This window comes from Microbacterium sp. LEMMJ01, from assembly GCF_002114135.1.
GTDB lineage: Bacteria > Actinomycetota > Actinomycetes > Actinomycetales > Microbacteriaceae > Microbacterium.
Genome location: NZ_NCTV01000026.1, coordinates 1 through 47,059, shown reverse-complemented (window position 1 = coordinate 47,059; position 47,059 = coordinate 1). Strand labels below are relative to the sequence as shown.

General features: G+C 71.8%; 53 protein-coding genes and 1 pseudogene. 19 read left to right on the top strand and 35 right to left on the bottom strand.

Annotated features, from left to right (window positions below):
- Position 1 precedes the first annotated feature (1 nt).
- A complete protein-coding gene (locus B7W94_RS08345) occupies positions 2–433 on the bottom strand; it encodes a FadR/GntR family transcriptional regulator (RefSeq protein WP_085605870.1) in 432 nt (143 codons plus the stop codon).
- A 185-nt stretch (positions 434–618) separates the two neighbouring features.
- Here B7W94_RS08345 and B7W94_RS08340 point away from each other — a divergent pair, with 185 nt between their 5' ends.
- Positions 619–2,406, top strand: coding sequence for a 2-isopropylmalate synthase (locus B7W94_RS08340; RefSeq protein ID WP_085605868.1), 1,788 nt, complete (start codon positions 619–621; stop codon positions 2,404–2,406).
- Here the strand turns inward: B7W94_RS08340 and csrA are convergent.
- The 12 genes from csrA to B7W94_RS08280 form a co-directional block, all read right to left on the bottom strand.
- Positions 2,403–2,654: a carbon storage regulator CsrA gene (gene csrA / locus B7W94_RS18470; RefSeq protein ID WP_085605866.1), complete on the bottom strand. Its 252-nt coding sequence runs from the start codon at positions 2,652–2,654 to the stop codon at positions 2,403–2,405. The genes B7W94_RS08340 and csrA overlap by 4 nt on opposite strands.
- A 4-nt stretch (positions 2,655–2,658) precedes the next feature.
- Positions 2,659–4,722 (bottom strand): flagellar biosynthesis protein FlhA, encoded by a 2,064-nt coding sequence (locus B7W94_RS08330; RefSeq protein WP_025104369.1) that lies wholly within the window; start codon positions 4,720–4,722, stop codon positions 2,659–2,661.
- Entirely contained in the window at positions 4,719–5,810 is a 1,092-nt protein-coding gene (locus B7W94_RS08325; RefSeq protein WP_085605864.1) for an EscU/YscU/HrcU family type III secretion system export apparatus switch protein, read from the bottom strand. The genes B7W94_RS08330 and B7W94_RS08325 overlap by 4 nt, the downstream gene beginning before the upstream one ends.
- Positions 5,807–6,568, bottom strand: a complete 762-nt coding sequence (locus tag B7W94_RS08320; protein WP_025104367.1) for a flagellar biosynthetic protein FliR — start codon at positions 6,566–6,568, stop codon at positions 5,807–5,809. Before B7W94_RS08320 ends, B7W94_RS08325 begins: the two co-directional genes overlap by 4 nt.
- 4 nt (positions 6,569–6,572) lie before the next feature.
- Positions 6,573–6,845 carry a flagellar biosynthesis protein FliQ gene (gene fliQ / locus B7W94_RS08315; RefSeq protein WP_025104366.1) on the bottom strand — a complete coding sequence of 91 codons (273 nt, stop codon included), beginning with the start codon at positions 6,843–6,845 and terminating at the stop codon, positions 6,573–6,575.
- Positions 6,842–7,651, bottom strand: coding sequence for a flagellar type III secretion system pore protein FliP (gene fliP, locus B7W94_RS08310; protein ID WP_025104365.1), 810 nt, complete (start codon positions 7,649–7,651; stop codon positions 6,842–6,844). Before fliP ends, fliQ begins: the two co-directional genes overlap by 4 nt.
- On the bottom strand, positions 7,648–8,058 hold the full coding sequence (locus B7W94_RS08305) for a flagellar biosynthetic protein FliO (protein ID WP_240183569.1): 411 nt from the start codon (positions 8,056–8,058) through the stop codon (positions 7,648–7,650). The genes fliP and B7W94_RS08305 overlap by 4 nt, the downstream gene beginning before the upstream one ends.
- 71 nt (positions 8,059–8,129) lie before the next feature.
- A complete protein-coding gene (gene fliN / locus B7W94_RS08300; RefSeq protein ID WP_025104363.1) occupies positions 8,130–8,789 on the bottom strand; it encodes a flagellar motor switch protein FliN in 660 nt (219 codons plus the stop codon).
- Positions 8,786–9,706: a flagellar motor switch protein FliM gene (locus tag B7W94_RS08295; RefSeq protein ID WP_240183568.1), complete on the bottom strand. Its 921-nt coding sequence runs from the start codon at positions 9,704–9,706 to the stop codon at positions 8,786–8,788. Before B7W94_RS08295 ends, fliN begins: the two co-directional genes overlap by 4 nt.
- A 49-nt stretch (positions 9,707–9,755) precedes the next feature.
- Entirely contained in the window at positions 9,756–10,565 is an 810-nt protein-coding gene (locus B7W94_RS08290) for an OmpA/MotB family protein (RefSeq protein ID WP_085605863.1), read from the bottom strand.
- Positions 10,562–11,377, bottom strand: a complete 816-nt coding sequence (locus B7W94_RS08285; RefSeq protein WP_025104360.1) for a motility protein A — start codon at positions 11,375–11,377, stop codon at positions 10,562–10,564. The genes B7W94_RS08290 and B7W94_RS08285 overlap by 4 nt, the downstream gene beginning before the upstream one ends.
- Positions 11,377–11,631, bottom strand: a complete 255-nt coding sequence (locus tag B7W94_RS08280) for a flagellar FlbD family protein (RefSeq protein WP_085605861.1) — start codon at positions 11,629–11,631, stop codon at positions 11,377–11,379. The genes B7W94_RS08285 and B7W94_RS08280 overlap by 1 nt, the downstream gene beginning before the upstream one ends.
- A 217-nt stretch (positions 11,632–11,848) precedes the next feature.
- On the opposite strand from B7W94_RS08280, the gene B7W94_RS08275 reads away from it, so the two are divergent.
- Positions 11,849–13,219 (top strand): M23 family metallopeptidase, encoded by a 1,371-nt coding sequence (locus B7W94_RS08275; protein WP_253247410.1) that lies wholly within the window; start codon positions 11,849–11,851, stop codon positions 13,217–13,219.
- A 91-nt stretch (positions 13,220–13,310) separates the two neighbouring features.
- Here B7W94_RS08275 and B7W94_RS08270 read toward each other — a convergent pair whose 3' ends face one another.
- From B7W94_RS08270 to B7W94_RS08195, 16 genes are all read right to left on the bottom strand, one after another.
- Positions 13,311–14,471 (bottom strand): flagellar hook protein FlgE, encoded by a 1,161-nt coding sequence (locus B7W94_RS08270; protein ID WP_085605857.1) that lies wholly within the window; start codon positions 14,469–14,471, stop codon positions 13,311–13,313.
- Between the two features lie 25 nt (positions 14,472–14,496).
- Positions 14,497–14,955: a flagellar hook assembly protein FlgD gene (locus tag B7W94_RS08265; protein ID WP_025104356.1), complete on the bottom strand. Its 459-nt coding sequence runs from the start codon at positions 14,953–14,955 to the stop codon at positions 14,497–14,499.
- A 14-nt stretch (positions 14,956–14,969) separates the two neighbouring features.
- Positions 14,970–16,343, bottom strand: a complete 1,374-nt coding sequence (locus B7W94_RS08260; RefSeq protein WP_085605855.1) for a flagellar hook-length control protein FliK — start codon at positions 16,341–16,343, stop codon at positions 14,970–14,972.
- Entirely contained in the window at positions 16,340–16,762 is a 423-nt protein-coding gene (locus tag B7W94_RS08255) for a hypothetical protein (protein ID WP_085605853.1), read from the bottom strand. The genes B7W94_RS08260 and B7W94_RS08255 overlap by 4 nt, the downstream gene beginning before the upstream one ends.
- Complete coding sequence (locus B7W94_RS08250) at positions 16,759–18,051, bottom strand: FliI/YscN family ATPase (RefSeq protein ID WP_085605851.1); 1,293 nt, start codon at positions 18,049–18,051, stop codon at positions 16,759–16,761. Before B7W94_RS08250 ends, B7W94_RS08255 begins: the two co-directional genes overlap by 4 nt.
- Entirely contained in the window at positions 18,048–18,656 is a 609-nt protein-coding gene (locus B7W94_RS08245) for a FliH/SctL family protein (protein WP_025104352.1), read from the bottom strand. Before B7W94_RS08245 ends, B7W94_RS08250 begins: the two co-directional genes overlap by 4 nt.
- Positions 18,646–19,650, bottom strand: coding sequence for a flagellar motor switch protein FliG (gene fliG, locus B7W94_RS08240; protein WP_085605849.1), 1,005 nt, complete (start codon positions 19,648–19,650; stop codon positions 18,646–18,648). Before fliG ends, B7W94_RS08245 begins: the two co-directional genes overlap by 11 nt.
- Positions 19,647–21,269, bottom strand: coding sequence for a flagellar basal-body MS-ring/collar protein FliF (fliF, locus tag B7W94_RS08235; protein WP_025104350.1), 1,623 nt, complete (start codon positions 21,267–21,269; stop codon positions 19,647–19,649). The genes fliG and fliF overlap by 4 nt, the downstream gene beginning before the upstream one ends.
- On the bottom strand, positions 21,269–21,529 hold the full coding sequence (fliE, locus tag B7W94_RS08230) for a flagellar hook-basal body complex protein FliE (protein ID WP_051582258.1): 261 nt from the start codon (positions 21,527–21,529) through the stop codon (positions 21,269–21,271). Before fliE ends, fliF begins: the two co-directional genes overlap by 1 nt.
- Positions 21,530–21,570: 41 nt before the next feature.
- The gene (locus tag B7W94_RS08225) at positions 21,571–21,966 is read right to left on the bottom strand and encodes a flagellar basal body rod protein FlgC (RefSeq protein ID WP_025104348.1); all 396 of its coding nucleotides are present in this window, start codon (positions 21,964–21,966) and stop codon (positions 21,571–21,573) included.
- Positions 21,963–22,304, bottom strand: coding sequence for a flagellar basal body rod protein FlgB (flgB, locus tag B7W94_RS08220; RefSeq protein WP_025104347.1), 342 nt, complete (start codon positions 22,302–22,304; stop codon positions 21,963–21,965). The genes B7W94_RS08225 and flgB overlap by 4 nt, the downstream gene beginning before the upstream one ends.
- A 112-nt stretch (positions 22,305–22,416) precedes the next feature.
- Positions 22,417–22,713 carry a hypothetical protein gene (locus B7W94_RS08215; protein ID WP_025104346.1) on the bottom strand — a complete coding sequence of 99 codons (297 nt, stop codon included), beginning with the start codon at positions 22,711–22,713 and terminating at the stop codon, positions 22,417–22,419.
- Entirely contained in the window at positions 22,710–23,096 is a 387-nt protein-coding gene (gene fliS / locus B7W94_RS08210) for a flagellar export chaperone FliS (RefSeq protein WP_025104345.1), read from the bottom strand. Before fliS ends, B7W94_RS08215 begins: the two co-directional genes overlap by 4 nt.
- 2 nt (positions 23,097–23,098) lie before the next feature.
- A complete protein-coding gene (gene fliD / locus B7W94_RS08205; protein WP_025104344.1) occupies positions 23,099–24,487 on the bottom strand; it encodes a flagellar filament capping protein FliD in 1,389 nt (462 codons plus the stop codon).
- Between the two features lie 88 nt (positions 24,488–24,575).
- Positions 24,576–25,406 (bottom strand): flagellin N-terminal helical domain-containing protein, encoded by an 831-nt coding sequence (locus tag B7W94_RS08200; RefSeq protein ID WP_025104343.1) that lies wholly within the window; start codon positions 25,404–25,406, stop codon positions 24,576–24,578.
- A gap of 81 nt (positions 25,407–25,487) precedes the next feature.
- Complete coding sequence (locus tag B7W94_RS08195) at positions 25,488–26,291, bottom strand: sigma-70 family RNA polymerase sigma factor (protein ID WP_025104342.1); 804 nt, start codon at positions 26,289–26,291, stop codon at positions 25,488–25,490.
- A 218-nt stretch (positions 26,292–26,509) separates the two neighbouring features.
- Here B7W94_RS08195 and flgN point away from each other — a divergent pair, with 218 nt between their 5' ends.
- Genes flgN through B7W94_RS08145 form a run of 10 tightly spaced genes read left to right on the top strand, consistent with a single transcriptional unit; the run spans position 26,510 to position 34,712 of the window.
- Positions 26,510–26,992 (top strand): flagellar export chaperone FlgN, encoded by a 483-nt coding sequence (gene flgN, locus B7W94_RS08190; RefSeq protein WP_025104341.1) that lies wholly within the window; start codon positions 26,510–26,512, stop codon positions 26,990–26,992.
- A gap of 13 nt (positions 26,993–27,005) precedes the next feature.
- A complete protein-coding gene (gene flgK, locus B7W94_RS08185; protein WP_085605847.1) occupies positions 27,006–28,415 on the top strand; it encodes a flagellar hook-associated protein FlgK in 1,410 nt (469 codons plus the stop codon).
- Between the two features lie 13 nt (positions 28,416–28,428).
- Positions 28,429–29,310, top strand: coding sequence for a flagellar hook-associated protein FlgL (gene flgL / locus B7W94_RS08180; RefSeq protein WP_060923324.1), 882 nt, complete (start codon positions 28,429–28,431; stop codon positions 29,308–29,310).
- Positions 29,307–29,678, top strand: a complete 372-nt coding sequence (locus B7W94_RS08175) for a flagellar assembly protein FliW (protein ID WP_085605846.1) — start codon at positions 29,307–29,309, stop codon at positions 29,676–29,678. The genes flgL and B7W94_RS08175 overlap by 4 nt, the downstream gene beginning before the upstream one ends.
- Positions 29,679–29,735: 57 nt before the next feature.
- On the top strand, positions 29,736–30,353 hold the full coding sequence (gene tsaB, locus B7W94_RS08170; protein WP_025104337.1) for a tRNA (adenosine(37)-N6)-threonylcarbamoyltransferase complex dimerization subunit type 1 TsaB: 618 nt from the start codon (positions 29,736–29,738) through the stop codon (positions 30,351–30,353).
- Positions 30,350–30,838 carry a ribosomal protein S18-alanine N-acetyltransferase gene (rimI, locus tag B7W94_RS08165; RefSeq protein ID WP_025104336.1) on the top strand — a complete coding sequence of 163 codons (489 nt, stop codon included), beginning with the start codon at positions 30,350–30,352 and terminating at the stop codon, positions 30,836–30,838. The genes tsaB and rimI overlap by 4 nt, the downstream gene beginning before the upstream one ends.
- Positions 30,835–31,923, top strand: a complete 1,089-nt coding sequence (tsaD, locus tag B7W94_RS08160; protein WP_025104335.1) for a tRNA (adenosine(37)-N6)-threonylcarbamoyltransferase complex transferase subunit TsaD — start codon at positions 30,835–30,837, stop codon at positions 31,921–31,923. Before rimI ends, tsaD begins: the two co-directional genes overlap by 4 nt.
- Complete coding sequence (locus B7W94_RS08155) at positions 31,920–32,402, top strand: hypothetical protein (RefSeq protein WP_025104334.1); 483 nt, start codon at positions 31,920–31,922, stop codon at positions 32,400–32,402. Before tsaD ends, B7W94_RS08155 begins: the two co-directional genes overlap by 4 nt.
- An 11-nt stretch (positions 32,403–32,413) precedes the next feature.
- Positions 32,414–33,535: a hypothetical protein gene (locus B7W94_RS08150; RefSeq protein WP_139833289.1), complete on the top strand. Its 1,122-nt coding sequence runs from the start codon at positions 32,414–32,416 to the stop codon at positions 33,533–33,535.
- The gene (locus B7W94_RS08145; RefSeq protein WP_085605842.1) at positions 33,519–34,712 is read left to right on the top strand and encodes a hypothetical protein; all 1,194 of its coding nucleotides are present in this window, start codon (positions 33,519–33,521) and stop codon (positions 34,710–34,712) included. The genes B7W94_RS08150 and B7W94_RS08145 overlap by 17 nt, the downstream gene beginning before the upstream one ends.
- A gap of 7 nt (positions 34,713–34,719) precedes the next feature.
- Here the strand turns inward: B7W94_RS08145 and B7W94_RS08140 are convergent, their stop codons facing one another.
- Entirely contained in the window at positions 34,720–35,925 is a 1,206-nt protein-coding gene (locus tag B7W94_RS08140; protein WP_085605840.1) for a class I SAM-dependent methyltransferase, read from the bottom strand.
- Between the two features lie 150 nt (positions 35,926–36,075).
- Between B7W94_RS08140 and groES the strand changes: the two genes are divergently transcribed.
- The 3 genes from groES to B7W94_RS08125 all read left to right on the top strand — a co-directional run bounded on the left by groES (position 36,076) and on the right by B7W94_RS08125 (position 38,837).
- Positions 36,076–36,372, top strand: coding sequence for a co-chaperone GroES (gene groES, locus B7W94_RS08135; RefSeq protein ID WP_017203655.1), 297 nt, complete (start codon positions 36,076–36,078; stop codon positions 36,370–36,372).
- Between the two features lie 131 nt (positions 36,373–36,503).
- Positions 36,504–37,436, top strand: coding sequence for an EamA family transporter RarD (gene rarD / locus B7W94_RS08130; protein ID WP_085605838.1), 933 nt, complete (start codon positions 36,504–36,506; stop codon positions 37,434–37,436).
- Between the two features lie 144 nt (positions 37,437–37,580).
- Positions 37,581–38,837 (top strand): ABC transporter substrate-binding protein, encoded by a 1,257-nt coding sequence (locus B7W94_RS08125; protein WP_025103729.1) that lies wholly within the window; start codon positions 37,581–37,583, stop codon positions 38,835–38,837.
- A 65-nt stretch (positions 38,838–38,902) separates the two neighbouring features.
- On the opposite strand, the gene B7W94_RS08120 is transcribed toward B7W94_RS08125, so the two are convergent.
- From B7W94_RS08120 to B7W94_RS08105, 4 genes are read right to left on the bottom strand one after another with little or no spacing between them, the layout of a single operon-like run.
- On the bottom strand, positions 38,903–39,670 hold the full coding sequence (locus tag B7W94_RS08120) for an ABC transporter ATP-binding protein (RefSeq protein ID WP_025103730.1): 768 nt from the start codon (positions 39,668–39,670) through the stop codon (positions 38,903–38,905).
- The gene (locus B7W94_RS08115; protein WP_025103731.1) at positions 39,667–40,665 is read right to left on the bottom strand and encodes an ABC transporter ATP-binding protein; all 999 of its coding nucleotides are present in this window, start codon (positions 40,663–40,665) and stop codon (positions 39,667–39,669) included. Before B7W94_RS08115 ends, B7W94_RS08120 begins: the two co-directional genes overlap by 4 nt.
- Positions 40,655–41,632 carry a branched-chain amino acid ABC transporter permease gene (locus B7W94_RS08110; protein WP_025103732.1) on the bottom strand — a complete coding sequence of 326 codons (978 nt, stop codon included), beginning with the start codon at positions 41,630–41,632 and terminating at the stop codon, positions 40,655–40,657. The genes B7W94_RS08115 and B7W94_RS08110 overlap by 11 nt, the downstream gene beginning before the upstream one ends.
- A gap of 3 nt (positions 41,633–41,635) precedes the next feature.
- Complete coding sequence (locus B7W94_RS08105; protein ID WP_085605837.1) at positions 41,636–42,922, bottom strand: branched-chain amino acid ABC transporter permease; 1,287 nt, start codon at positions 42,920–42,922, stop codon at positions 41,636–41,638.
- Positions 42,923–43,238: 316 nt separating this feature from the next.
- Between B7W94_RS08105 and guaB the strand changes: the two genes are divergently transcribed.
- Entirely contained in the window at positions 43,239–44,741 is a 1,503-nt protein-coding gene (guaB, locus tag B7W94_RS08100; RefSeq protein ID WP_025103734.1) for an IMP dehydrogenase, read from the top strand.
- Positions 44,742–44,813: 72 nt separating this feature from the next.
- Here guaB and B7W94_RS08095 read toward each other — a convergent pair whose 3' ends face one another.
- Positions 44,814–45,224 carry a hypothetical protein gene (locus B7W94_RS08095; protein WP_085605835.1) on the bottom strand — a complete coding sequence of 137 codons (411 nt, stop codon included), beginning with the start codon at positions 45,222–45,224 and terminating at the stop codon, positions 44,814–44,816.
- Between the two features lie 100 nt (positions 45,225–45,324).
- Between B7W94_RS08095 and B7W94_RS08090 the strand changes: the two genes are divergently transcribed.
- The 3 genes and pseudogenes from B7W94_RS08090 to B7W94_RS08080 all read left to right on the top strand — a co-directional run.
- Positions 45,325–45,636, top strand: a complete 312-nt coding sequence (locus tag B7W94_RS08090; RefSeq protein ID WP_025103736.1) for a DUF2277 domain-containing protein — start codon at positions 45,325–45,327, stop codon at positions 45,634–45,636.
- Positions 45,637–45,774: 138 nt separating this feature from the next.
- Positions 45,775–46,821, top strand: a complete 1,047-nt coding sequence (locus B7W94_RS08085) for a response regulator (protein ID WP_025103737.1) — start codon at positions 45,775–45,777, stop codon at positions 46,819–46,821.
- A pseudogene (locus B7W94_RS08080) lies at positions 46,821–47,059 on the top strand (ATP-grasp domain-containing protein); the annotation flags it as partial. The gene B7W94_RS08085 and the pseudogene B7W94_RS08080, both read left to right, overlap by 1 nt.

Below are 47,059 nucleotides of genomic sequence, written 5' to 3'. Positions count from 1 at the left end.
GTCAGGCCATGTCCGCCGRGACGGGCGCGCGGATGTCCGTTCGTCGACGGTCGCTTTCGGCGAGCTTGCGCCTCAGCTCGTCCAGGTCGGCCGCGGTCCGGCGCTCCGCAGCGAGCGCCGCGGCCTCGACTTCGATCGCGGTGCGGGCCTCGAGGACCGCGATGATGTCGGCGCGGTCGAGGACGGCATCCCAGGTCGGGGCGGGCTCGACGGCCGTGACGAAGACGCCCGCGCCCTGGCGGGTGGCGAGCACACCGCGCCCGGCCAGGATGCGGATCGCCTCGCGGGCCGTCGAGCGACCCACGCCGAGCTGCGGAGCGAGCGTCGTCTCGGCGGGCAGCTTCCCGCCGACCTCCCATTCGCCGGCTCCGATCCGGGCGAGGAGCAGTTCGGCGGCCTGTTCGGCGAGGGATTCGCGGCGCACGGTCGTCATGGGTCCATTCTCGCAGGTGACTCGACTGCTCTGCTTGTCTGAGGAGTTGTGCTAGGTTCTCCCTATGCGCACATCCCGGTTCCTCCTCCTTCGTCGCCACGACGGGGTCTAGTCAGACCGGCTCCCCGTCGTGGGGAGCAGGACGCGCCGGTCGCCTTCCTCGCGATCCGAACAGGAACCCGATCATGACCCCATCCCGCGCCTTCCCGACCCTCGCCACCCCGTCCGGCGCCCTCCCCGACGACGCTCCGCACTGGAACAGGCAGCGGCCCTCGCAGATGCCCTCGCATCGCTATCGAGACGTGTACTCCCGTGTCGCCGTGCCGCTGCAGACGCGGACCTGGCCGAGCGCGCGACTGACCCAGGCCCCCCTGTGGGTCCCTGTGGATCTCCGGGACGGGAACCAGGCGCTGGCCGAGCCCATGGACCCGGCCCGCAAGCGGCGCTTCTTCGAGCTCATGGTCGCGATGGGCTACAAGGAGATCGAGGTCGGATACCCCTCGGCCTCCCGGACGGACTACGACTTCGTCCGGCTCCTCGCCGAGACCGACCTCGCTCCTGCCGACGTGACGATCGTGGTGTTCACGCCTGCGCGGCGTGACCTGATCGAGCGGACCGTCGAGTCCGTGCGCGGCATCCGGAACCCCGTCGTCATCCACATGTACACCGCCACGGCGCCGACGTGGCGCGATGTCGTCCTCGGCCAGGACAGGGAGGGGCTGAGGGCGCTGATCCTCGCCGGCGGCCAGGACGTGCTCCGCCTCGCGGGGGAGCTCGACAACGTCCGCTTCGAGTTCTCCCCCGAGGTGTTCACCCTCACCGAGCCGGACTTCGTCCTCGACGTGTGCGGGGCGATGACGACCCTGTGGGACGCGACCCCCGAGCGTCCCGTGATCCTGAACCTGCCGGCGACCGTCGAGGTCGCGACCCCGAACGTCTACGCGGACCAGATCGAGTACATGCACCGCAACCTCGGGCGTCGCGACGGGGTCATCCTCTCCGTGCATCCGCACAACGACCGCGGTACCGGCGTCGCCTGCGCGGAACTCGCCGTCCTCGCCGGTGCGCAGCGGGTCGAGGGGTGCCTCTTCGGCAACGGGGAGCGCACCGGCAACGTCGACCTCGTGACCCTCGCCCTCAACCTCCACGCGCAGGGGGTCGATCCGATGATCGACTTCTCCGACATCGACGAGATCCGCCGGACCGTCGCGCACTGCAACGGCATCGACATCCACGCGCGGCACCCGTATGCCGGCGACCTCGTGCACACCGCCTTCTCGGGCACCCATCAGGACGCCATCCGGAAAGGGTTCGCGGAGCATCGCGCCCGTGCCGCGGAGGAGGGCCGCCCCGAGGACGAGATCGAATGGCGCGTGCCGTATCTGCCCATCGACCCGGCGGACATCGGCCGCAGCTACGACGCCGTGATCCGCGTCAACTCGCAGTCCGGGAAGGGCGGCATCGCGTACCTGCTGGAAGACGCCTATGGGATCGAGCTGCCGCGGCGCCTGCAGATCGACCTCGCTCGTCACGTCCAGCGGCGCACCGAGCAGACGGGACGCGAGGTCACGGCCGCGGAGGTGTGGGACATCTTCCACGCCGCCTACCTCGCGAGCGCGGACACGGGACCGCTGAAGCTGCGGGCGGATGCCGACGTCGCGGGAGGGTGCACGACGATCACGCTCCATGCCGACGGCGTCGAGACGCGGACCCGCCACGACGGCGTCGGTCCGGTGGAGGCGCTGGGCACGGCGCTCGCGGCAATCGGTCTGCCCGTCGAGATCCTGAGTCTGCACCAGACGAGCATCGGAACGGGCCCGGACAGCGACGCGCTCACTCTGATCGAGTACCGCGACGGCGCGCGTTCGGGATGGGCGGCCGGCCGCGACCGCTCCGTGCTGGCGGCGACCCTGCACGCCGTGCGGAACGCGGCGGCGCGCCGCGCCGCGACGACGCCGGCCCGCGGGGACTAGGGGGTCTGCTTCTCGCGCCCCCGCACGAGTGCCGCGGAGATCGCATCCGCGGCGCTCGCGTCGGTGTCGGCGGCGGCGGAGACGTTCTCGGCGACGACGGCCTCGATGATCTCGGTGCGCTGGATCCGGGTCTCCCGCGGGGCCTTGACGCCGATGCGCACGCTGTCGCCCTTGATGTCGAGCAGCGTGACCTCGATCTCGCCGTCGATGCGCACGCTCTCACCGATCCGCCTCGTCAACACCAGCATTCGTTCAGCCTACTGGTGCGGCGGGGGCGGCCCCGAGCGACGCGGTGGAGGAGTCGCGGACCACGCCGATCGTCTCGATCGTGAGGGGAGCGGCGGTCGCCTCGCTGTAGGAGAGGACGGGGAGGCCGTCGGTCTGCGCCGACACCAGCCGCCGCACGGCGGGACGCAGCGAGGGGGCGCAGACGAGCACCGGTTCGCCGCCGTCCGTCGGCGTCGCCACGGCCTGCTTCACCGACGCGATCACCGCTTCCATCCGCGGCGGGTCGAAGACGATCTGCGAGCCCTCGTCGCCGGGACGGAGACTCTCCAGCATCGCCTGTTCCAGCAGCGGGGCGATCATGACGACTCGGAGGGTGCCGTCCTCCGCGAAGCGGGAGGCGATGGCCGGTCCCAGGGCGGCACGGGCGGCCTCGATCAGTCCCTCCGGGTCGGTGGAGGTCTTCGCACGGAGCGCGAGCGCCTCGTAGATGCGGCTGAGGTCGTTGATCGGCACCCGTTCGGCGAGCAGCCCCTGCAGCACCCGCTGGACCTCCGCGAGCGACAGCAGCGCGGGGGTGAGCTCCTCGACCGCCGAGGGAGAGACCTGCTTCAGGGCGTCGGTGAGCTGACGCACGTCCTCGCGGCTGAGCAGGCGGGCGGCGTGCGTCTGGATCACGCTCGACAGGTGGGTGATGATGACGCTCGCCCGGTCGATCACCGTGGCTCCGGCGAACTCGGCGCTGTGGCGCATCTCCATCGGGATCCACTTGCCCTCGAGACCGAACACGGGGTCGAGGGCGGCGGTCCCCGGCAGGCTGTCCAGGCCCTGTCCGAGCGCCAGCACCGACCCGGTCGGCGCGGTGCCCCGCCCGGTCTCGACGCCCGCGATGCGGATGACGTAGGTCGCCTGGGGAAGCTCGATGCTGTCCCTGGTGCGCACGGGCGGGGTGACCAGACCGAGGTCGAGCGCGATGCGCCGCCGCAGCGCCTTGACCCTCGCGAGGAGGTCGTCGGGGCCGCCGGTCACCAGATCCACGATGTCCGGGGCGAGGAGGATCTCGAGGGGGTGCACCCGCATGCGCTCGATGAGCTCCTCCGGCTGGTCCACCGGCGCGGGAGCGGGTGCCTGCGCCGCCTCCGCCTCCTCCCGCTTGCGGGTCGCGGTGATGCGCTGGGCGATGAGCAGCAGCAGGGCGCCGATCACCAGGAAGGGGAGCATCGGCATGTGCGGGATGAGCGCCATGACGATGGCCGCGGAGCCCGCGATGATGAGGGCGTTGCGCGACTGGCCGAGCTGCGTCGATGCGGCCGATCCCATCTCGGCCTCGGCGGTCGAGCGGGTGACGATCATGCCGGTCGAGACCGCCATGAGCAGCGCGGGGATCTGGGTGACGAGGCCGTCGCCGATCGTGAGCAGGCTGTAGGTGCTCACCGCCTGGTCGATCGACATGCCGTGCTGGACGAGGCCGATCGCGATGCCGCCGACGAGGTTGATGATGATGATCACGAGCCCGGCGATCGCGTCGCCCTTGACGAACTTCGAGGCGCCGTCCATCGCGCCGTAGAAGTCGGACTCGGCGGCGACCTCCGCCCGGCGCTCGCGGGCTTCGGTGTCGCTGATGAGGCCGGCGTTGAGGTCGGCGTCGATGGCCATCTGCTTGCCCGGCATCGCGTCGAGCGTGAACCGGGCGCCGACCTCGGCCACGCGCTCTGCACCTTTGGTCACCACGACGAACTGGATCACGACGAGGATGAGGAACACGACGGCGCCGATGATGAGCGAGCCGCCCACCGCGATCGCCCCGAACGCCTCGATCACCTGTCCCGCGTACGCCTCGCCGAGGACGAGGCGGGTGGAGGCGACGTTGAGCCCGAGCCGGAACAGCGTCGCCACGAGCAGCAGCGAGGGGAACACCGAGAAGTCGAGCGGCTTCTTCACGAACATCGACGTCAGCAGGATCACCAGCGCGAACATGATGTTGAGGATGATCAGCACGTCGAGCAGGAACGGCGGCACCGGGACGACGAGCAGCATGATGATGCCGACGACGCCGATCGGCACCCCGAGCGTGGTGAGGAGCTTCTTCATACGGTCCTCCGGTAGGGGAGCGAGTGGATGCCGCGGGCGGCGCCTCGGCGCCGCAGCGCGTCGACGAACACGAGGACCCGTGCCACGGCGTTGTAGAGGTCTTCGGGGATCTCCTGGCCCAGCTCGCACGCGGCGTGCAGAGCGCGAGCGAGGCTGATGTCGCGGACGAGGGGGACGCCGGACTCGAGCGCCTTCTCGCGGATCCGCTCGGCGATGACGCCGCTGCCCTTCGCGACGACCCGCGGGGCGGACGTGCCGGGGTTGTATTCGAGCGCGATGGCGATGTGCGTGGGGTTGACGACCACGACGTCGGAGCCGGCGACCGCGGCGATCATGCGGTTGCGGCTCACCGCGAGCTGACGCGACCGGCGCTGCTGCCGGATGAGCGGGTCGCCCTCGGAGTTCTTGTTCTCGTCGCGCACCTCGCGCTTGGTCATGCGCGTGTGCTTGCGGTTGCGGCGCATCACGACGAACAGGTCGATCGCGGCGAGCACCAGACCCACGGCGATGGCGGTCTGCAGCAGGGCCGCGGTGCCGTCCGCCGCGGTGCCGAGCAGCCGCGACACGGAGTGCGCGCCGCTCGCCGTGAGCACGGGCATGACCCCGGAGATGACGACCCACAGGGCGAGGGCGATGGCGGCCGTCTTCAGGAGCGCCTTCGCCCCCTCCCACAGCGCCTGCAGGCCGAACACCCGCCGCACGCCGGAGACGAGGTTGAACTGCTCGTAGCGCCCGGACAGCTTCCGCAGGTGCACGCCGCCCTGCACCACCGCGCCGAACAGCGTCACGATCGCGACCGCGGCCAGCAGCGCGCCCAGCGTGGGCAGCACCGAGGCGAGGGCCCGTCCGAGGGCGGCGAGCGCGGCCTCCGGAGAAGGCGCCTGCATGAGCCCGGCGAGGGTCACCAGCTGCTCGGTGCCGGCGGCGGTCCCCGCGGCGATGGCGGCGGGCATCATGACGGCGGCGGCGCCGATGCCGAGCCACGCCGTGAGGTCCTGACTGCGGGCGATCCGGCCCTTCTGCCTGGCCTCCCTGAGGTGCTTCTCGGTGGCCTTCTCGCTGCGTTCGCCGCTGTCCGAGCCGCTCACGGTGTCACCCCCTGCATCAGGCGGAACGCCTGGGTGGCGAGGGCGTCGACGATTCCCGGGAACGCGACGTACACGGCGCCCGCGAGCAGGAGCGTGAGGAGGATCTTGACGGGGAAGCCCATCGCGAAGGCGTTGAGCGCCGGCGCCACGCGCGTGATGAGACCGAGCCCGACGTCGGCGAGGAAGAGCACCAGGACGAGAGGACCCGCGATCTGCACGGCCGCCAGCACCATCTGGGACACCCCGTCGACGAGCAGCTCGGCGGGTCCCGCCACGCGGAAGATGCCGTCGACCGGCACCGCGTCGAAGCTGCGGGCGAGCCCGGCGAGGATGAGCTGATAGCCGCCGGAGGCGAAGAGCAGCGTGAGCGCGGTGAGGTGGAAGAGCCGGGTGAACTGCGCGCCGTTGACCATCGCCGCCGGATCGAAGGCCTGGGCGAGCTGGAAACCGCCGAACACGTCGATCAGGCTGCCCGCGGCCTGCACCGCGGAGAAGCACAGCAGCACGAGGAAGCCGAGCAGGGCCCCGGTGAGCAGCTGGATCACGAGCGCACCGAGGAACGGCCCGGTGTCCAGGCTCTCGTACCCGGGCGCGACGGCAGCCCCCACCGCGAGCGACAGTCCGATCGAGAGCATCGCCTTCACGCGCACCGGGATCGCGCCGTACGAGAACGGCGGGGCGATCATGATGAACGCCGTGATGCGCACGGCGGCGAGCAGGGTGGCCTCCAGCCACGCGAAGTCGATCGGGATGAACACGGGCTCATCCGCTCAGCAGCGACGGGATGCGGGCGAACATCTCGTTCGTGAAGGCGATGATCTCGGCGATCATCCAGTTCCCCGCGATGAGCAGGGCGATGCCCACCGCGACGATCTTCGGCACGAACGACAGCGTCACCTCCTGCACCTGGGTGATGGACTGCAGCAGCGAGATCGCGAAGCCCACCACGAGCGCGGTGATGAGCATCGGGGCGGCGAGCTTGGCGGCGATCAGCAGCCCCTGGGCACCGATGTCGAGGACGGCTTCGGGACTCATCCCACACCTCCGTAGCTCTCCAGGAGCGCTTTGATGATGAGCCCCCACCCGTCGACGAGGATGAACAGCAGGATCTTGAACGGCAGCGAGATCATGACCGGCGGGAGCATCATCATGCCCATCGACATAAGCGCCGCCGCCACGACGAGGTCGATCACGAGGAACGGCACGAAGATCACGAAGCCGATGATGAAGGCGGCCCGCAGCTCCGAGATCATGAACGCGGGGATGAGCGTGTACATCGGCACGCTCGCGGCGTCCTCCGGATTGTCCTGCCCGGCCATCCGGGTCATCAGCGCGAGGTCCTCCTCGCGCGTGTAGTGCAGCATCCACTCCCGCAGGGGGGCCTGCCCGACGTCCACGGCCTGCGTGAACGTGAGCGCCCCGTCGATGTACGGCTGCACCGCGAGCGTGTTGATCTCGGTCAGCACGGGCCACATGATGAACAGCGAGAGGAACAGCGACAGGCCCGCGAGCACCTGGTTCGGCGGGATCGTCGGGAGGGACAGCGCGTTCCTGGTCATGGCGAGGACGACGAAGATCTTCGTGAACGACGTCATCATCAGCAGCAGCGCGGGGGCCACCGACAGCAGCGTGATCCCCAGGAGGGTGAGGATCGAGCCGGACGGGCCGCCGTCGATGCCGTTGATGTCGATCGTCACGCCCTCGCCGTCGTCCGGGGTGACCTCCGCGTGCGCGGCGGTGCCGGAGAGGGCGACGAGGACGACGGCGAGGAGGATCGCGACCGCGACGAGGACGACCAGCCGCGAGGCGCGACCGCGATCGACGGCACGGGTCGCGGTCATCGTGCGCGCCGGAGGGCCTCGGCGGTCTGCCGCCAGGTGTCGGGGGAGAGGATGGAACCGCGGAGCGGGTCGTTGCGGTGCCGCACGCGGCGACGGAGCTCCGGTGCCGGGGCGACCGCCGGGGGCGCGCTCGTGAGTGCGGCGGCGGCGAGGATGCGGTCGAACTCGGCGTCGTCGGCCGTGCGGGTGGCCGGCGGGTGCCCGACCTCGGACTCCGCGGGCTCCGGCCGCAGGGGAAGGCGGTCGACCACGCTCACACCGTGCTCGGTGACCCCGAGCACGTAGCGGGCGTCGTCGGTCTGCACGACCACGAGCTGCGCCTTCGGACCGATGCCCTGCCGCCCGAGCACCGTGATCGCCTCGGCGTCGCGGCGCCGCGCCTGGGTCTTCGAGACCCGGCGCTGCAGGAACCAGAGCAGCCCGAGGACGGCGGCGAGCGACAGCCCGACCCGCAGCGCGAGCAGGAGGTCGTCCAGGGTCAGGCCTCGACGTTCTCGAGGATGCGGGTGATCCGCACCGCGTAGTCCTGGTCGACGACGACGACCTCGCCGTGCGCGATCGTGCGGCCGTTGAGCTTGACGTCGGCGGGGGCGCCAGCGGAGCGATCGAGCTCGACGATGCGACCGGGCTCGAGGTCGAGCACGTCGCGGACGGCCATGCGGGTGCGGCCGATCTCTACCGTCAGCTCCATCTCGACGCCCGCGATGCGGTGCAGGCGGCCGTCGGCCCCGGTCGGGCGCGCGGGGCGGTGGGTGATCCGCACGGCGAGGCGGCCGATGATCCGCTCGGTGTGGTCCACGAGGTCGAAGAGCTGGGTCTGCGGGTCGGCGAACACGGCCGAGGCGTCGCCGACCGCGGCCTCGCCGAGCAGGCCCGGACCGAGGGCGGTCGCCGCGGCCTCGAGCGCGTCCAGCAGCCGGTCGGTGAGCGGGCGGTCCCCGAGGCCGTCGACGAGCACGTCGGCGTCGAGGAGCTGCACGGCGAGCTGGGCGCTCGCCTCGCCGACGAACTGCGCGACCACCGCGTCACCGGTGTCGCCGGACACCTGCGAGGCACGCGCGGTGACCGGTGCGGCGGTGGGCAGCCGGGCCGCGAACGCGGCGGCGACGGCGGACTCGTAGGCGGTGGTGCTGATCACGCGGACTCCTGAGCGGGGGCGGTTTCGGGGACGGTGGCGGTCACGACGCAGGCGAGCCGGGCGCCCGCGCTGCCGACGGCGGCGGTCGCGACCGTCTGGTCGCCCACGGTGAGGAGCAGGGGACGGTCGGCGGCGTGCGGCAGGGGCAGCAGGTCGCCGACGGCGAGATCGAGCACCTCGCGGGGGAGCACGGTGCGGGGAGCCAGCCGCAGCGCCACCTCGACCGGGGCGGCTTCCACCTGCCGCCGGACCAGTCCCGGGGTCTCGGTGCGGTCGGCGTCGGAGGCGCGTACCGCGAACCCGGCGAGGACCGACGCGGGGAGCATGATGCTGGCGGGCACCGTCCGGCCGCCGTGGCGCATCGACAGGCGGGCGACGATCACCGGCTCCCCGGCGGCGGCCACCTGCGCGAACTGGGAGCTGTACTGGATGCCGGCGACGGTCACGCCTGCGGGCAGCAGGCCGTCGAGACTGCCGGTGAGGTGGTCGATGGCGTCGGCGATCAGCGATCGGATCAGCGCCTGCTCGATCGGGGTGAAGGTGCGGTCCTCGGCGGTGGACGTCGATCGTCCTCCCACCATCTGCACGATCCACGAGGTCGCGGTCGGGATCGGCACCTGGACGATCATGCGCTCGTCCGAATCGGGCAGCGCGCACACGATCATGGTCGTCGTGGTGGGAAGCGACTGCGCGTACTCGCCGTATGTGAGCATGCCGACGTGCTCGACGGCGATGGTGGCGCGCACGTGGATCTTGCCGGAGAGCTGGGCCGACCACTGCCGCGCGAACGTCTCGAACGCGAGCTCCAGGGTGCGGGCGTGCTCGCGCGACAGCGTCGCCGCGCGTCCGAAGTCGTAGACCTCGACGTCGGCGATCGCCGTCTCCGCGCGCGCCCGAGAGCGCACGCCGTCATCCATCACCACGAACCCGACTATCGGGCGGTGAGCGGCGTGCGTTAGGGACGGGTCAGGGGGAGGTCTGCGCGGCACCCGCGGTCGGGATCAGCGCTCGCACCTCCTCGCTGGCATCGGAGAGGATGACGATGTCCACCCGGCGGTTCTCCGCGAGCTGCTCCGGCGTGCTGCCGGCGGCGACCGGGCGGGTGTCGCCGAACCCGACGGACTTGAGGTGGGCAGGGGGCAGGCCGGCGGCCTCCACGAGGTAGCGCAGCACCTGCGTGGAGCGCCCGGCGGAGAGCTCCCAGTTGGTCGGGAAGGGGGCGACCGAGCCGCGGGCGTCGGCGTGCCCCTCCACCGAGATCTCGTTGGGGGCCGAGACGAGGACCGACCCGAGCGCATCGAGCACCTGCGTCGCGGCCGGGCTGAGGTCCGTGCTGTTGGTGGTGAAGAAGGTCTCCGCGCTCACGAGTCCGATGGTCAGACCGCGCTCGTCGATCGTGAAGGTGACGTCGGCTTCGAGCCCCCGGTCCGCCAGCACCTGGCGCAGGCGCTCGCGGAGGGCGGAGAGCTCGTCGAACTCGCGCTGCGCGGCCTCCAGCCCGGTGTCGGCGAAGTCCTCGCCCTCGTCGTCCACGAGCTCGGGCGGCACGACGACGCCGCTGGTCACATCGATGTCGTCGGAGGGCTCCTGGCCGAAGCCGGTCGCGAGGGACGCGCTCAGGGCCTCGAACTTCTCCTGGTCGACGGTCGACATGGCGAAGAGCACGATGAACATGCACATCAGCACCGTCACCATGTCGAGGTACGACGCCATCCAGCGCTCGTCCGGCCCGCTGTGCTCGGACTCCTGGACGCGGCGTCGGGTGCGCACGCTCATGAGAAGAGGTCCTCGTGCTCGGCCGCCGCCTCCGCCGGCTGCTCGCGGCGGCGGGAGCGGCCGGGGGAACGATCGGAGACGAGCGCGCTCAGGCGCTCGCGGACGTGCGCGGGGGCGGCACCGGCCTGGACGGCGAGCATGCCCTCCATGAGCACCGTCATGCGCTCGAGCTCCAGCTCGCCCAGACGCTGCAGGCGGCCGCCGATCGGGAGCCAGATGAAGTTCGCCGACAGCAGGCCCCACAGCGTGGCGACGAAGGCGGCGGCGATCATGGGTCCGAGGGTGTCCGGCTTGTCGAGCTTCTCCAGCACGTGGGTGAGGGAGACGACCGTGCCGATGATGCCGACCGTGGGGGCGAACCCGCCGAGGGTCATGTAGAAGCGGGAGGCGGTGCGGTTCCGGGCGGCCGTGGACGACAGCTCGTCCTCGAGCAGCACGCGGAGGTCTTCCGCGTCGGTCCCGTCGGCGATGCTCTGCAGGGCCTGCCGCAGGAACGGATCCTTCTCCTCGTCGAGTCCCTGCTCCAGCGCCAGGAGCCCTTCGGCGCGGGCCTTCTCCGCGTAGCCGACGACCGTGTCGATGGTGCTCTGCGCGGTGCGGCGCTCCCCGCGGAACGCGCGGGGGAGGGACTTCACGGCGTGCAGGGCGTCGCGCAGCGTGCCGCTGGCGAGCCCGACCGCGATCGTGGCGCCGAAGACGAGCACCATCGGCGCGGGCAGGAGGAGCGACCCGATCGTCGCGCCCTCGAGGTTGATCATGGCGATGAGGGCGCCGAACGCGAGGACGAGCCCGAGGATGAGAGACGGATCCATCAGGCGTCCCCTCCCATGACGGATACGGCGGGAGCGCCGACCTCGTCGCCAGCCGCGACCAGTGCGGCCGCGGTCGCGAGGATCCCGGCGCGGAAGCGGGTGATCCGGGCGATCACGTCGTCCATCGTCTCCGTGACGACGAAGGTCGCGCCGTCGACCATCATGATCGTCGTGTCCGGCGTGGCCTGGACACGTTCGATCAGGTCGGGGTTCACCGCGAACCGGGAACGGTTCAGGCGCGTGAGGACGATCATGGGCTCCATCCTGGAAAAAGCTCGCCCCGCCCGAGAGCGGGGAACCGACGGCCCGTCCTGGGCTGTCGGAGAGGACTGTCGGCCGGGTGCTGCGGCGCGTTAGCGCGGGGTCGGACCGAGCGGGATCTTTCTCACGGCGGGCGCGTCGTCGCCGATAGGGACCAGGGGCGGGGGACGATGAGCAGCGGGCGAAGGGAGCCTTGTGCGGGATCGGAACGTGGAGAAGGCCGCGGCGACGGCGGCCGAGGAGTGCGGCTGCGCGCCGACCCCTGCCGAACGGGGCGCGCTGTGGAACCAGCCGGTCAGCCGACGCCATGCCTTCGGGATCGGCGCGTTGGGCGTCGTCGCGCTCTCCGCCTTCGGCGTCGGTTCGGGGGTCACGGCCGCGCATGCCGCGTCGTACCCGAGCTGGGACGACGTGCAGCGCGCGAAGAACAACGAGGCGGCCAAGGCCGGCGAGGTCACCAGGATCCAGGGGCTGATTCAGTCGTTGGAGCGCAAGGTCGCGGAGACCCAGGCGGCGGCACAGGTCGCGTCCGACGAGTTCTTCGAGGCGCAGCAGGCCTACTTCGCCGCGATCACCGAGGCGGACGCCCTGCAGGCCCAGGCCGACGAGAAGGCGGCGCTCGCCGACGAGACCGCGAAGAAGGCCGGCCAGATCGCGGCCCAGCTCTACCGCAGCGGCGGCGACGACACCGCACTGGAGCTGTTCTTCGCCGGGTCGGGAGCCAACGCCGACGAGCTGCTGTCGCGGCTCGGCACCATGAACAAGTTCCTCGAGTACAACCAGACCACCTACGACAACGCCGTCTCGGCGCGCAACACCGCGCAGGCCCTGACCGCGCAGGCGCAGGTCGCCAGGGACGAGCGCGACCGCCTGCAGCAGGTCGCCGAGCAGAAGATGGTCGCGGCGCAGCAGGCGGCGGACGCGGCCCAGGCCGCGCTCGACGAGCAGGCGGCGAACCTCGAGACCCTCAAGGCCCAGCTGGCCGCGCTCAAGGACACCACGACGAAGACGGTCGCGGGGTACCAGGCGGGCGTCGAGAAGCGCCGACGGGAAGAGGAAGCCCGCCGCAAGCGCGAGGCCGCTGCGGCGGCCGCGGCCGCCGCAGCGGCCGGCCGGGGGACGAGCGGCGGCGGCGGTGGCGGTGGCGGCGGCTCAGCCGGCAGCGGCGGATGGGTACGTCCGCACGGCGGCGCACGCAGCTCGAGCTACGGCCCGCGCACCCCCATCTGCGGTCCTCAGGGATGCTCGTCGAGCTTCCACTACGGTGCGGATCTCGCCAACGGCTGTGGTGCCGCGATCTACGCCGCCAACTCCGGCACGGTCGACTACGCGGGACCGAACGGGAATTACGGCAACTACATCCGCATCCAGCACGGCGGCGGCATCAGCACCGGGTACGCCCACATCAAGCCGGGCGGCATCAACGTGCGCAGCGGCCAGTGGGTGCGGGCGGGTCAGGTCATCGCGTATGCCGGCGACACCGGCCGCTCGTTCGGCTGTCACCTGCACTTCGAGGTCTACATCAACGGCGGGTACACGAACCCCGTGCGCTTCATGGAGCAGCGCGGCATCTACGTCTGACCCTGCCGAGACCCCGCTTTATCGTCGAAGCCCCGCCGTATCCACGTGGATACGGCGGGGCTTCGGCGCGAAGGCGGGGTCTCGGGAGGGGTCAGCGCTTGAGGTTCGTGAGCTCCTGCAGCACCTCGTCGCTCGTGGTGATGATGCGGGCGTTGGCCTGGAAGCCGCGCTGCGCGACGATGAGGTTCGTGAACTCCTGCGAGAGGTCGACGTTCGACATCTCGAGCGCGCCGCTGATGATGCCGCCGAGGCCGCCGGTGCCCGGCTGTCCGAGCTCGGCCTGACCGGAGTTGCCGCTCGGGCGGAACTGCGAGGAGCCCACCTTCTCCAGGCCCCCGGGGTTCACGAACCCGGCCAGCGCGATGCGTGCCAGCACCTGGGTGTCGCCGTTGCTGAAGGTGCCGACGAGGCTGCCGTCGTTCGTCAGGGCGTAGGAGCTCAGCGTGCCCGCCGGCTTGCCGTTCTGCTCCTTGATCGCGATGTCGCTGACGTCGGCGAAGCCGGTCACACCGGACAGGTCGACGGTGACGCCGCCCGACACTATGCTCCCGGCGCCGTTCTGCACCCCGTCGGTGAAGGTCAGTGCCGTGCTCGCGCCCGCGCCGTCGGTGACGTCCCACCCGGTCGCGCTGCGCGTGAACGTCAGCCGCAGGGTGGACGCGGAGCCGTCGGCGCCGTAGGTCTTGATGTCGCGCACGAGCGTCTCGCCGACCGCGGCACCGGAGGGCAGGTTGCCGGTGGCGCGCGCGGTGGTGGTGGCGGTCGCGGGGCTGAGGGCGCCGACGGGGAGCGTGATGTCCCCGATGCCCTGACCGGGGACGATCGCCCCGTTGGTCGCGGTCCAGCCCTGGACGAGGGCTCCGCCGGCACCGACGAGACGGCCGCTCGCGTCGAACGTGAAGCCGCCGTTGCGGGTGTAGAGGGTCTCGCCCCCGGAGCGGACGACGAAGAAGCCGTCGCCCGAGATCATCAGGTCGGTGGGGACGCCGGTCGGCTGCGGGGCTCCTCCGGCGAAGTTGGTGCTGATGCCGGCGACCTGCACGCCGAGTCCGACCTGGGCGGGGTTCTGGCCGCCGGCCGCCTGCTGCGGCAGCATCGAGTTGCGCAGGAGCTGGGAGAGGGAGTCCTGGAACTGCACGGACGAGGCCTTGAAGCCGGTCGTGTTGACGTTGGCGATGTTGTTGCCCGTGACGTCGAGCATGGTCTGGTGCGAGCGGAGTCCGGAGATTCCGGAGAAGAGGGAACGGAGCATGGTGGTGCCTTTCTGGGGAGCGGGGTCAGGCAGCGGTGCCGGGGACGAGGGAGACGCCGGAGATCGCGTCGAGGGGGATCGACTTCTCGCCGATGGTCACGGTGGGGACGGCTCCCGCATACGAGACCGCGGTGACGACGCCCTTCTGGGTGACGCCGTCGGCGTCGACGTACTGCGCCTCCTGCCCGAGGAGGGCGGCGGCGGTCTGCCGCATGCTGAGGGCGAAGCTCTCGGTGCTCGTTGACGCGAGCGCCGTCAGCTGCTCCATCGAGGCGAGCTGCGTCGTCTGGGAGATCATCTCGTTGGTGTTCATCGGCGAGCTCGGATCCTGGTTGGTGAGCTGGGTCACGAGCAGCTTGAGGAACACCTCCGAGTCGAGGGTCTTCTTGCGCTCGGTCGCCGGCGTCGTGCTGCCGGTCTGCACACCGGACGTCGGCGTGGCACCCGGGGGCAGGGTGCCGGTGATGGAGTCGACCGTGGTCATGGAGTCCTCTCTGATCAGGCGTAGACGTCGATGCCGCCGGTGGGCGCGGCGGGCGGTGCGGGCGGGGGCGGGGAAGCGGTCGGCGCCGAGGCCGGGGGACGCGGGGTGGTCGGCGGGCGCGGGGTGTCCGGGTCGCCGTTCCCGGTCTGGCCGTGCGTCGTCGCGCCGTGCTGGGGCGAGGAGGACGAGCCGTCCCCGGTGCTGAGGCTCAGGGTGGCGTGCGGCGCGGCGACCGCGAGGTCCCGGCGGAGATCGACGAGGAGGGCGCGCAGGGCGTCCCTGCCCATCTCGCTCGGGGCCTGCAGCTCGATGCGCAGGGTGGAGCCGGCGATGTGAACCCGCACGGTGACGGGACCGAGGTTCTCCGGCGAGACGGTGAGCGTGATCCGGTGATCGCCGTCGGGGGCCTGGGCCAGGGACAGCACCGGAGCCGCCAGCTGGGGGAGCAGGGCCGGTCGGACCGGCGCGGGGACGGCGCTCGGCGGCGTGACGGGCGCGGTGGCCGTGGCGGCGACCGGGCTCGGCGCAGGCGTGGACCCGGCTGCGACCGGGTCGACGGCGCTCGGGCCTGCGGGGGTGGCGGCTGACGGCACCGGGACGGAGGGCGTCCCGGACACGGAGGGGGTCTCGGGGACGGTCGTGGCCTCGGTCGGGAGCGCGAGCGCGGCCGTCGCTCCATCCGGCGCCGGGCCGGCGAGGCGGGACGTCCTGCCGTCCGACCCTGCGCTCGTCCCGCCGTCCTCGCCGGTACGCGCGCCCGCCGCTGCCTCGACGGACGGAGACGGCGGGGATGGCAGGACCGCTCCGGTCGTCGGAGGCGCGGTCGATGGGGCCGACGACGGGAGAGCGGGGGCCGACCGGACCGCTCCGGCGTCGACCGGTGGGTCGACCGGTGCCATGGCGGCCGCCGTGGACACCGCCTCCGCACGAGGAGGCGTCGCCGCGGGGGAGGCGGAGTCGACGGCGGGCAGGGGGAGCGCGTCGGTGCCGGAGATGGCAGGACCCGCCGGAGACGGAGGTGCCGGAGACGGAGTCGCCGGAGTCTGCTCTCCCTCGGGCGTCGGAACCGCCGTCGGGCCGGCGTCCGGCGGAACGACAGTCGGGATCGCGGGCGGCGAGACCACCGACCCCGAGGGCGACGGGGCCGGGAGCGGAAGCGGCGTGACGACGGCACCGTCGGCGGGAACGGCCGCGGTGCCGTCGCTCCCGGTGGCCGCGTCGGTCGCGGGGTCCTCGGCCGACGCGGGGCCGGCCGGCTCCGTCTCCCGCGCGGCATCGCGCACGGCGTCGGCGAAGGCGGCGGCTCCGGGGGCGCCGCCGCGGCCGGCCGGGGCTGCGGAGCGCGGGGGGCGCACGTCGAGCGCCGCGAGGAGGTCGAGAGCGGTCATGCCGAGCCCTCCGTCCGGGAGCGGGAGGCGATCTCGTCCAACTCCGCCTGCTCGGCGTGCAGGTCGGCGGCGCGTAACGCCTCGGCGTGGCCGTCCGCGAGGCGCTCGAGGCCGCGCAGCGTGCGCCGGGCGTCGGCGTGCGCGGACCGCGCCTCGGCGACCGTCTCCTGCTGGAGGGCGGACAGCGTCGTGAGGTCGGCCAGCAGCGCCCGGCCGGAGACCCGGGCCGCCGCGAGCGCCGCGAGCGCACGGACGTCCACGGCCTCCGTGTCCGTGCCGGCCAGGTGCGCGCGCAGGGCCCGGTCCCTGGCCTCGGTGTGCTGCGCGTCGATCACCGCGCGCGACAGACGCTGCGCGGCGGCGCGTTCCTGGATCTCCCGGACGCGCAGGAGACCGGCGAGCGAGAACCCTCTGCTCATGAGACCCCCTCGAAGGCGGAGACGAGGCTCTCCAGGCGGGCCCAGGAGTCGTCGATCGCGCTCGTCTCGTCGAGCGGCTGGGTGAGGAACGCCGAGATCGGCCGTTCATGGGCGATCGCCGCGTCGATACGGGCGTCGGCGCCGGCGTGATAGGCGCCGATGTCGATGAGGTCGTTCGCCCGGCGTCGGGCCGCGAGCACGGCGCGGAGGGTGGCCGCCTGTGCGCGGCGCTCCCGGCTCGTGATCTTGCCGGCCACGCGGGACACGGACCCGAGGACGTCGATGGCGGGGTGGTGACCGGCGAGGGCGAGGGCGCGGTCGAGTACGACGTGGCCGTCGAGGATGGAGCGGACCGCGTCGGCGATCGGCTCGTTGTGGTCGTCGCCGTCGACGAGCACGGTGTAGATGCCCGTGATGGAGCCGGCGCGGTCGGTGCCGGCGCGTTCCAGCAGTCCGGCGAGGAGCGAGAAGGTGGAGGGCGGGTAGCCGCGGGTGGCCGGGGGCTCGCCCGCGGAGAGCCCGATCTCGCGCTGGGCCATGGCGACGCGGGTCAGCGAGTCCATCATGAGGATCGCGTGCGCCCCGTCGTCGCGGAAGGCCTCCGCGATCCGGGTGGCGGTGAAGGCGGCGCGGATGCGGGCCATCGCCGGCTGATCCGAGGTGGAGACGACCACGACCGAGCGGGCGAGTCCCTCCGGGCCCAGGTCGTCCTCGATGAACTCGCGCACCTCGCGGCCTCGCTCGCCGACGAGGGCGATGACGGTGACCGCGGCCTCGGTGCCGCGCGCGATCATCGACAGCAGCGACGACTTGCCCACGCCGGATCCCGCGAACAGGCCGACGCGCTGCCCTCGGCCGACGCTGACGAGGGTGTCGAGCGCGCGCACGCCGAGGGGGAGCGGGGTGTCGATGCGATCGCGCTCCATGATCGAGGGGGTGTCGTGATCCAGGCTCACCTGCGGCGCCGCGAGCGGACCCTTGCCGTCGATGGGACGCCCGAGGCCGTCCAGGACCCGGCCCAGCAGCGCGCGTCCGGTGGGAACGCGCACCGGGCCGCCCCGGCCGCGCACCGGGGCGCCGACGGTGAGTCCGGCGACCGGGGCGAGCGGCATGCAGCGCAGCCCGTCTTCGCCCGTCGCCACGACCTCGGCGTCGATGCCGTCGAGCGTGACCACGTCCCCGATGGCGCCGTCGAGCCCGCGCACCTGCACGCTGAGTCCGCGCACCTGGGAGACCTCGCCGATGCGCTCCGGCCGCGCCGCCTCGAGCACCGCCGCCCAGGAGCTCACGGCGTGCCCTCCGCGAGGGCGCGGCGCGCGCGCTCGAACGCCGTCCCGACCCGCGCGTCGATGACGCCGTGCGCGAGCACGGCCACGGCGTCGCCGCGGGCGAGGGTGTCGTCGGCGACGAGCGGGAATGCGGCGAGGTCGTCTCCGGTCTCCGCGGCGAGGAGCCGGAGATCCTCCGGATGGACGCGGAGGCTGCGTACCGCGGCCGGCGCGGTCGCGCTCAGGGCGCGGCGGGCCGCAGCGGCCGCCGCGGTGCCCGCATCGCTCAGCTCGGCCGCGAGGAGGAGCTCCGCGAGGTCGATCGCGTGGGAGAGCACCTGCGTCGTCGCGGCGGCCTCCAGTTCCGCCTCCCGCTCCGCCAGGGAGCGTGCCGCGGCGTGCAGGGCCGCCACCGCGGCGGCCATCTCCTCGGCGCGATGGCGCTCCCGCTCCGCCTGCTCGGCCGCGGCGGCGCGGTGCGCGGCTTCGGCGTCGGCCGTGCCCGCCCGGAAGCCCGCGGCGTGGCCCTCGGCGTACCCGCGGCGGCGCGCGCGCTCCTGCTCCCCGCGGTGGTCCGAGCCGCCGAGCCGGGGGAACGCGGCGGGGGCGAAGGCGTCAGTAGACATACTCGTCCTCGTCGGCCCGCTGCACGGTGATGTCCCCGGCGGCCTCCAGCGCCCGGATCGTGCGGACGATCTCAGCCCGCGCCTCCTCGACCTGGGAGACGCGCACGGGGCCCAGCGACCTGGCCTCCTCGTCGAGGTTCTCGCGGTTGCGCTCGGACACGTTGCGGCGGATGAGGTCGACGATCGGCTGCTGGGCGCCCTTGAGGGCCAGCGCCAGCGACCGGATGTCCATGCCCCGCAGCACGCGCTGGGTGTCCCGGTCGTCGAGCTTGACGATGTCCGCGAACGTGAACATGCGCGAGCGGATGTCCTCCGCGAGGGCGCTGTCGCGGTCCTCGATGCTCGCCAGCAGGGCCTTCTCGATGGTGGCCCCCGAGCGGCCGATGATCTCCACGAGCGGCTCGACGCCGCCGAGCACCTCGGGGCTGTCCCGCGACGCGAGGCTGCCGGTCCGCGCCTTGAGGGCGTCGGCGACGATGGCGATGGCCTCCTGGGAGGCGGTGCCCATGGTGGCGATGGCCTGCGCGACGTCGGTCCGGGCGGGGTCGGGCAGCGCGGCGAGCACGGCGGCGGCCTGATCGGCGGGGAGGTGCGCGAGCACGAGTGCGACGGTCTGCGGCAGCTCGCCGTCCAGGAGCGTGGCGAGATGGGCGGCGTCGGCGGAGGCGAGGAAGTCGAACGAGGCGCTCATCGACGTGGAGCCCACGCGGCCGAGCACGGCGGCCGCCCGCTCCGACCCGAAGGAGGCCTCCAGGAGCCCGGCGGCGATGTCGCGCCCGCCGCGGGCGGGGGGCAGGTGCCCGGCCGCGATGCGATGGAACTGTCCCAGCGCCTGGGCGGTCGTCTCCGCATCGAGGTCCTGCAGCCCGATGATCTCGGCGGCGACGGCCTCGGCCTCGGTCTCCGAGAGATGCTTCATGACCTCGACGGCCTGCGCGCGGTCGAGGTTCATGAGGACGATGGCGGCCGTCTGCCGATCGGTGAGTCCGCTCATGCCCGCGACCTGTCGTCGATGAGGGTGCGCAGCAGCTCGGCCGTGCGCTGCGGGTCCTGCCGGGTGAGGGCGTCGATCTCGGCACGGCGGCGCTCGAGGCTGATCTGCGCGGGCTCGGGCTCGGGGTCCGGGTCGAGATCCGGCACCGGCTCGAGGAAGGCGAGCGGGGTGGTCGGCGCCTCCAGCACGGCCGTCGGTGCATCGGCGGAGAGCGCGGCGAGCTCGGCGGGCCGGTCACCGAAGAGCTGGTCGAACTCCTCCACGCCCGCCGCCTTCCGTCGGGACCTGATGATCAGCGCGGTGATCGCGGCGATGAGCGGGATGGCGATGGCAGCGGCGATGATGACGGTGTTCAGGAGCGCGGCCTGACGGGCGCCCTCTTCGGCCTCCTTCGCCGCCTGCAGCGCGGCCTGGGCGGCCTCGGCGTCCGTCTGGCTGAACGCGACGAGCTCGACGGCGAGTTCGTCGCCGCGGGTGCGGTCGATGCCGGCTGCGGTGGCGACGAGGTCGCTGAGCTGCGCGGAGCTGAGGTCTCCGCCCGCGCCGGCGTCCACGGCGACCGACACCGACTGCCGCAGCAGGTTTCCGGCGGGGGTGGACGTGCTCTCCGTGGCCTTGTTCACCGCGTTGGTGCGGGTCTCCTCGGAGGACCGGTAGGTGCCGTCGCCGTTCCCGTTCGGCACGGCGATGTTGTCCGGACCCAGGACCCCGGCCTCGGAGGTGGAGCCGTTGCTGTTTTGCTCGCGGACCTCTTCGGTGAGAGGGGGCGCGCCCTCGGCCGGCGTGTACGTCTCCTCGACGCGTTCGTTCACCGAGCGGTCGATCTCGGCGACCACCGTCACGGTCGCGTTGCCCGGGCCGACCACGGTGTCCAGCATCTGCTGCACGCTCGCGGCCACGCGGGCCTCGTAGTCGCTCGCCTGCTGGTCGAGGCCGCCGGTGGCTCCACCGCCCACGGTCGACAGCGTCCGCCCGGTCTGGTCGACGACGGCCACGTTCTCCGGCTTCATGCCGCTGACGGCGGCCGAGGTGAGGTGCACGATGGCCTCGACCTGCTTCTGGTCGAGCGTCGTGCGTCCGGCGGTCTCCACGAACACGGAGGCCGTCGCGTCGACGGTCTCCGACACGAAGACGCTCTCCTCGGGGATCGCGAGCTGCACGGAGGCCGCGGAGACGCCGTCGATCGCGGAGATCGTGGCGGCGAGCTCGCCCTCGATCGCGCGCTTGTAGGTGACCGACTGCTGGAACTCGCTCGTGGTGACGCCCATGTCGTCGAGCAGCGAGTACCCGGCCGATCCGGCGCTCGGCAGTCCGGCGGACGCGGCCGCGAGCCGCTGGTCGTAGACGTCCTTCTCGGGGACGAGCACGGTGGCGCCGCCGTCGGCGAGCTCGTAGGGGACGGAGGCGGAGCGCAGCTGCTCCACCACGGCGTTCGCGTCCGTGGCGTTCAGCCCCGAGAACAGCGGTGTGTACGTGGGGCGGGTGAGCCAGCTGGACAGGGCGATGATGCCGAGTGCGAGCACGGCGATGCCGATGATGGCGATGGTCCGCTGCGCGAGCGAGAATCCGGCGATCACCCGCCGCATCCGCTGGAACGCCCCGGTCACTGCCGGGGGCATCAGGCCTGCATCCGCATGATCTCGTTGAACGCGTCGACGCCCTTGTTGCGGACGGCGGCGACGAGTTCGAGGGTGACCGCGGCGCGCGACGAGGCGATCATCGCGGCGTGGATGTCGTCGAGGTCGCCGGTCACGGCGGCGACCTTCAGGGTGTCGGACTCGGACTGCAGCGAGCGCAGCTCGTCGATCGCCCCGGTGACGCTGTTCGCGAAGGCCGTGTCGTCGCCGGTCTTCGCACCCGTCACGGGCGAGGTGGTCATGCCGAGGGACGAGGCGACGGCCTCGATGCCGGCGACGGCGCTCACGCGTTCCGCCCGATCTGCAGCGCCGCCTCGTAGGAGGTGCGGGCGCGGTCCACGATCGCCGCGCTCGCCTGGTATCCGCGCTGCGCGAGGATCAGCTGGCTCATCTGGTCTCCCAGGTCGATGTCGGGGTAGCGCACGTAGCCGTCGGCGTCGGCGAGCGGGTGGTCGGGCTGGTGCACGAGCCGGCCCTCGGCGTCGCCCTGGACGGTCCCGGCGACGTAGACCCCGGGGGACTGGTCGCTGGTCTGCGCCAGGATGTAGCGCGCCCGGAACGCCGCGCCGTCGGTCGACGTCGCGGTGTTGATGTTGGCGATGTTGTCGCTGATGGCGTCGAGCCACTTCCGGTGCACGGTCAGTCCCGTGCCGGCGATCCCGATGGCGTCGAAGGTCATGACGTCCTCATCGCGGTGCGCATCGAGGAGAACGATCCGTTCACGGCCTGCGTCGCGAACTGATAGCGGAGCATGGTGTCGATGCTGGAGAGGGTCTCGGTGTCGAGGTTCACGTTGTTGCCGTTCAGCCGTGTCGGCTCGAGCGATGTCCCGACCGTGGCGGACACGTCCCCGTCACCGGCGGCGATCGAGTCGGCGAGCGCGGCCTCGAACTGCACGCGCTTGGCGTGGTAGTCGGGGGTGTTGATGTTGGCGATGTTGTCGGCGATGGCTCGCTGGCGCAGCGAGAGGCCGTTCAGCGCACTGGTCAGTGCGGTGATGGTCACAGAGTCGAACACGAACCGGCTCCCCGTGTGTGGGTGAAGTGGCCGTTCCCTGGCCGAGTCTTGCGAGCCATCCGTGCTCTCGGGGGACTGTCGGCCGTCCGTGCGGTTTCGTTAGGAGGGTTCCTCACCCGTCCACGTCGAGGTAGGCGGGGGCATCGGGAGAGCGGGGTGCCGGCACGCGCCGGACGGCACCGAGGTGCTGCCGCAGCCCCTCGAGCTCCGACCGGGCGCGTTCCATGGCGGCGTGCTGCCGGTCGATCACCGCACGGGCGCGATCGGCCAGGTGCGGGGGGAGCGGGGAGGACGGCGGCGCCCAGGGGATGATGTCGTGCACCTCGACGGCTCCCGCCGGCGCGGCGATGATCCGGTCGGCGTCCGCTTCGAGCCGGTCGAGCAGCGCGGCCCAGTCCTCGTCCGTCATGCGCGGCCCTCCACGACGGCCAGGGCGGCGGCGTGCCAGGCGTCGCGCAGCGGCACGACGAGCTCGCGGCAGGCATGCGTGCGCTCCGGATCGCGGCCGATGTTGGCGCCGATCAGCGTCTGCGAGAGGAAGACGTACAGCGAGCGCAGCCCGGCGCTGCCGCTCCAGTCGTCGGTGAGGGACGACGACAGCTCGGCCACGATCGCCTGCGCGTGCTGGAGCTGGGTGTTGGCCTCGGTCCAGTCGGCCGCCCGCTGCGCCGTCTCGGCGCGTTCGATGTCGAGCAGGAGCCGGTCGTAGAGCATCGTGACCAGGCGCTCCGGCGGGGCGGACAGGATGGCGTCCTCGCGGTACCGCTGCTGGGCACGCAGGGCGGCGTTCATGCTCACGAGTCCGACCCGGAGCGGCTGCTCGGCAGCGCGTTGATCTGGGAGGCGAGGTACGACGACTGCGACTGCATCTGCGACAGCATCACCTCGAGGCGCGCGTACGTGCGCTCCAGCGACGCCTTGCGCTGCGCGAGGCGCACGTCCCAGCGCTCCATCTGCTCGCCGAGGCTCTTGACCTCGCTCTCCTGACCCGTGATCCGCGAGGTGAGCAGCCCGTCGTACTTGTCCGAGTACGAGGTCGCCGTCTGCTCCACGCGTGCCGCGACCGCGGAGAAGAGCGCGCCGACGGCCGCGGGGTCCTTCGCCAGCGCCTCGGAGAACTTCTCCTCGTCGAACGTGAGCTTGCCGTACATGTCGGTCGAGATGCCGATCGTGGAGGGCGAGACGCCGTCCACGGGGTGCTGCACGGCGTCGGCGAGGGCCGTCCGCAGACCGCGGATGGTGCTGTCGCCGGTGAAGACGCCGAGGGTGGTCTTCTCGCCCTGTCCCGCGGCGACCGTCGCCTTCGAGCCGTTGTCGATGCGGGTGAAGATGTCCGTGAGGAGGGCGATGAACTCGCCGGAGGCCTTGGTCCTGGCCTCGCCGTCGACGGCGACGGTGACCGTGACGGGGGTCGTCGAGACGGTGGAGACCGTCACGTCGACGCCCTCGAAGAGATCGGTGAACGTGTTGCCGGACGAGGTGATGACCTGTTCGGCCGCCGTGCCGGCCCAGAGGCGCAGCTGCGCATCCGTGCCTGTGGCGATGACAGCGGCGCCCGGCTCCGTGGACACGTCCGTGGCGGTGCCGGCGGCCACCGCGGCGAGGTCGCCCGCGTAGACGCGGAAGCGTCCTGCCTCTCCGGACTCCTCGGCCCGGAGCTGCAGGCGGTAGACGGGGGTGCCGTCGGCATCCTTGCCGGCGGGGACGGCCGTGGCGAGGACACCGGTGTCGGCGTCGTTGATGGCCTGGGCGATGTCCTGCATCGACGTCGAGTCGGCCTGCACCTGGACGCGCTTCCCCGTGGCGTCCTCGAGCGTCAGGACGGGCGGGTCGGCGGGCCAGCGGCTCGCGGACGCGGAGACCACCGTGTGCGCCTGGGCGAGACGGTCGACGACGATGTCGGTCGACACGGGCGCCGCGCCGGTGCGCAGGGCGACCTTCACCGACTCGGACGACGCGCTGCCGGTGAAGCGGTCGAGACCGCCGGGCGCTGCGGCCTTCTCGGCGGCGGCGGCGAGGTTCTGCACGGCCGTGTTGAGGGTGCGCAGCTGCGTCATGACGACGTTCTTGTCGTCGATCTTGGCCTTGAGCAGCGTGCGGGGGATGGCGTGCACGTCCATGAGGGCCTTGATGACCTCGGTGGTCTTGAGCCCCGACACGAGGCCGTCGAGCGAGAGCGACATGCGGCTTCCCTTCTGTGTGCGGCGGGGCCCGGGCGACGGCCGAAGCCGTCACCCGGACCCCCGGAGTGATTCCGTGCGGCGGCGCGGATCAGCGCAGCAGCTGGAGCACGCCCTGGTTGGCCTGGTTGGCCTGGGCCAGCATGGCCGTTCCCGCCTGCGACAGGATGTTCGCCGACGTGAACTTGACCATCTCGGACGCCATGTCGGTGTCGCGGATACGGCTCTCGGCGGCGGCGAGGTTCTCGGCCGACACGTTGAGGCTGTTGATGGTCGACTCGAAGCGGTTCTGCAGCGCACCGTAGCCGGCACGTGCGGTCGAGACCGCCTGGATCTGCGTGTCGATGCCCGCCAGAGCCGCACCGTACGATGCCGCGTCGGTCATGGTGCCGGCGAGCGTCTCGATGGTGGTGCCGAGGTTGGCGAAGTTGGTCAGGCCGACCGAGATCTGGTCCTCGGCGGCGACCGCGCCCGCACCCACCTGGAACGTCAGCGTCGTGCCGCCCGAGAGCAGCTTGATGCCGTTGAAGTTGGTGCTGTCGGCGATCCGGGTGAGCTCGTCGGCGAGGGCGCCGATCTCAGTCTGGATCGCTTCGCGCGACTTCGCGTTGTTCGAGTCGTTCGCACCCTGAGCGGTCAGGTCGCGCACGCGCTGCAGGATGGAGTGCACCTCGGTCAGGGCGCCTTCCGCGGTCTGGATGACCGAGATGCCGTCCTGGGCGTTGCGAGCCGCGACGTTCAGGCCGTTGACCTGCGAACGCAGGCCCTCGGAGATCGCGAGGCCGGCGGCGTCGTCCGCGGCGCGGTTGATGCGCAGACCGCTCGAGAGCTTCTCGAGCGACTTCGACAGGTCGTTCTGCGTGTTGGACAGGTTGCGGTAGGCGTTGAGCGCGCCCACGTTGGTGTTGATCTGCATACCCATGAGGGTTTCCTCCGTGATGTGTTGTGCAGGAGACCATCCGTGGTCTCCTGCACTCACCTATCGGCGGAGGATGCGGACGCGTTAGGCGGGGGCGGCGGCGCGGAAGACCTCACCGATCCGGACGCCGGCGGCCTCGGCGATGCGGCCGAAGTACGCATCCCGCGCGGCGGGCGAGACGCGGGTGGTGGTCGTGGTCTCTGTGCCGCCCTCGGCGAAGTAGCGGTCCAGGGCGTCGCGGAGCAGGCGCACCGCCTCCGCCCGCTGCTGCGAGACGGCCGAGTGGGTCACGCCCAGCTCCTCGGCGATCTCCTTGACGGGGCGCTCCTCGACGTAGACGGCCACGACGATGCGCCGCATGCGCTCGGGGAGAGCGGTGATGGCGTGCTCGAGCACCTCTCGTCGCTCGCCGACCAGCGCGGACTCCTCGGGGAGAGGGATGTCGGCGACGAGGTCCCGCGTGGCGGGGTCGTCGAGCGGGGCGACGGTGCGCGCGGCGTCGGCGAGGGCCTCCACCACCGCCTCCTTGGGTGAGCCCATGGCGGTGGCGATCTCGGTGGCGGTCGCCGTTCGACCGAGGGCGGCGGTGAGGGTGTCGCGGACGGCGACGGTCTCCTTGATGCGCTTGCGGATGCCGCGGGATGCCCAGTCCATGGCGCGCATCTCGTCGGCGAACGCGCCGAGGATGCGGCGGCGGGCGTACGCGCCGAACGGGACGCCGAGCGCGGGGTCGTAGGCGTCGGCGGCGGTCACGAGGGCGAGCGCGCCGACGGCGGCGAGCTCTTCGCGGGGGATATGGGTAGCCCGAGCATGGGTGTCTGCAGCGAGGTAGCCGACCAGGGGGAGGTTGGCCTCGACGAGGCGGTTGCGCTCAGCGCGCGACGACATGGGGGATGATCCACCTCTCTGGATGCACTCCGGAAGCTCCATGGCGAGGGGTAGATGGTCATATCACAAGGTCCGGGATATGTCCATGGGGAGCACTAACCGCCGCCAGTCCACATAGTAACCTTAGGGGCGCGGTGGCCGATAGAGATTTATGAACCGTTAACAGGCGGGCCGATCGCACCTGCGTGGGGCGGGGGATCGCTGGGGACAAGGGGATCATGGGAGCCAACGAACTATCGATGCAGCTCTGGCGCGAGCGCGAGCTGCTCGAGATGCTGCTTTTCAAGCTCGACGAGCAACAGCTGCTGCTCGCCGCCGGCCGGTCGCACTGGATCCAGTTCGCGGCCAGGGAGATCGATCAGGTGCTCGACCGCCTGCGCGCCGCGAGCCTGGCCAGGGCCGTCGAGGTCGCCGGCGTCGCCGAGGAGTGGGGGGCTCCTCAGGACGCGACGATCGGCCAGCTCATCGAGCACGCCCCGGACGGGGCCTGGGGCGACGTCTTCACCGACCACATGCGCGCGCTCGTGAAGCTGACGGCGGAGGTCGAGCAGATGCGCGACGCCGCCGCGGAGCAGCTCAGCGGAGTACTCCGCGCCACCCAGGAGACCATCGCCGCTCTCGGCCAGGAGAGCGGCGAATACACCACCCGCGGCGACCGCGCCCGCGAGGATGCCGCCCGCATCATCGACACCGAGATGTGACCGAGAGGGATTCATGTCGACTTTCAGTGGACTGACCACCGCCGCCAGCGGCCTCGCCGCCGCGCGGCGGGGCATGGATGTGGTGGGGCAGAACATCGCCAACCAGAAGACCGAGGGGTACACGCGGCAGCGCGTCGAGACCTCCTCCATCGCCGCCGTCGCGCAGACGGGGCGCTTCAGCATGGGCGCGCTCCCCGGACACGGCGTCTCCATCGACGGGGTGTCCCGCCTCGGCGACGCGCTGCTCGACGCCCGGGTCCGCGACACCCTCGGGGCCTCCGGCTACTGGGCCACCCGCGCGCTCGCCGCGACGACCGCCGAGTCGGCGCTCGCGGAACCGACGGACAAGGGCCTCGCGAACCGGCTGACGAACTTCTGGGCGGGGTGGCAGGATCTCGCCAACACCCCCGACTCGGGGGCCGCGGCCGCGAGCATCCTGGAGTCGGCGAAGGAGCTCGCCGCCCACATCTCCGGCGGCTATCGCACCGTCGCCGCGCAGTGGACGGCCGCACGGGGAACGGCCGAGCGCACCGTCAGCCAGGTCAACGCCGCGGCCGACCAGATCGCGGTGCTGAACACCGAGATCCGCGACGCTCTGGCCTCGGGCCGCTCGGCCAACGAGCTCACCGACCGCCGCAATCTGCTCGCCGAGGACGTGGCCCGGCTCGCCGGCGGCACCGCCACCGTGGAGGCGGACGGCACGCTCACGGTCCGCCTCGGCGGCAACGCCCTGGTCTCCGGAGGCGACGCGCGTCACCTCGCCCTGACCGGCGCGGCGACGATCGACGGCGCACCCCGCGTCGGCGTGGTCTGGGAGTCGGTCCCGGATCTTCCCCTCGTGGTCGACGGCGGAGAGCTCGGCGGCTCGCTCGCGGTGCTCGCCCCGGCCGCCGACGGCGGGATGCTGGCACAGCTCGCCGCCACCTACGACCGGGTGGCCACGGCGCTGGCGGAGTCGCTCAACGCGCAGCACCGCGCCGGTGTCACGGCGTCCGGACAGCCCGGGGGCGACTTCTTCACGCTGCCGGCGACCGGCTCCGCCGCGCTCGGGCTGCAGGTGGCCGTCACCTCGGCGGCCGACCTGGCCCTCGCCGCGCCCGGAGCGGGCTCCAAGGACGCGACCAACGCCGACCTCATCTCCCAGATCGGGCAGCGCGCGACCTCTCCGGATGCGCTGTGGACCGACCAGGTGACCCGCTTCGGCGTGTCCACCGCGGCCGATGTGCAGCGTGCGAAGGCGTCGGATGCGGCGGCGGTCGGCGCCGTCGGCGCCCAGCAGTCGGTCGCGGCCGTGGACGGCGACGAGGAGACGATCAGCCTCCTCACGTACCAGACCGCCTATCAGGCGGCGGCCCGCGTGCTCACCGCCGTCGACGAGGCCCTCGACGTCCTCATCAACCGCACGGGCGTCGTCGGACGCTGACCGGAGGAGCCCCATGATCTCTCGCGTGACCCAGACCACGATGACGCAGACGGCGATGCGCCAGCTGCAGTCCAACCTCTCCGAGCTCGCCCGTCTGCAGGAGCAGGCCACGTCGCAGAAGGCGTTCGCCGCGCCCTCGGACGATCCGGCCGCGGCCGCTGCCGCCCTCGCCCTGCACGCCGAGCAGCGCCGCACCGAGCAGTATGCGCGCAACATCGACGACGGCCTGGCGTGGGTGACCGCGGCCGACACGGCGATCACCTCCAGCACCTCGCTGCTCTCGCGGGTGCGGGACCTCACCGCGCAGGGAGCGAACGACGGGGCGCTGGACGCCGCGGCGAAGGAGGCCCTCGCGGTGGAGCTGGAGGGCATCCGCGATGAGCTGCTCTCGCAGGCGAACACCCGGCTGCTCGGGCGGTCCGTGTTCGCGGGTACCTCGGACACGGCGGCCTTCGCCGCCGACTACTCATACAGCGGCGTCGCCGGCTCCGAGGTCACGCGACGTGTGTCCGATGCGGCGGCCGTCCGCGTCGACACCGACGGGGCGGCGGTGTTCGGCACGGGCGACGACTCGGTGTTCGCCCTCGTCGACCGCATCGTCGCCGACCTCCGCTCCGGCACCAACGTCGGACCACGGCTCGCGGAGATCGACGACCGCCGCACGGCGATGCTGGGCGTGCAGGGCGCGGTCGGCACCAGGCAGGCTCAGATCGAACGCGCCAAGGAGGCGGCAGTGCAGAATTCCGTGTCCCTCGAGTCCCGCCGCGCCGCGGTCGAGGACGTCGACTCGGTCGAGGTGCTCATCCGCCTGCAGGCGCAGGAGCTCGTGTACCGCTCGGCGCTCGCGGTGAACGCGCGCGTGCTGCAGCCGTCGCTGATGGACTTCCTGCGATGACCGCCGCGCTCACCTTCACGGCCCCGCCGCCCGGACTGGCACCCCATGTGGACTTCGCCCTCGCACCGGTCGAGGGCGCCGACGGGCTCTTCGCGATGCGGGCGGTCGAGGACGAGGCCCTGCGGCTCTACCTGGTCGACCCGAACACCGTCCTCACGGAGTACGCGCCGACCCTCACGGACGCGCAGGTCGCCGACCTCGCTCTCTCCTCGGCGGACGACGCCTTCGTGCTCGTGGTCGCCCACCCCGCCGCCGAGGGCGTCAGCGTCAACCTGCTGGCACCGGTCGTCGTGAACCGGGCGACGGGAGCGGCGGCGCAGGTCATCCTCGAAGGCCAGGACTACCCCGTGCGGGCGCCGCTGGGCTGACCCGTGCGGGGTCGGATCGCCGGCCGTGACGGGCGGGGTGACGACTACCCTGGAGAGGTGATCCTCGCCGTCGACACCTCCCTTGGCACCGCCGTCGCCCTCATCGACCCGGACGGGACGCGTCGTGCCGAGGCCGGTACCGCCGACCCGCTGGGCCACGCCGAGGTGATCGGCGACCTGGTGCGCGACGTGCTCCGCGAGGGCGGGTCCGACGGCATCACGCACGTCGTGGCGGGAATGGGCCCCGGCCCGTTCACCGGGCTGCGCATCGGCATCGCGACCGCGCGGGCGTTCGCCCTCGGCCGCGGCGTCCCCGTCGTCCCGGTCCCCAGCCACACGGCGGCCGCGCTCACGATCCAGGCCACCGTGACCGGACCGTTCGCCGTCGTCACCGACGCCCGCCGCCGCGAGGTCGCCGTCACCGTGTTCGACGGGCAGGACGAGGACGGGATCCCGCGCACGATCGCCGACACCGTGCTCGTGCGCGCCGCCGACGCCGACGAGCATCTCGCGGGCCTCCGCCGGGTGGACGTGACGACGCTGTCCGCGGTCGACCTCGCCCGGGTGGGGGCGCGGGCGCTCGCCGCCGGCCGGGTCCTCGCCGGCGAGGAGCCGCTCTACCTGCGGCATCCGGACGTCACCCTGCCCGGTGCCCCGAAGAAGGTGGGCGCATGACACTCCGGGACGCGCGGCCGGACGACCTCGACGCGATCATGGCCATCGAGGAGCGCTCGTTCCCGACCGACGCGTGGAGCCGGGAGACCATGGCGAGCGAGCTGGCGAGCCCGCACGGCCGCTACCTCGTCGACGAGCAGGGCGGGGCGATCGTCGGCTACGGCGGGGTCCGAGCCCTGCAGGGCGGCGCGGACGCCGACATCCAGACCATCGCCCTCCTCGCCGAGGTCCGGGGGCAGGGACGCGGGCGCGCGCTGCTGCGTGCCCTGCTGCGGACGGCTGCCGCCCGGGGCGCGCACGAGGTGTTCCTCGAGGTGCGCGCCGACAACCCGGCGGCCGAGGGGCTGTATCGCACGGAGGGCTTCGAGGAGATCGGCAGGCGCCCCCGTTACTATCAGCCGGACGACGTCGACGCGATCGTGATGCGTCTGGACCTGCGCCGCCACCCGGCGCCCGCCGATACGCCGGAGGAGGCGACCGCATGAGTGAGCCCCTGGTGCTCGGCATCGAGACGAGCTGCGACGAGACCGGCATCGGCATCGTGCGGGGGCGCACGCTGCTGTCCAACACGATCGCCTCCAGCATGGACGAGCACGCCCGGTACGGCGGCGTCGTGCCGGAGGTCGCCGCCCGCGCGCACCTCGAGGCGCTGCAGCCGGCCATCGACGCCGCCCTGGCCGAGGCCGACGTCCGTCTCGCCGACCTCGATGCGGTGGCGGTGACGAGCGGCCCCGGCCTCGCCGGAGCGCTCATGGTCGGCGTGGGAGCGGCGAAGGGACTCGCCGTCGCCCTCGACAAGCCGCTGTATGCGGTCAACCACCTCGTGGGTCACATCGCGGCCGACATCCTCACCCCGGATGCGGCGCCGCTGGAGTACCCGACGATCGCGCTGCTGGTCTCCGGCGGCCACACCTCCCTGCTCCACGTGCGCGACCTCACGACCGATGTCGAGCTGCTCGGCGAGACCGTGGACGACGCCGCGGGCGAGGCGTTCGACAAGGTCGCCCGGCTGCTGTCCCTGCCGTATCCCGGCGGCCCCGAGATCGACCGGGCCGCGGTCGGCGGAGACCCGGACGCGATCCGCTTCCCGCGCGGGCTCTCGCGTGCCTCGGACCTCGCGAAGCATCGCTACGACTTCTCGTTCTCCGGGCTGAAGACCGCTGTCGCCCGCTGGGTCGAGCGCTTCGAGGCGGAGAACGCCGCCGCGGGCGCCGACGCGCGCGAGCTGCCGATCGCCGACGTCGCCGCGAGCTTCCGGGAGGCCGTCGTCGACGTCCTCGTCACCAAGGCGCTCAACGCCTGCGCCGACCTCGGGGTGCCGCGCCTGCTGCTCGGGGGCGGCGTGATCGCGAATCGCCGGCTCCGCGAGGTCGCGCTGTCGAGGGCCGCCGAGGCCGGGGTCACCGTGCGCATCCCGCCGCTGTCCCTCTGCACGGACAACGGCGCCATGATCGCCGCGCTCGCCGCCGAGCTCATCGCATCGGGGCGTCCCGCCTCGACCCTCGGCTTCGGCGCGGACTCGACGCTGCCGGTCACGGAGATCCAGGTCGCGGAGGCGGTGCCGGCGTGACCGGGCTCGCGCAGGAACCGGAACCGGACGGGGTCGCCCCCCGCGCGCGGGTCGAGCGCGCGAGCGGGCAGGTCGAGCGCCCGGCCGGGACCGCGCGCCTTCCCGGAGCTCCGCGGGAGGGCTACACGAAGCTCCCCACGGGCCCGGTGGGCATCGAGCCCGTGGTCGTGAGCGGGCCCGACCTCGACCACGGGGAGGAGGACGCCTGGGAGCCGGCGTCCGAGCCCGTGCCCGTGGACGACACGCGGCTGGCGCCGTGGGCGCTGCTTGCGGCGATCGTCGCGCTCGGCGCATCGTTCTTCGTGGGCTGGGGGATCCCGGTCGCGGTCGTCGCCGTGATCGCCGCCATCATGTCGCTGCGCCGCCCCGTCGAGAACCGCGCGATCGCGCGCTGGGCGCTCGTGCTGGGGCTGTGCGCGACCGTGTACAGCCTCGGCTGGCTGGTCTGGGCGGGGATGCAGTTCGAGAGACTCGGCTAGGCGGGATGGCCATGACGGACGACGATGATGTCGCGGAGCGCAGGGCCCTGCAGCGCAAGGCCTTCGGCCCGGGCGGAGGCCTCACGGACGCGGAGGCCGCGCGCCTGCGAGAGCTCGACGATGCCCGGCGACGTCCGTCTCCGGGACCGAGCACGTCGGATCCGATGGCCGGCTCTGTGCCGGACACCAGGCAGCCCGGTCCTCCGCGGTCCCGGGACTCCCTCGCCACCGTCCCGGACGACGGCGAGACTCCGACAGGAGACGACGCTCCCGTGGTGCCGGACGACGAGAGGGTGGACGACGCCACCCGGACCGACCGCCCCGCCGTGACCGAGGCGCGGCACCGTTCGCGCGGGATGCTCGCGCTCGCCGCGGTCGTCATGGTCCTCCTGGGGCTCGGCATCGGGTGGCTCGCCTTCGGCCGGACCGGCGGTGCCGCGGTCGCGCTCAGCGCCGAGCAGCAGGGGTGGCAGTCCGAACTCATCGCATCCGGGAAGTACGACCCCGGATCGGTGCGCGCCGTCGCGACGGAGGAGGGCGCGGTCGTCTGGATGGCGACACAGAACGGCGGGGCGAGCGTCTGCCTGGTCCTCGGATCGGCGGAGAGCACGACGCCGAGCTGCAACCAGCGGGAAGCCGTCCAGAAGGAAGGGCTGTGGGGCGAGGTGACGACGCAGCGGGACGACGAGTACACCCGACAGGTCATGGCGCAGTTGCTCCTCACGCCCGACGGCGAACCGGCGGTGGCCGTCGGCGTCTCGGAGTTCGGCTCCGGTGAGGGCAGCGGCATCACCTATGCGAACGAGGAAGAGACCCGCACGGCCGCGCGTCTGGTCGAGGACGGGTTCGACCCCCACTCGATCTGGGTCGTGGGGTACGACCGCGACGTCCCGATCTGGACGGCCTCCGAGGCCGAGACGGGGCGGCAGTGCCTCGTCTACGACGGGGCGACACCGGACGCGCCGAAAGCCTGCGAGACGACGGAGACGCTGCAGGAGCACGACGGTCGGCTGACGTTGCAGCTGACCGACGCGGAGACCGGCGGCCTGACGACCTACGAGCTGCCGGGCGGTGGCTCCCCGTCCTTCGTGATCATCCGAGAAGGGAGCGACGTCGGTGCGGGAGGAGACTGACCGACCCCGGTCCGGAGACGACGACGCGGAGCGCCGGGCGCTGGAGCGTGCGGCATACGGCCGTGACGGCGGGCTCGACGCTGCCGCAGCCCTCCGGCTGGAGGAGCTCCAGGCGGAGCGCCGCCGCACGGCCCTGTCCGCGTCCGAGGAGCCGGCGACGTCCGCACCCCCGGACCCCGGCGGTGCGAAGGAGGTCGCGGACGCTCTCCCGGAGCCGGAGAAAGGGCCGGTCGCGGAACACGCCGCGCCGGAGGACACGGAGGACGTCTCCGCGTCCGAGGCGCCGGCCGCGAACCGCCGCGGTCTCGTGCCGGTGCTCGTGGCGTCGGCGGCTCTCCTCGCGATCGGCGTGGGGGCCGGGTGGGCGCTGTTCGCCCCGCGACCGGACGCGTTCCCCCTGACGGAGGCGCAGGAGGATCGGCGGATCGAACTCGCCGGGGAGGACTACGATCCCGGCTCCGTCCGCCCGGTGGGGGAGGCGGAGGGGGCGCTCGCCTGGTTCGCCACACAGGACGACGGGGCCACCCGGTGCCTGATCCTCGACGTGGGCGCCGACTCCCAGTCGACCTGCCTGGCCGGGGAGGAGGTGGGGACGGGCCTGTACGCCTCGCTCCCCGTGCCGGTCTCCTCCGCGGACGACGAGGAGAGCTCCTTCTCCTTCGACAGCGTGACGGCGGTCATGCTCTTCTCCACCACGGACGAGCCGATGGTGAGCATCCAGCGCTGGGGAGGCAGCTCCACGCTCGTCGCCCAGTTCGGCGAGGCGGAGCGCGCGAGGGCGGAAGAGCTCGTCGGCGACGGCTATGACCTCAACCTCTCCGTCCTCGGGTCGTTCCGCGAGCAGCCGGTCTGGCTCGGCGACCGCAGCACGGAGAGCGGGCCCTCCCAGCGCTGCCTGATCGTCGACGCCGACGGCTCGCGCCAGTGCGCCACGATCGACGAAGCCGTCCAGTCCGGGCTCCGCGTGCAGTTGCTCGACGTCGACCAGGAGACCGGGGAGCTGCTGTCGGCATCCGTCATCGAGGTGGACTTCACGCGCTGGCAGACGCCCTATCTCACCGTGACCTCGGGCCCCGCCGTCGTCGACGCGGCGACGGGCGAGTCCTACCTCGTGACCACCGGCCCGCCCGGGGATCCGATCCGCGTCGACATCCCGGGCCGCGACCCGGAGGGCTGACACGCTCTCAGTCCGCGGCGGGCACCCGGTCGGCGAGGATCGCGCGGCGCTGATCGCCGAACCGGGCGAGGATCAGGGTCGCCTCGGCGTCGCCGCGCAGGGTCAGCCTGCGCCGGAAGGCCGCCGGATCGACGTCCACCCCGCGCTTCTTGATCTCGATGCGGCCGATGCCGTGGGTCTTCAGGGCCGCGTTGATCGTCTTCGGCGTGATCGGCAGCGTCTCCCGGACGCGGAAGGACTGCACGAACGGGCTCGTCAGGGCGGCGTCCGAGGTCAGGTACGCGATGCGCGGATCGAGCATCCCCGCGTCGAGGCTGCGGGCGACGTCGCCGATGAGCCGGGCCCGGATGACGGCCCCGTCCGGCTCGTGGAGGAAGGCCCCGAGCGCACGGACCGGCGCGTCCTCGGCATCCGCGGATCCGGTGAGCTCGTGCGAGCGCTCGCCGCGGATGACGAGAGCGGAGCGCCGCACCCCTTCCCTCGCGAGCTCGCGCGACCACACCACGAGCTCGACCACGCTCCCGTCGGCGCTGACCCACTGCGTCTCCGCGTCCGTGGGCAGGGCGTCGCGGTCGTGGGCGGGGCCGAGCTTGATCCCGGTGGGGCGCTGCGCGGTGACGGCGAACGCCCAGTCGAGCGACGGCGAGTAGTCGTCGGCGGAGACGCGCCGGGTCTCGCTGTGCCCGGAGGTGCGGCGGGCGGGGTCCATCCAGATCGCCTGGCCGGGGACCGGTTCTCCGAGCGCCTCCTCCGCGGTCGCGTGACGCACTGTGGCGTCCTCCCCGAACGGGGCGAGGTTGTAGGCGGCGAGGGCCGCGGTCACCTCGTCGGCGTCCACGGCGTGCACCACCAGTCCGGCGCCGGCGAACGCGAGGGCGTCGCCGCCGATCCCGCAGCCGAGGTCGGCGACGCTCGTGAGGCCGGCCCGGCGGATCCGCTGGGCGTGGCGGGCGGCCACCCCGAGGCGGGTGGCCTGCTCGAGGCCGGCGCGGGTGAAGAGCATGCGGGCGGCGAAGGGACCGAACTTCGCCGTGGCCTTGGCGCGCAGGTGCGCCTGGCCGACGACGGCGGAGACGAGGTCGGGGGAGTGGCCGGCGGCGCGCAGCCGGGAGACGGCTGCGGCCGCCTCGGCGGTGGAGGTGACCGGTCCGAGCGCATCGAGCAGCTCGAGGCCGGCGGGGGTCAGCAGGGCGCGCAGCTCGGACATCTCCACCCTCCCACCCTAGGACCCGGTGGCCGCCGGACCGGGGTTGGCACTCGCATTGCATGAGTGCCAGCCGACCGCCTACACTGGCATTAGCACTCTCGGGTTGAGAGTGCGAACGAGTCTTTCGTGTCAGCGTCAAGAAAGAAGAGGTAGACCGTGTCGGTTTCCATCAAGCCGCTCGAGGACCGCATCGTCATCAAGCAGGTCGAGGCCGAGCAGACCACCGCGAGTGGCCTGGTCATCCCCGACACCGCCAAGGAGAAGCCCCAGGAGGGCGAGGTCGTGGCGGTCGGCCCCGGCCGTATCGACGACAACGGCAACCGCGTTCCGCTCGACGTCGCCGTCGGCGACCGCGTGCTCTACAGCAAGTACGGCGGCACCGAGGTGAAGTTCGGCGCGGACGAGTTCCTCGTCCTGTCGGCTCGCGACGTCCTGGCGGTCGTCGTCCGCTGATCGCACACCCGGTTCCCTCCGCGCGCCGGACGGGAACCCGGTCCGCAGAGGGCCCGGATGCTTCGGCATCCGGGCCCTCTTCTGCGTCCCGAACGGCGCGTCGCCCGGCGGCGCAGGCATAGGGTTGTGCGGTGACCGTTGAGACGACCCGCGCCACCCGGACGGCGGGCGTCGCCTACGCCGGGAGCGCCTACCTGCTGTGGGGCGTCCTGCCGCTCTACTTCCTCCTGCTGCAGCCCACCGGTCCGTGGGAGGTCGTCGCCTGGCGGGTGCTGCTCTCCTTCGTCTTCTGTCTCCTGCTGCTCACGGTCACGAGGGGATGGGCCGCCTTCCTCGCGATCGTCCGGAGTCCGCGGCTGCTGGGGTGGACGGCCCTGGCCGGCCTCCTCATCTACGTCAACTGGCAGGTCTTCGTCCTCGGCACGCTGAGCGGGAACGTGGTGGAGACGGCGCTCGGCTACTTCATCAACCCGATCACGACGGTGCTGCTCGGCGTCTTCGTGCTCAAGGAGCGCATCCGCCGGCTGCAGTGGGTGGCCGTCGGGATCGCGGCCATCGCGGTCGTGGTCATCGTCGTCGCGTACGGCCACGTCCCCTGGATCGCCTTGACGCTCACGGCCTCCTTCGGCCTGTACGGGCTCATCAAGAAGAAGATCGGCCCCGCCGTCGACGCGGTCAGCGGGCTGACGCTCGAGTCGTTCTGGCTGATCCCCATCGCGGTGGTGCAGCTCGTGATCGTGGCGACGACGCCGGCCGGCCTGACCATGGGGACCGCGGGCTGGCCGCATGCCGTGCTGCTCGCGTTCGCGGGAGTGGCGACGGCCGTCCCTCTGCTGCTGTTCGCGGCCGGCACACGTCGCGTCGATCTCGCCGTCATCGGCATGCTGCAGTTCCTCACCCCGATCCTCCAGTTCGTGATCGGGGTCGTCGTGCTGCACGAGCCGATGCCGCCGGAGCGCTGGATCGGGTTCGTCCTGGTGTGGATCGCGATCGCGGTCTTCGTCGTCGATCTGCTCCTCGCCGCACGGCGCGGCCGTCGGGACACCCCCGCCGCGGGGCTCTGATCCCGCCCGCCCACCGGCGGAAACAGCGGTCCTGGATCGTTAACGCACCGAGATACTTGCCCCTCCTGCGCGCGGGGCGCACGCCCTAGTGTTAGAGCACCCGACTGTGGTCACCATCCACGTTCGTTTACGCAAGGGAGCATCATGAACGCACTGAAGGGCTCGCGCAGCGCGAGGATCTTCGCCGGGATCGCGCTGGTCAGCGCCTCCGCCCTCATCATCGCGGGCTGCAGCAGCACGCCGAACGCGGAGCCGTCGGACGGGGGTGGCGACAAGCCCGCCGCCGACCTGACGCTCAAGCTCGGTTCGCTGCTGCCCGCCACCGGTACGCTCGCGTTCCTGGGCGCGCCGATGGAGGCCGGCGTCCAGCTCGCCGTGGACCAGATCAACGAGGCCGACGCCGGAATCACGATCGACCTCAGCACGGCCGACGAGGGCGACCTCGACAACAAGGCCTACGAGACCTCCATCACCAACCTGCGCAACGACGGCATCACCGCCATGATCGGCGCGGCGTCCTCGAGCGTCACCAAGCTCATCCTCGACGGCAACGCGGGTGCCGACATTCTGACGGTGTCCCCGTCCAACACCTCGCCGGACTTCACGGGCATCAACCCGCTGTACTTCCGCACCGCGCCGAGCGACAACCTGCAGGGCGAGGTGCTCGGCAACGAGATCGCCGAGGACGGTCACAAGACGCTGGGCATCATCTACCAGAACGACCCGTACGGCACGGGGCTGTTCGAGGCGATCAAGGCCACCTTCGAGAGCACCGGCGGCGAGGTCGTCGCCGACGCCTCGTACAACCAGGGCGACGGACAGTTCAACGCCCAGGTCTCGGAGATCGCCGCGGCCAAGCCGGATGCGGTCGCCGTCGTCTCCTACGACCAGTTCGCCACGATCGCGCCGCTGCTCGGCAACGCCGGGGTCGACACGGGGTCGCTGTACCTCGTCGACGGCAACCTCAAGGACTGGGGTGCGGACGTGTCGGTCAGCCTCGAGGGCTCGAAGGGCACCCGCGCCGGCGCCGAGCTTCCGCAGGACTTCCTCGACCAGCTGAACGCGGTCTGGACGGCCGAGGGCAACGACCCGATCGACGCCGTGACGTACTCGGCCGAGGCGTACGACGCCGTGGTGCTGATCGCTCTGGCCGCGCTGAAGGCCGGCTCGGTCGAAGGCCCGGACATCGCCGCGGAGATGATCACCGTCTCCGGTGGTGACGGCGACGGCGAGAAGTGCGACAACTACGCCGACTGCGCCGCGATCATCAACGACGGCGGCACGCCGGACTACGACGGCCTCTCCGGTGAGATCACGTTCGACGAGAACAACGACCCGAAGGGCGCTGCCATCGGCGTCTACGAGTTCGACTCCGAGAACGTCACCTCGCGCATCAAGTAACGCAGCGACGACGAAGGCCCCGGATGCTTCGGCATCCGGGGCCTTCGTCGTTCCGGGGCCGCGTCTCAGGCCGCGTCGGTCCCGAGGGTGCCGAGGTAGAGGCCGATGACCTTCGGGTCGTTCAGCAGCTCCCGGCCGGTGCCCTCGTAGGCGTCCTTGCCCTGGTCGAGCACATAGCCGCGGTCGCAGATCTGCAGGCACCGGCGGGCGTTCTGCTCGACCATGATCGTCGTGACGCCCGCCTTGTTGATGTCGGAGACGCGGATGAAGGCGTCGTCCTGTCGCACGGGGGAGAGACCGGCGGACGGCTCGTCCAGCAACAGCACCGAGGGGTCCATCATGAGCGCGCGCGACATGGCCACCATCTGCCGCTCACCGCCGGAGAGCGAGCCGGCCCGCTGCTTCAGGCGCTTGCCGATCTCGGCGAAGATGCTGCTGACGAACTCGAGTCGCTCCGCGAAGATCTTCGGGTTCTGGTAGAGGCCCATCTCCAGGTTCTCCTGGATGGTGAGCGACGGGAACACGTTGTTCGTCTGCGGCACGAAGGCCACACCGCGGCGCACGAGCTTGTCGGCCTTGAGACCGACGATGCTCTCACCCTTGACCGTGATGTCGCCCTCGCGGACGTTCACCATGCCGAAGATCGCCTTGAGGAGCGTCGACTTCCCGGCGCCGTTCGGGCCGATGATGCCGATGAGCTCACCCTGGCGGGCGACGAGGTTGGCGCCGTTGAGGATGTTGACTCCCGGCAGGTAGCCGGCGTGCACGTCCTTCAGCTCGACGACCACGTCGTCGGCCCGGGCGGCGCCCTCGGCGGGGGTTGCGGTGCTCATGCCTTGCCCTCCTCGGCGGCGTCCTCGGCCTCGACCTCGGCCTCGACCTCGGTCTCGATCTGCTCGCGGATGCGCTCCGCGTCGGCGTCGGAGATCACCGGGAGACGGCCGGTGACGGCGCCGAGGTCCACGTCCTGGTGGGCGCCGAGGTAGGCGTCCACCACCGCGGGGTCCTCCATGACGGTCTCCGGCGGCCCCTCGGCCACCACGCGCCCCTCGGCCATCACGACCACCCAGTCGGCGATGTGACGGACCATGTGCATGTCGTGCTCCACGAAGAGCACGGTCATCCCGAGGTCCTTGAGGTCGAGGATGTGATCGAGGAGCGACTGCGTGAGGGCGGGGTTCACCCCGGCCATCGGCTCGTCGAGCATCACCAGGCTCGGGTCGCTCATGAGGGCCCTGGCCATCTCCAGCAGCTTGCGCTGCCCGCCGGAGAGCGACGCCGCGAAGTCCTGCTCCTTGGCGTCGAGCTTGAAGCGCACGAGGAGCTCGTGGGCGCGCTGCTCGATCTCCTGCTCCTGCTTCCGCCAGAGGAAGGGGAACAGGCCTGCCCAGAAGCCCTCGCCGCGCTGGTCCTTCGCGCCGAGCTTCATGTTCTCCAGCACGGTCAGCAGCGACAGCGACTTGGTGAGCTGGAAGGTGCGCACCTGTCCCATCCGGGCGACCTTGAACGACGGGATGCCGGACAGGTTCTTGCCGTCGTAGGACCACGTGCCGCTGTTGGGCTTGTCGAAGCCGCACAGGAGATTGAACAGCGTGGTCTTGCCGGCGCCGTTGGGGCCGATGAGCGCCGTGATGGCGCCGCGCGGGATCTCGAGGTGGTCGACGTCGACCGCCGTGAGGCCGCCGAAGCGCCGCTGCACGGCGTCCACGACGAGGATCGGGTCCACCTTCTTGACTCCGGGGGCGGCGGGACCCGCGGCGAGGCCGGTGGTCTTGGCGCGGGGAGCGCTCTTCGCGGGCGTGACGGCCGCGTCGTTCTCACTTGACAAAGGTCATCTCCCTCTTGTTCCCCAGGATGCCCTGCGGGCGGAACACGACGATGAGCATCAGCACGATGCCGATGAGGATGTAGCGCACCACGTCGGCCTGAGCGCTCGTCATGGGCAGGTAGCCGGCCGTGGCCATCGCGGGGAGGAGCGCGCCGAGGAAGGCGAACACCACCCAGAACAGGACGGCGCCGAGCGTCGGGCCGAACACCGTGGCCGCGCCGCCGAGGAGCAGGATCGTCCACAGGAAGAACGTCAGCGACGTCGAGTAGCTGCCGGGGATGACCGCCGACGGCAGGACGAAGACGATGCCGCCGAGCGCACCGATCACACCGCCCACCACGAGCGCCTGCATCTTGTAGGCGAAGACGTTCTTGCCGAGCGAGCGCACGGCGTCCTCGTCCTCGCGGATGCCCTTGAGCACCCGGCCCCACGGGCTGCGCATGAGCGCCCAGACCACGAGGATCGTCAGAGCGAGCGTGAGCAGACCGAACACCCGCACCCAGAGGTCGTTGGCGTTGTACGTCCACGGGCCGAAGCCATAGGTCCCCGGGGGGAAGGGGTTGGCGTCGCGGAAGCTCTGGTGGTACCCGGACAGACCGCCCGCGGAGTTCGTCCAGTCCTTGAAGAGCTCGGTGACGAACATCAGGCGGACGACCTCGGCGGCCGCGATGGTCGCGATGGCGAGGTAGTCGGCGCGCAGCCGCAGGGTCGGGATGCCCAGCAGCAGGGCGAAGAGCGCGCCGCCGGTGATGCCGACGAGTACGCCCAGCCACCACGGGAATCCAAAGGTGAGGATCGAGATCGCGTAGCCGTAGCCGCCGATCGCCATGAACGCCGCCATGCCGAAGTTGAGCAGACCCGTGTACCCGAAGTGCACCGCGAGGCCGGTGGCCGCGAGCGCGTAGGCGATCGTTGTCGGGCTGAACAGGTAGGAGGCGGTGTTGCCGAAGATGCTTCCGAAGTCCATGCGTCAGCCCAACCTTTCCTTGCGTCCGAGGATGCCCTGCGGTCGCACGAGCAGGATGATGATCAGCGCGACGAGGGCGCTGGCGTACTTGAGGTCGGTCGGCACTCCGAGGAGCGTGGAGACCTCGACGGCGAGGCCGACGATGATCGAGCCGATCAGCGCGCCGATCGCGGAGCCGAGACCGCCGAGCGTGATGGCGCAGAACATCAGCAGCAGCATCTGCATGCCCATGTCCCACTTCACGCCGGGGCGGAAGTATGCCCAGAGGATGCCGGAGATCGCGGCCAGGGTGCCGGCGAGGATCCAGACGACGCGGATGACCTTGTCCACGTCGATGCCGGAGGCGGCGGCGAGCTGCGGGTTGTCCGAGATCGCCCTCGTCGCCTTCCCGGTGCGGGTGCGGGTGAGGAAGAACGCGACGCCGAGGATCACGATGATGCTCGTGGCCATGCCGATCATGTCGATGTACGACAGGGAGATCGGACCGAGGCGGATCGGCTCCGGACTCGCGCCGGGCAGCTGGTAGGTGTTGCCGCCGATGATGTACTGCAGGCCGTAGCGCAGGGCCAGCGAGAGGCCGATGCTGACGATCATGAGCTGGACGACGCCCAGACCGCGGCGGCGCAGCGGCTTCCAGATGCCGGCGTCCAGCGCCCAGCCGAGCGCCGCGCCGCCGATGACCGCGGCGATGATGCCGGCCCACAGCGGGAGCTGCCAGAAGGAGGTGACGACGAGGGTGATCACCGCACCCCACGTCACCATCTCGCCGTGCGCGAAGTTCGACAGCCGGGTCGTGCCGTAGATGAGCGCGGCGCCCATCGAGGCGAGCCCCAGCAGGAGTCCGAAGTTCAGACCGCCCACCAGGCGCGACAGGAGCTGATCGAGGAAGGAGACGGTCACCCGCTCGCCTTCGCCGAGGAAGAGGTTGACGATCTTCGTCCCGGTGAGACCGAACTCCAGCTCGAACGAGGCGGTGGTGCCGGCGACGGGCTGGATGCCCTCGGGAAGCTGCGTCGCGTCGACGATCACGCCGTCCGGAAGCGTGGACTCGTCCACCGTGAGGGTGTACGTCTCCTTCTCCGGCACGTAGAGGCGCCACTTGCCCTCGGCGTCCGTCTCGGTCTCGGCGTCGAAGCCGTTGCCCTCGATCGTCATGACGACGCCTTCGACGGGCTCGTCGCCGTTGGTGACGACACCGGCGAAGTAGAAGTCGGTGACCTCCTGTCCGTCGTCCGTGGTCTCGGCGGAGGCCGCTGAGGGAGGGAGCAGGAGCGATGCCGCGAGCGCCATCAGGATTCCGAAGAAGGCGAAGGCCCAAGGGCGCTTTCGCGGTCCGGCGAGTGCTGTGGGTCCCACGCAACCTCCACTGTGAGTGCTGTCTCCGCGGGCTCGGGTCGAACCGCGGGGATGGACGACGCACTTGAGCGTAATGGGCGATCGGCGAATCACCTATCGTCCCGGCCAACGGTCCGGTAACGACAGGGCCCTGGGAATGTTCTCGGGCGTGTCTCGCTTAGAATCTCCATACGGGTCACGCCCGCGCACCGGCCGACGTCGACCCCCCATTCGCACCCGGATCCGCGCCACTCGCGCAGGAGGAGATTCCATGGACCAGCACGATCCCTTCGGCTTCGTCGGACTGACCTACGATGACGTGCTGCTGCTCCCCGGGCACACCGACGTCATCCCCAGTGAGGCCGACACGTCGTCCCGGATCACCCGACGGATCTCCGTCGCGACGCCGCTGCTCTCCAGCGCGATGGACACGGTGACCGAATCCCGCATGGCGATCGCCATGGCCCGGGAGGGCGGCATCGGCATCCTGCACCGCAACCTCTCGATCGCCGACCAGGCCGCGCACGTCGACCGCGTGAAGCGCAGCGAGTCCGGCATGATCACCGACCCGATCACCACGACGCAGGACGCGACGGTGGAGGAGGTCGACGCGCTGTGCGCCAAGTACCGGATCTCCGGCCTCCCGGTCGTGGACGACGAGGGTCGCCTGGTGGGCATCATCACGAACCGCGACATGCGCTTCGTCTCCGGCTTCGAGCGTCAGAGCACGTTCGTCAAGGACGTCATGACGAGGGAGAACCTCGTCACCGCCCCCGTCGGCGTCGCCGCGGGCGAGGTCATCGCGCTGTTCGCGAAGCACCGCGTCGAGAAGCTGCCCCTCATCGACGAGGACGGCAAGCTCGCCGGCCTCATCACCATCAAGGACTTCGACAAGAGCGAGAAGTACCCGCTCGCCACCAAGGACGACCAGGGCCGCCTGCGGGTGGGCGCGGCGATCGGCTTCTTCGGCGACGCGTGGGAGCGCGCCGAGGCCCTCCGCGACGCCGGGGTGGACGTGCTCGTCGTGGACACCGCCAACGGGCAGTCGCAGGGAGTGATCGACCTCGTCAAGCGCCTCAAGGCCGACGAGTCGTTCGCCCACATCGACGTGATCGGCGGCAACGTCGCCACCCGCGAGGGCGCGCAGGCGCTCGTGGACGCGGGCGTCGACGCGGTCAAGGTGGGCGTGGGCCCCGGCTCGATCTGCACCACCCGCGTGGTCGCCGGTGTCGGCGTGCCGCAGGTCACCGCCGTCTACGAGGCCTCGCTCGCGGCGCGCCCCGCCGGCGTCCCGGTGATCGCCGACGGCGGCCTGCAGTACTCGGGCGACATCGCGAAGGCGCTCGTCGCCGGTGCCGACGCCGTGATGCTCGGCTCGCTCCTGGCCGGCACGGACGAGTCGCCGGGCGAGATCGTCTTCCAGTCGGGCAAGCAGTTCAAGCAGTACCGCGGCATGGGCTCGCTCGGTGCCATGCAGACGCGCGGCAAGCAGACGTCCTACTCGAAGGACCGCTACTTCCAGGCCGACGTGCCCAGCGACGACAAGCTGATCCCGGAGGGCATCGAGGGCCAGGTCCCCTACCGCGGCCCGCTCTCGGCCGTCGCCTACCAGCTCGTCGGCGGCCTGCGGCAGTCGATGTTCTACGTCGGCGCCCGCACCATCGAGGAGCTCAAGCAGCGCGGCAAGTTCGTGCGCATCACCTCGGCCGGGCTCAAGGAGTCGCACCCGCACGACGTGCAGATCGTCGTCGAGGCGCCGAACTACAAGAAGTGACCGCGACCCCCGCAGGGGGACGCACGAGGGGCCGGATGCGCTGCATCCGGCCCCTCGCCGTTCGCGGTGCGGTCAGCCGCAGCGGTAGGTGACGCCGCCGACGTCCCAGACCCCGGGGCCCAGCTCGGCGCACGTCCCGATCACGCCGGCCAGCACGGTCGCCAGCAGGATGATGCCGATGATCGCGAAGATCGTCAGGACGGCGCCGACGATGATGCCGGCGATCGCGATGCCCTTGGGAGCCTTCGCTTTGCCGAGCTGCACGGCGGCGATGATGCTGAGGATGAGGCCGACCGGCGGCAGCAGGAACGCCAGCACGAGGCCGATGATCGACAGCACCCGCCCCGGGGGCGACGTCGGCACGTCCTGCGCGGAGGCGGTGCCGGGCGGGGGAGCGGAGGCGGCGGGATACGGCGAGGGCGTGCTGCTGGGCGGCGGCGGGTTGTAGGGCGGCGGGGCGTCGGGCGGCGGTGCGTCGGTCATGATCTCTCCTCGGTTCCGGTCGTAGCCCAGAGCGTAGCGACGGCGGGACGGGCATGCCATCCCCCTTTCGCGGCCCGTGAGCCGCGCGTACGGTGCCGGTATGTGCCGAAACATCGTGCCTCTGAACAACCTCGAGCCCGCGGCCACCGACGAGGAGTGCCGCGAGGCTGCGCTCCAGTTCGTCCGCAAGATCTCCGGGACGACGGCGCCGTCGCGGGCGAACCGTGAGGTCTTCGATCGCGCGGTGGCCGAGATCGCCGTGGCCACGCGGCGGCTGCTCGATGATCTCGTGACCTCGGCGCCGCCCAAGAACCGCGAGGAGCAGGCGGCGAAGAGGCGGGCGCGATCGGCGGAGCGGTACGAGGCGATCCGGCTCTACCAGGAGGAGAAGCGGGCGGCGCGCGCGGGCTGAAGCGCTGCGGGCCGGGGGTGGAGCCCTGTGCCAGAATCGACGTACCCCGCTCGACTTTCCCTGCGGCCCGGTGATGAAGGCACCGCGGTCGCACCGCCGAATCCCCTCGGCAGGGAATCTCCCCAAGGAGAGCTGTACATGGCTGAGGTCCCCCCTCGCATCCTCGTCGTCGACGACGACCACGACGTCGCCCTGCTCGTGAAGACCGTCCTGGAAAGGCGTGCGGGCTGCGTCGTCGATCTCGCGGACGACGGCCGGTCGGCGCTCGAGAAAGCTGCGGCGGTGAAACCCGACGTCGTCGTCACCGACATCGAGATGCCGGGACTCAGCGGCCTGGAGCTCCTCGCGGAGCTGCGCCGCCTCATGCCCACCGTGCCGGTCATCGTCATGACGGCGCACGTCTCGGTCGAGTACGCCGTCTCCGCGCTCCGGGCGCAGGCCGACGAGTTCCTCACCAAGCCGCTCGACAACGCCCGGCTCGTGGAGTCGGTCACCCGGCTCGTCGAGGAGTCCCGGCGCCGGACAGCGGAGGCGAAGACCGGTGAGGTCGTCCTCGCGATCGGAGCGCACCCGGACGACGTCGAGATCGGTGTCGGCGGCATCCTCGCAGCCCATGCGGCCGCCGGCGATCGCATCACCATCCTCACGCTCTCCCGCGGTGCGCGCGGCGGTGATGCGGACAGCCGCCAGCACGAGTCCCTCGCCGCCGCCGAGCAGGTGGGCGCCCGGCTGTTCGTGAAAGACCTGGTCGACACCGAGATCTCCGGTGGCGGGTCGACCGTCCGCCTCATCGAGGAGGTCGTGCAGGAGATCCAGCCGACCATCGTCTACACGCACTCGCACCATGACCGCCACCAGGATCACCGCGCGGTGAACGAGGCGACGATCGTCGCGACGCGCCGCGTCGGCACGGTCGCGTGCTACCAGAGCCCTTCCGCGACCATCGACTACCGGCCCACGCGCTTCGTCCGCATCGACCGCTTCCTCGACGACAAGCTGCGGCTGCTGGAGTGCTTCCAGTCCCAGGCCGCCGCGAACCGGGAGTACCTCGCGCCGGAGTTCGTCACGGCCACCGCCCGCTACTGGTCGCGGTTCGGCGGCGGCGTGGCCGTCGAGCCGCTGGAGGTCGTGCGCGAGACCGCCGAGTTCATCGGCGCCCATGAACTGACCCGACGGGAGAGCTGATGACGAAGCGCGTACTGGTCACCGGAGCCGGGGGCCCCGCCGGAGTCGCGGTGATCCGCTCCCTGCTGCGCCGGTCCGATCTGACGGTCTTCGCGGCCGACATGGACGGCTGGGCGAGCGGCATCTACCTCGTCCCGCCGGCGCAGCGTCGTCTGGTTCCCCCGGGGCGGGACGCGGACTTCGTGCCGGCGATCGCGCGGATGGTCGCCGAGGACGGTCKCGACCTCGTGGKCTCCAC

Excerpts from the sequence above, each read along its gene's own strand:
- B7W94_RS08340 (WP_085605868.1), top strand. The coding sequence starts at position 619 with ATGACCCCATCCCGCGCCTTCCCGACCCTCGCCACCCCGTCCGGCGCC.
- csrA (WP_085605866.1), bottom strand. The coding sequence starts at position 2,654 with ATGCTGGTGTTGACGAGGCGGATCGGTGAGAGCGTGCGCATCGACGGC.
- B7W94_RS08330 (WP_025104369.1), bottom strand. The coding sequence starts at position 4,722 with ATGAAGAAGCTCCTCACCACGCTCGGGGTGCCGATCGGCGTCGTCGGC.
- fliQ (WP_025104366.1), bottom strand. The coding sequence starts at position 6,845 with ATGAGTCCCGAAGCCGTCCTCGACATCGGTGCCCAGGGGCTGCTGATC.
- fliP (WP_025104365.1), bottom strand. The coding sequence starts at position 7,651 with ATGACCGCGACCCGTGCCGTCGATCGCGGTCGCGCCTCGCGGCTGGTC.
- B7W94_RS08295 (WP_240183568.1), bottom strand. The coding sequence starts at position 9,706 with ATGGATGACGGCGTGCGCTCTCGGGCGCGCGCGGAGACGGCGATCGCC.
- B7W94_RS08290 (WP_085605863.1), bottom strand. The coding sequence starts at position 10,565 with ATGAGCGTGCGCACCCGACGCCGCGTCCAGGAGTCCGAGCACAGCGGG.
- B7W94_RS08285 (WP_025104360.1), bottom strand. The coding sequence starts at position 11,377 with ATGGATCCGTCTCTCATCCTCGGGCTCGTCCTCGCGTTCGGCGCCCTC.
- B7W94_RS08280 (WP_085605861.1), bottom strand. The coding sequence starts at position 11,631 with ATGATCGTCCTCACGCGCCTGAACCGTTCCCGGTTCGCGGTGAACCCC.
- B7W94_RS08270 (WP_085605857.1), bottom strand. The coding sequence starts at position 14,471 with ATGCTCCGTTCCCTCTTCTCCGGAATCTCCGGACTCCGCTCGCACCAG.
- B7W94_RS08265 (WP_025104356.1), bottom strand. The coding sequence starts at position 14,955 with ATGACCACGGTCGACTCCATCACCGGCACCCTGCCCCCGGGTGCCACG.
- B7W94_RS08260 (WP_085605855.1), bottom strand. The coding sequence starts at position 16,343 with ATGACCGCTCTCGACCTCCTCGCGGCGCTCGACGTGCGCCCCCCGCGC.
- B7W94_RS08255 (WP_085605853.1), bottom strand. The coding sequence starts at position 16,762 with ATGAGCAGAGGGTTCTCGCTCGCCGGTCTCCTGCGCGTCCGGGAGATC.
- B7W94_RS08245 (WP_025104352.1), bottom strand. The coding sequence starts at position 18,656 with ATGTCTACTGACGCCTTCGCCCCCGCCGCGTTCCCCCGGCTCGGCGGC.
- fliG (WP_085605849.1), bottom strand. The coding sequence starts at position 19,650 with ATGAGCGGACTCACCGATCGGCAGACGGCCGCCATCGTCCTCATGAAC.
- fliF (WP_025104350.1), bottom strand. The coding sequence starts at position 21,269 with ATGCCCCCGGCAGTGACCGGGGCGTTCCAGCGGATGCGGCGGGTGATC.
- fliE (WP_051582258.1), bottom strand. The coding sequence starts at position 21,529 with ATGACCACCTCGCCCGTGACGGGTGCGAAGACCGGCGACGACACGGCC.
- B7W94_RS08225 (WP_025104348.1), bottom strand. The coding sequence starts at position 21,966 with ATGACCTTCGACGCCATCGGGATCGCCGGCACGGGACTGACCGTGCAC.
- B7W94_RS08215 (WP_025104346.1), bottom strand. The coding sequence starts at position 22,713 with ATGACGGACGAGGACTGGGCCGCGCTGCTCGACCGGCTCGAAGCGGAC.
- fliS (WP_025104345.1), bottom strand. The coding sequence starts at position 23,096 with ATGAACGCCGCCCTGCGTGCCCAGCAGCGGTACCGCGAGGACGCCATC.
- fliD (WP_025104344.1), bottom strand. The coding sequence starts at position 24,487 with ATGTCGCTCTCGCTCGACGGCCTCGTGTCGGGGCTCAAGACCACCGAG.
- B7W94_RS08200 (WP_025104343.1), bottom strand. The coding sequence starts at position 25,406 with ATGGGTATGCAGATCAACACCAACGTGGGCGCGCTCAACGCCTACCGC.
- B7W94_RS08195 (WP_025104342.1), bottom strand. The coding sequence starts at position 26,291 with ATGTCGTCGCGCGCTGAGCGCAACCGCCTCGTCGAGGCCAACCTCCCC.
- flgN (WP_025104341.1), top strand. The coding sequence starts at position 26,510 with ATGGGAGCCAACGAACTATCGATGCAGCTCTGGCGCGAGCGCGAGCTG.
- flgK (WP_085605847.1), top strand. The coding sequence starts at position 27,006 with ATGTCGACTTTCAGTGGACTGACCACCGCCGCCAGCGGCCTCGCCGCC.
- flgL (WP_060923324.1), top strand. The coding sequence starts at position 28,429 with ATGATCTCTCGCGTGACCCAGACCACGATGACGCAGACGGCGATGCGC.
- B7W94_RS08175 (WP_085605846.1), top strand. The coding sequence starts at position 29,307 with ATGACCGCCGCGCTCACCTTCACGGCCCCGCCGCCCGGACTGGCACCC.
- rimI (WP_025104336.1), top strand. The coding sequence starts at position 30,350 with ATGACACTCCGGGACGCGCGGCCGGACGACCTCGACGCGATCATGGCC.
- tsaD (WP_025104335.1), top strand. The coding sequence starts at position 30,835 with ATGAGTGAGCCCCTGGTGCTCGGCATCGAGACGAGCTGCGACGAGACC.
- B7W94_RS08150 (WP_139833289.1), top strand. The coding sequence starts at position 32,414 with ATGACGGACGACGATGATGTCGCGGAGCGCAGGGCCCTGCAGCGCAAG.
- B7W94_RS08125 (WP_025103729.1), top strand. The coding sequence starts at position 37,581 with ATGAACGCACTGAAGGGCTCGCGCAGCGCGAGGATCTTCGCCGGGATC.
- B7W94_RS08120 (WP_025103730.1), bottom strand. The coding sequence starts at position 39,670 with ATGAGCACCGCAACCCCCGCCGAGGGCGCCGCCCGGGCCGACGACGTG.
- B7W94_RS08110 (WP_025103732.1), bottom strand. The coding sequence starts at position 41,632 with ATGGACTTCGGAAGCATCTTCGGCAACACCGCCTCCTACCTGTTCAGC.
- B7W94_RS08105 (WP_085605837.1), bottom strand. The coding sequence starts at position 42,922 with ATGGCGCTCGCGGCATCGCTCCTGCTCCCTCCCTCAGCGGCCTCCGCC.
- guaB (WP_025103734.1), top strand. The coding sequence starts at position 43,239 with ATGGACCAGCACGATCCCTTCGGCTTCGTCGGACTGACCTACGATGAC.
- B7W94_RS08095 (WP_085605835.1), bottom strand. The coding sequence starts at position 45,224 with ATGACCGACGCACCGCCGCCCGACGCCCCGCCGCCCTACAACCCGCCG.
- B7W94_RS08090 (WP_025103736.1), top strand. The coding sequence starts at position 45,325 with ATGTGCCGAAACATCGTGCCTCTGAACAACCTCGAGCCCGCGGCCACC.
- B7W94_RS08085 (WP_025103737.1), top strand. The coding sequence starts at position 45,775 with ATGGCTGAGGTCCCCCCTCGCATCCTCGTCGTCGACGACGACCACGAC.